The organism is Massilia frigida (genome assembly GCF_011682175.1).
GTDB classification, from domain to species: Bacteria; Pseudomonadota; Gammaproteobacteria; order Burkholderiales; family Burkholderiaceae_D; genus Telluria_A; species Telluria_A frigida.
Genome location: NZ_WHJG01000040.1, coordinates 1 through 56,259, shown reverse-complemented (window position 1 = coordinate 56,259; position 56,259 = coordinate 1). Strand labels below are relative to the sequence as shown.

At 63.3% G+C, this 56,259-nt stretch carries 57 protein-coding genes (1 of these 57 only partly in view); 25 read left to right on the top strand and 32 right to left on the bottom strand.

Going from position 1 to position 56,259, the window contains the following annotated elements:
• Together F2P44_RS27705 and F2P44_RS27700 are read left to right on the top strand one after the other, a co-directional pair.
• Nucleotides 1-713, top strand: the 3' portion of a protein-coding gene (locus F2P44_RS27705) for an HDOD domain-containing protein (RefSeq protein WP_167091778.1). 115 nt of this gene lie to the left of the window's left edge; 713 of the gene's 828 nt are visible here — the last part of the coding sequence; its start codon lies beyond the left edge, outside the window; the stop codon is at nt 711-713.
• Between the two features lie 113 nt (nt 714-826).
• On the top strand, nt 827-1,105 hold the full coding sequence (locus tag F2P44_RS27700) for a flagellar protein FliT (RefSeq protein ID WP_167091776.1): 279 nt from the start codon (nt 827-829) through the stop codon (nt 1,103-1,105).
• A gap of 79 nt (nt 1,106-1,184) precedes the next feature.
• Here the strand turns inward: F2P44_RS27700 and F2P44_RS27695 are convergent, their stop codons facing one another.
• A complete protein-coding gene (locus tag F2P44_RS27695; RefSeq protein WP_167091773.1) occupies nt 1,185-2,405 on the bottom strand; it encodes an aspartate aminotransferase type Ic in 1,221 nt (406 codons plus the stop codon).
• Nucleotides 2,406-2,764: 359 nt separating this feature from the next.
• Complete coding sequence (locus tag F2P44_RS27690; RefSeq protein WP_167091770.1) at nt 2,765-3,811, bottom strand: type IV pilus assembly protein FimV; 1,047 nt, start codon at nt 3,809-3,811, stop codon at nt 2,765-2,767.
• A 118-nt stretch (nt 3,812-3,929) separates the two neighbouring features.
• On the opposite strand from F2P44_RS27690, the gene fumC reads away from it, so the two are divergent.
• The 3 genes from fumC to F2P44_RS27675 all read left to right on the top strand — a co-directional run bounded on the left by fumC (nt 3,930) and on the right by F2P44_RS27675 (nt 6,084).
• Nucleotides 3,930-5,321: a class II fumarate hydratase gene (fumC, locus tag F2P44_RS27685; protein WP_167091767.1), complete on the top strand. Its 1,392-nt coding sequence runs from the start codon at nt 3,930-3,932 to the stop codon at nt 5,319-5,321.
• A gap of 85 nt (nt 5,322-5,406) precedes the next feature.
• A complete protein-coding gene (locus tag F2P44_RS27680; protein WP_167091764.1) occupies nt 5,407-5,640 on the top strand; it encodes an RNA-binding S4 domain-containing protein in 234 nt (77 codons plus the stop codon).
• A 159-nt stretch (nt 5,641-5,799) separates the two neighbouring features.
• On the top strand, nt 5,800-6,084 hold the full coding sequence (locus F2P44_RS27675) for a DUF883 family protein (RefSeq protein WP_167091761.1): 285 nt from the start codon (nt 5,800-5,802) through the stop codon (nt 6,082-6,084).
• Between the two features lie 65 nt (nt 6,085-6,149).
• Here the strand turns inward: F2P44_RS27675 and F2P44_RS27670 are convergent, their stop codons facing one another.
• The 11 genes from F2P44_RS27670 to F2P44_RS27620 form a co-directional block, all read right to left on the bottom strand.
• Entirely contained in the window at nt 6,150-7,094 is a 945-nt protein-coding gene (locus F2P44_RS27670) for an NTF2 fold immunity protein (protein WP_167091758.1), read from the bottom strand.
• A gap of 7 nt (nt 7,095-7,101) precedes the next feature.
• Complete coding sequence (locus F2P44_RS27665; protein ID WP_167091755.1) at nt 7,102-7,623, bottom strand: hypothetical protein; 522 nt, start codon at nt 7,621-7,623, stop codon at nt 7,102-7,104.
• A 112-nt stretch (nt 7,624-7,735) separates the two neighbouring features.
• Nucleotides 7,736-9,400 (bottom strand): MNIO family bufferin maturase, encoded by a 1,665-nt coding sequence (bufB, locus tag F2P44_RS36680; RefSeq protein ID WP_370662756.1) that lies wholly within the window; start codon nt 9,398-9,400, stop codon nt 7,736-7,738.
• A gap of 3 nt (nt 9,401-9,403) precedes the next feature.
• A complete protein-coding gene (locus F2P44_RS27655) occupies nt 9,404-9,667 on the bottom strand; it encodes a BufA1 family periplasmic bufferin-type metallophore (protein WP_167091752.1) in 264 nt (87 codons plus the stop codon).
• Nucleotides 9,668-9,891: 224 nt separating this feature from the next.
• Entirely contained in the window at nt 9,892-10,083 is a 192-nt protein-coding gene (locus F2P44_RS27650) for a YjfB family protein (protein ID WP_167091749.1), read from the bottom strand.
• Between the two features lie 58 nt (nt 10,084-10,141).
• Nucleotides 10,142-10,657 (bottom strand): molybdopterin-guanine dinucleotide biosynthesis protein B, encoded by a 516-nt coding sequence (gene mobB / locus F2P44_RS27645; RefSeq protein WP_167091746.1) that lies wholly within the window; start codon nt 10,655-10,657, stop codon nt 10,142-10,144.
• Nucleotides 10,658-10,703: 46 nt separating this feature from the next.
• Complete coding sequence (locus F2P44_RS27640) at nt 10,704-11,444, bottom strand: general secretion pathway protein GspB (protein ID WP_167091743.1); 741 nt, start codon at nt 11,442-11,444, stop codon at nt 10,704-10,706.
• Between the two features lies 1 nt (nt 11,445).
• Nucleotides 11,446-13,080, bottom strand: a complete 1,635-nt coding sequence (locus F2P44_RS27635) for an ExeA family protein (RefSeq protein WP_167091740.1) — start codon at nt 13,078-13,080, stop codon at nt 11,446-11,448.
• Between the two features lie 18 nt (nt 13,081-13,098).
• On the bottom strand, nt 13,099-13,650 hold the full coding sequence (locus tag F2P44_RS27630) for a hypothetical protein (RefSeq protein ID WP_229423788.1): 552 nt from the start codon (nt 13,648-13,650) through the stop codon (nt 13,099-13,101).
• Nucleotides 13,651-13,805: 155 nt separating this feature from the next.
• Nucleotides 13,806-13,991, bottom strand: coding sequence for a hypothetical protein (locus tag F2P44_RS27625; RefSeq protein WP_167091737.1), 186 nt, complete (start codon nt 13,989-13,991; stop codon nt 13,806-13,808).
• A 315-nt stretch (nt 13,992-14,306) separates the two neighbouring features.
• A complete protein-coding gene (locus tag F2P44_RS27620) occupies nt 14,307-15,224 on the bottom strand; it encodes a LysR family transcriptional regulator (RefSeq protein ID WP_167091734.1) in 918 nt (305 codons plus the stop codon).
• Nucleotides 15,225-15,383: 159 nt separating this feature from the next.
• On the opposite strand from F2P44_RS27620, the gene F2P44_RS27615 reads away from it, so the two are divergent.
• The 16 genes from F2P44_RS27615 to F2P44_RS27540 all read left to right on the top strand — a co-directional run bounded on the left by F2P44_RS27615 (nt 15,384) and on the right by F2P44_RS27540 (nt 29,644).
• Nucleotides 15,384-15,632 (top strand): hypothetical protein, encoded by a 249-nt coding sequence (locus tag F2P44_RS27615; protein ID WP_167091731.1) that lies wholly within the window; start codon nt 15,384-15,386, stop codon nt 15,630-15,632.
• Between the two features lie 147 nt (nt 15,633-15,779).
• Nucleotides 15,780-16,016 carry a hypothetical protein gene (locus tag F2P44_RS27610; protein ID WP_167091728.1) on the top strand — a complete coding sequence of 79 codons (237 nt, stop codon included), beginning with the start codon at nt 15,780-15,782 and terminating at the stop codon, nt 16,014-16,016.
• 213 nt (nt 16,017-16,229) lie between these two features.
• Nucleotides 16,230-17,132: a head GIN domain-containing protein gene (locus F2P44_RS27605; RefSeq protein ID WP_167091725.1), complete on the top strand. Its 903-nt coding sequence runs from the start codon at nt 16,230-16,232 to the stop codon at nt 17,130-17,132.
• A gap of 159 nt (nt 17,133-17,291) precedes the next feature.
• A complete protein-coding gene (locus F2P44_RS27600) occupies nt 17,292-17,840 on the top strand; it encodes a dihydrofolate reductase family protein (RefSeq protein WP_167091722.1) in 549 nt (182 codons plus the stop codon).
• Between the two features lie 377 nt (nt 17,841-18,217).
• On the top strand, nt 18,218-19,090 hold the full coding sequence (locus F2P44_RS27595) for a glucosamine kinase nucleotide-binding domain-containing protein (protein WP_167091719.1): 873 nt from the start codon (nt 18,218-18,220) through the stop codon (nt 19,088-19,090).
• Between the two features lie 2 nt (nt 19,091-19,092).
• Nucleotides 19,093-19,827 carry a GntR family transcriptional regulator gene (locus F2P44_RS27590; protein WP_167091712.1) on the top strand — a complete coding sequence of 245 codons (735 nt, stop codon included), beginning with the start codon at nt 19,093-19,095 and terminating at the stop codon, nt 19,825-19,827.
• Nucleotides 19,824-20,936: an N-acetylglucosamine-6-phosphate deacetylase gene (gene nagA / locus F2P44_RS27585; protein WP_167091707.1), complete on the top strand. Its 1,113-nt coding sequence runs from the start codon at nt 19,824-19,826 to the stop codon at nt 20,934-20,936. Before F2P44_RS27590 ends, nagA begins: the two co-directional genes overlap by 4 nt.
• Nucleotides 20,929-21,939: an SIS domain-containing protein gene (locus tag F2P44_RS27580; RefSeq protein WP_187363446.1), complete on the top strand. Its 1,011-nt coding sequence runs from the start codon at nt 20,929-20,931 to the stop codon at nt 21,937-21,939. The genes nagA and F2P44_RS27580 overlap by 8 nt, the downstream gene beginning before the upstream one ends.
• 16 nt (nt 21,940-21,955) lie before the next feature.
• Nucleotides 21,956-23,218 (top strand): ABC transporter substrate-binding protein, encoded by a 1,263-nt coding sequence (locus F2P44_RS27575; RefSeq protein WP_167091704.1) that lies wholly within the window; start codon nt 21,956-21,958, stop codon nt 23,216-23,218.
• Nucleotides 23,215-24,081: a carbohydrate ABC transporter permease gene (locus tag F2P44_RS27570; protein ID WP_167091701.1), complete on the top strand. Its 867-nt coding sequence runs from the start codon at nt 23,215-23,217 to the stop codon at nt 24,079-24,081. The genes F2P44_RS27575 and F2P44_RS27570 overlap by 4 nt, the downstream gene beginning before the upstream one ends.
• On the top strand, nt 24,081-24,899 hold the full coding sequence (locus F2P44_RS27565; RefSeq protein ID WP_167091698.1) for a carbohydrate ABC transporter permease: 819 nt from the start codon (nt 24,081-24,083) through the stop codon (nt 24,897-24,899). Before F2P44_RS27570 ends, F2P44_RS27565 begins: the two co-directional genes overlap by 1 nt.
• Nucleotides 24,900-24,930: 31 nt before the next feature.
• On the top strand, nt 24,931-26,247 hold the full coding sequence (locus F2P44_RS27560) for an MFS transporter (protein ID WP_167091695.1): 1,317 nt from the start codon (nt 24,931-24,933) through the stop codon (nt 26,245-26,247).
• A gap of 2 nt (nt 26,248-26,249) precedes the next feature.
• Complete coding sequence (locus F2P44_RS27555) at nt 26,250-27,356, top strand: ABC transporter ATP-binding protein (protein WP_167091692.1); 1,107 nt, start codon at nt 26,250-26,252, stop codon at nt 27,354-27,356.
• A gap of 172 nt (nt 27,357-27,528) precedes the next feature.
• Nucleotides 27,529-28,842, top strand: coding sequence for a tetratricopeptide repeat protein (locus F2P44_RS27550; protein ID WP_167091689.1), 1,314 nt, complete (start codon nt 27,529-27,531; stop codon nt 28,840-28,842).
• Between the two features lie 239 nt (nt 28,843-29,081).
• On the top strand, nt 29,082-29,366 hold the full coding sequence (locus F2P44_RS27545; protein ID WP_167091686.1) for a hypothetical protein: 285 nt from the start codon (nt 29,082-29,084) through the stop codon (nt 29,364-29,366).
• Nucleotides 29,354-29,644, top strand: a complete 291-nt coding sequence (locus F2P44_RS27540) for a type II toxin-antitoxin system RelE/ParE family toxin (RefSeq protein WP_167091683.1) — start codon at nt 29,354-29,356, stop codon at nt 29,642-29,644. Before F2P44_RS27545 ends, F2P44_RS27540 begins: the two co-directional genes overlap by 13 nt.
• A 295-nt stretch (nt 29,645-29,939) precedes the next feature.
• Here the strand turns inward: F2P44_RS27540 and F2P44_RS27535 are convergent, their stop codons facing one another.
• A complete protein-coding gene (locus tag F2P44_RS27535) occupies nt 29,940-30,443 on the bottom strand; it encodes a hypothetical protein (protein WP_167091680.1) in 504 nt (167 codons plus the stop codon).
• A gap of 387 nt (nt 30,444-30,830) precedes the next feature.
• Between F2P44_RS27535 and F2P44_RS27530 the strand changes: the two genes are divergently transcribed.
• On the top strand, nt 30,831-31,373 hold the full coding sequence (locus F2P44_RS27530; RefSeq protein WP_229423787.1) for a PEP-CTERM sorting domain-containing protein: 543 nt from the start codon (nt 30,831-30,833) through the stop codon (nt 31,371-31,373).
• Between the two features lie 291 nt (nt 31,374-31,664).
• On the opposite strand, the gene F2P44_RS27525 is transcribed toward F2P44_RS27530, so the two are convergent.
• The gene (locus F2P44_RS27525; protein WP_167091674.1) at nt 31,665-34,436 is read right to left on the bottom strand and encodes a TonB-dependent receptor; all 2,772 of its coding nucleotides are present in this window, start codon (nt 34,434-34,436) and stop codon (nt 31,665-31,667) included.
• Between the two features lie 389 nt (nt 34,437-34,825).
• On the opposite strand from F2P44_RS27525, the gene F2P44_RS27520 reads away from it, so the two are divergent.
• Entirely contained in the window at nt 34,826-35,566 is a 741-nt protein-coding gene (locus F2P44_RS27520; RefSeq protein ID WP_167091671.1) for a GntR family transcriptional regulator, read from the top strand.
• A gap of 102 nt (nt 35,567-35,668) precedes the next feature.
• Here the strand turns inward: F2P44_RS27520 and F2P44_RS27515 are convergent, their stop codons facing one another.
• From F2P44_RS27515 to rpsP, 10 genes are all read right to left on the bottom strand, one after another.
• Entirely contained in the window at nt 35,669-36,448 is a 780-nt protein-coding gene (locus tag F2P44_RS27515; protein ID WP_167091668.1) for an SDR family oxidoreductase, read from the bottom strand.
• Between the two features lie 99 nt (nt 36,449-36,547).
• Nucleotides 36,548-39,253 (bottom strand): M16 family metallopeptidase, encoded by a 2,706-nt coding sequence (locus F2P44_RS27510; RefSeq protein WP_167091665.1) that lies wholly within the window; start codon nt 39,251-39,253, stop codon nt 36,548-36,550.
• Between the two features lie 92 nt (nt 39,254-39,345).
• A complete protein-coding gene (locus tag F2P44_RS27505) occupies nt 39,346-39,795 on the bottom strand; it encodes a CBS domain-containing protein (RefSeq protein ID WP_167091662.1) in 450 nt (149 codons plus the stop codon).
• Between the two features lie 124 nt (nt 39,796-39,919).
• Entirely contained in the window at nt 39,920-40,264 is a 345-nt protein-coding gene (locus F2P44_RS27500) for a DUF3579 domain-containing protein (protein WP_167091659.1), read from the bottom strand.
• A gap of 344 nt (nt 40,265-40,608) precedes the next feature.
• Nucleotides 40,609-41,583: a CobD/CbiB family protein gene (locus F2P44_RS27495; RefSeq protein WP_167091656.1), complete on the bottom strand. Its 975-nt coding sequence runs from the start codon at nt 41,581-41,583 to the stop codon at nt 40,609-40,611.
• A gap of 125 nt (nt 41,584-41,708) precedes the next feature.
• Complete coding sequence (locus F2P44_RS27490) at nt 41,709-42,374, bottom strand: CoA pyrophosphatase (protein WP_167091653.1); 666 nt, start codon at nt 42,372-42,374, stop codon at nt 41,709-41,711.
• A 68-nt stretch (nt 42,375-42,442) separates the two neighbouring features.
• Nucleotides 42,443-42,829, bottom strand: coding sequence for a 50S ribosomal protein L19 (rplS, locus tag F2P44_RS27485; protein ID WP_054266855.1), 387 nt, complete (start codon nt 42,827-42,829; stop codon nt 42,443-42,445).
• 106 nt (nt 42,830-42,935) lie between these two features.
• Entirely contained in the window at nt 42,936-43,682 is a 747-nt protein-coding gene (gene trmD / locus F2P44_RS27480) for a tRNA (guanosine(37)-N1)-methyltransferase TrmD (RefSeq protein WP_167091650.1), read from the bottom strand.
• A gap of 23 nt (nt 43,683-43,705) precedes the next feature.
• Nucleotides 43,706-44,248, bottom strand: coding sequence for a ribosome maturation factor RimM (rimM, locus tag F2P44_RS27475; protein WP_370662755.1), 543 nt, complete (start codon nt 44,246-44,248; stop codon nt 43,706-43,708).
• 36 nt (nt 44,249-44,284) lie between these two features.
• A complete protein-coding gene (gene rpsP / locus F2P44_RS27470) occupies nt 44,285-44,548 on the bottom strand; it encodes a 30S ribosomal protein S16 (protein ID WP_082692444.1) in 264 nt (87 codons plus the stop codon).
• Nucleotides 44,549-44,793: 245 nt separating this feature from the next.
• On the opposite strand from rpsP, the gene F2P44_RS27465 reads away from it, so the two are divergent.
• Nucleotides 44,794-45,210, top strand: coding sequence for an NINE protein (locus tag F2P44_RS27465; protein ID WP_167091645.1), 417 nt, complete (start codon nt 44,794-44,796; stop codon nt 45,208-45,210).
• Here F2P44_RS27465 and F2P44_RS27460 read toward each other — a convergent pair.
• A complete protein-coding gene (locus F2P44_RS27460; protein WP_167091643.1) occupies nt 45,201-47,216 on the bottom strand; it encodes a hypothetical protein in 2,016 nt (671 codons plus the stop codon). The two genes, F2P44_RS27465 and F2P44_RS27460, sit on opposite strands and share 10 nt — an antisense overlap.
• A gap of 171 nt (nt 47,217-47,387) precedes the next feature.
• Between F2P44_RS27460 and F2P44_RS27455 the strand changes: the two genes are divergently transcribed.
• Nucleotides 47,388-47,975 carry a glycine zipper 2TM domain-containing protein gene (locus tag F2P44_RS27455; RefSeq protein WP_167091639.1) on the top strand — a complete coding sequence of 196 codons (588 nt, stop codon included), beginning with the start codon at nt 47,388-47,390 and terminating at the stop codon, nt 47,973-47,975.
• Nucleotides 47,976-48,201: 226 nt separating this feature from the next.
• Here F2P44_RS27455 and F2P44_RS27450 read toward each other — a convergent pair whose 3' ends face one another.
• From F2P44_RS27450 to ugpQ, 6 genes are all read right to left on the bottom strand, one after another.
• The gene (locus F2P44_RS27450) at nt 48,202-49,992 is read right to left on the bottom strand and encodes an acyl-CoA dehydrogenase (protein WP_167091636.1); all 1,791 of its coding nucleotides are present in this window, start codon (nt 49,990-49,992) and stop codon (nt 48,202-48,204) included.
• A gap of 132 nt (nt 49,993-50,124) precedes the next feature.
• Nucleotides 50,125-51,057, bottom strand: a complete 933-nt coding sequence (locus F2P44_RS27445) for an electron transfer flavoprotein subunit alpha/FixB family protein (protein WP_167091634.1) — start codon at nt 51,055-51,057, stop codon at nt 50,125-50,127.
• Between the two features lie 40 nt (nt 51,058-51,097).
• Nucleotides 51,098-51,847 carry an electron transfer flavoprotein subunit beta/FixA family protein gene (locus F2P44_RS27440; RefSeq protein ID WP_167091632.1) on the bottom strand — a complete coding sequence of 250 codons (750 nt, stop codon included), beginning with the start codon at nt 51,845-51,847 and terminating at the stop codon, nt 51,098-51,100.
• A gap of 205 nt (nt 51,848-52,052) precedes the next feature.
• Nucleotides 52,053-52,280, bottom strand: a complete 228-nt coding sequence (locus tag F2P44_RS27435) for a sulfurtransferase TusA family protein (protein ID WP_054268154.1) — start codon at nt 52,278-52,280, stop codon at nt 52,053-52,055.
• Nucleotides 52,281-52,632: 352 nt separating this feature from the next.
• Entirely contained in the window at nt 52,633-55,242 is a 2,610-nt protein-coding gene (alaS, locus tag F2P44_RS27430; protein ID WP_167091629.1) for an alanine--tRNA ligase, read from the bottom strand.
• A 94-nt stretch (nt 55,243-55,336) separates the two neighbouring features.
• A complete protein-coding gene (ugpQ, locus tag F2P44_RS27425; RefSeq protein ID WP_167091626.1) occupies nt 55,337-56,089 on the bottom strand; it encodes a glycerophosphodiester phosphodiesterase in 753 nt (250 codons plus the stop codon).
• Nucleotides 56,090-56,259: the final 170 nt, after the last annotated feature.

Sequence of the window (56,259 nt, the reverse complement as noted above, 5' to 3'; positions counted from 1 at the left end):
GCAAGCTCTCGCTCGACCCGGTGCTGAGCGCCAAGCTGTTGCGCCTGGCCAATTCGGCCTACTATCACGTCTCGCGCCGGATCGGCAACGTGGGCGACGCGGTGCGCATGCTCGGTTTCGTGACCGTGCGCACCCTGGTGATCAGTTCCGGCCTGGTGGGCAGCTTCAAGACCGTGCCGGGGCTGGACCTGAAGCGCTTCTGGCGCTACAGCCTGCACACGGCGGTGGCGGCCAAGTGGATCGCCAAGCAGATCGGCGCCAATACCGACCTGGCGTTCACGATCGGGATGATGCACGGGATCGGGCAACTGGTGATGCATGCGGGCGTGGCGCAGCAGGCGCGCGAGCTGGACCAGACGGTCGGACCGTACGAACATGGCCGCATCGCCGCCGAAAAAGCCCTGTTCGGCTACGATTTCACCGAAGTGGGAGCGGAACTGGCGGCACGCTGGAAATTTCCCGACCTGTTTCACCAGACCTTGCGCCACGTCGGCGATCCGACCCCGGAGTCGCCTTCGTACCGGATGGCGGCGGTGATTCACCTGGCCGTGCTACGCGCACGCTACGAAGAGCGCCAGCCGAACGATGCGGAACTGGCGGCCTGTTTCACGCCGGCGCTGGCGACCGGACTGGGCGTGCCGCCCGATGTCTTGTTCGCCAGCATTCCGCCGCTGGGCGAGCTGAGCGGCGGGCTGGAAGAGCTTATCAATTAAGCAAGTTAAAAAATATTTCGGATTTTTTGAAAAAAAGCCTAAAGTTCCGCGCAATCCCGACGTTATGGAAGGACACGCGGTAATCTTTATAAATTTTTTGGCTAGGTGAGCGCATGACCTCCAACGAAGTTCTCTCGATGTACGAAAATATTGCTGGCCTGACTGGCAAGATGGCGGTTGCGGCAAAAGCGGGCGACTGGAATGGCCTGGCGACTTTGGAAACGCAGTGCGCGCAGCAGGCGTCGGCGACCAAGACCGGCGTGCCGGCACTGGATGGCGCTCCGCGCATGCGCAAGATCGATCTGCTCAAGCAGATCATGGCCAATGACCGCGCCGTGCGCGAGATTACCGAGCCGTGGCAGTTGTCGGACCTGATGTGCGCAACGCACTGAGCCAGTTACATGATGTGAATGAAAGCGCCTGAGGGCGCTTTTTTGTTGGCCTGGCCCTCCCCCGTCGGGGTGGGGTTAATCAGCCGGCCACGGCTAATTTCAGCGCCAGCGCAATCCCCTCCGCCGCCTGGGTAATTTCCGGCAGCGACGGAAAACTCGGCGCGATCCGGATATGGCTATCCTCGGGATCGACCCCGTACGGATACGCGGCGCCCGCCGGCGTAAGCGTAATCCCGGCTTCCTTCGCCAGCGCGATGGTCCTCTTCGCGGCACCCGGCGGCGTCACCAGATCGATGAAATACCCGCCCTTCGGCACGGTCCACGACACCCCGGCCACCTCGCCCAGATGCGCGCTGAACTGCGCCAGCACCGCGTCGAACTTGGGCTTGAGCAGCGCCGCGTGGCGCGTCATCAGCGCTTCCACCGTCGCCGCATCCTTGAGCAGGCGCACGTGGCGCAGCTGGTTGATCTTGTCCGGGCCGATGCTGCGGATGCCCGCATGCTTCGTCCACCAGGCGATATTGGCCGGTGAGGATGCCAGCGCGGCAAGCCCCGACCCGGCCCAGCTCACCTTCGACGTCGATGCGAACACGATCGCCCGGTCCGGATGGCCGGCACTGGCGCATTCGGCGATGATCTCGGCAATGCGCACGTTCTCGTCCGTCAGATGGTGGAAGCGATAGGCGTCGTCCCACATCAGGCGAAAGTCGGGGGCGGCCGTTGGCATGGCGGCCAGGCGGCGCACCACCTCGTCCGAATACACGGTGCCCGACGGGTTGCTGTACTTGGGCACGCACCACATGCCCTTGATGCTGGCATCGTTCGCCACGAGCCGCTCGACGATGTCCATGTCCGGCCCGTCGTCGTTGAGCGGCACGTTGATCATCTTGATGCCGCGCGCTTCGCAAATCGAAAAATGACGGTCGTAGCCGGGCACCGGGCACAAAAACACCGCTTGCTGGCCGACCCAGGGCTGGCCGCCCGGCACGCCGTTCAAGAGGGCGTACACGATTACATCATGCATCAGCGACAGGCTGGCGCTGCTGTCGACCACCACCTGCGCGGCCGGCACACCGAGCAAGCCGCCGAACAGCGCGCGCGCTTCCGGCAGGCCGACGCCGAGGCCGTAGTTGCGGGCATCGGTGCCGTCGGCCGCAGTAAAGCCGGGCAGAGCGTCGAGCAAATCGTTGGAGAGGTCGAGTTGTTCCGGGGCCGGTTTGCCGCGTGACATGTCGAGCTTGAGTCCGCGTTGCAGGAACAGGTCGTATTGCGCTTGCGCTGAGTGTGTTGCCGTCGTCATGAGCTTGCTTTCGGTGATGGGATCACCGAAGAGTATAGCGTGAAGGCAAATCGATCGCTGGGGGAGGAAAGAATTCTGGAGAGCGAGCACCAGGTATCTCCTGGTGTCGCCTCTTGCCGGTTGCATCCGGCGTCCGCAAGCGCATCGTTGGCTGGCGGACCGCTTCCGGGGACAGGCGTTTCTTCAACGATTATCTGCTTGCCGCGCCACGCTATCGTTGGTGGCTGCGCCAGATCCTGGGCCCGTTTGTGCAGTCCCGCAGGACCACGGAAACAAGTATAACGCAGTTCTCCGACTTGTGTAGACGACTTCGTGTGTGGGCGGATCTTTTTTACAACATTTTGCTAAATACAATGAAATCAGCCGGCGCCGGGCTCGCCATGCGCGACCGCCGCGGGCGCTTTCGGCTTGCGTTTGAAGCGCGCGGCCAGCCTGGCCAGCATGCCCGTCGCCGGTGCGGCCGGCGCGGCGGCTTCGGCGGGAAGCGCGGCCTTGCGCTTGCGACGGCGCAGCAGGAACCAGACCGCCAGGCCGATCACGATCAGGGCGCCGGCCGCGCCCCCGATCAGCATCCAGGGCAGCTCCTCCCCTTTCTTGGCGGCTGCGGCATTCTTTTTGGCCAGGGCGGCGCGCGACAGGACCGGCACCGGCGTACTGGCCGCTTCGGTATGGCTGCTCGCCGCCGCGCCCTTGTTGTCGGTGGCCAGTAGCAGCAGCTTGACCTTTTCTTCCAGTTCAACAATCTTGGCGGTCAGTACGCCGTTCTTGTGATCGAGCGCGGCGCAGAGCTTGATTTGTTCATCGCTGAATGGCTGGGGACAGGAAGCCGGCGCCGATGGCAGCTGCAATACCCGTACCGGGCGCGGCGCCGCCGGAGCGATGACGGCGGGTTCCGCGTGCACGGTTCGCGCGGGTGCGGGTGCGGGTGCGGGTGCGGGTGCGGGTGCGGGTAGCGCCGCTGGCGCGGAAACTGGTGGCGGCGGGGCCGGCTGCGGATCCGGGCTCAGCCACAAGGTGGCGGCACGCACTTCACGCTTGCCGCCTTCGCCCAGCGTCAGGAACAGGTGTACGTAATCGCCTTCGACCGGCTTGACCGAGGTGATGTGCAGAAACTGGCGGCCCTCGCGCCGCATCACCGACAAGGTCAGGTTCGACAGCACCGGATGCATGCGCACATTGGCGCCGCGCCACACGTCCGGATCGGCCAGCCGTACCTGCACGCTGGCGCCGGGCTCGGCCAGCGAGGTCAGTTCGATGTCGGCCACCAGCGGCTGCCCGCTGTACGAGCGCACCTGGACCTCGCCCAGCTCGGCCGCGTGGACGCAGGCCAGCGCGCCGCCCAGGACCAGGGCCAGGAACAGGGTAATGCCGGACCGGACCAGCCGGAGGATTCCTGAATGGTGCATATATGGTAATGTTGCTCAGCTAATGATGGCGGACGCAGTGAAATCTGTAGCCCTGCCGTAATTAACGTACGCTCATATAAACTTCTTTAACCCCAGTCCCAAATAAACAGGTAGCTAAATGGAAACAAGAATCGAAAAGGACAGTTTTGGCCCGATCGCAGTACCGGCTGAGCGCTTGTGGGGTGCGCAGACGCAGCGCTCGCTGGAGCACTTCGCCATTTCGAGCGAGCGCATGGCGCCTGAGCTGGTGGCCGCGCTGGCCCAGGTCAAGCGCGCCGCCGCCGCCGTCAACCGCTCGCTCGGCCTGCTGCCTGCGGACAAGGCGGACGCCATCGTCAAGGCGGCCGACGAGGTGCTCGACGGGCGCCATCCGGACGAATTCCCGCTGGTGGTATGGCAGACCGGTTCCGGCACGCAAAGCAATATGAACATGAACGAGGTGCTGGCCAACCGCGCTTCCGAACTAAGCGGTGGCGCGCGCGGCGAAGGCCGCCTGCTGCACCCGAACGACCATGTGAACATGGGCCAGTCGTCGAACGATATCTTTCCGACCGCAATGCACGTGGCGGCGGCCCAGGCCGTGGTGCAGTCGCTGCTGCCGGCCCTGGCGCGCCTGCGCGGCACGCTCGAAATCAAGGCGCGCGACTTCGCCGACATCGTCAAGATCGGCCGCACCCACTTGCAGGATGCAACGCCCTTGACGCTCGGCCAGGAATTCTCGGGCTACGTGGCGCAGCTGGAATACTCCGAACATGCGATCAAGTCCACCCTGCCCGGCCTGCTGCAACTGGCCGCCGGCGGCACGGCGGTCGGCACGGGCTTGAATACCCATCCCGATTTCGCGGCCCGCATCGCGGCCGAAATCGGTTCGCGCACGGCCATCAGTTTCAAGACCGCGCCCAACAAGTTCGCCGCCCTGGCCGGGCACGACGCGCTGGTCGGCACCCACGGCGCCCTGAAAACCCTGGCCACGGCTTTGACAAAAATCGCCAACGACGTGCGCTGGATGGCATCCGGCCCGCGCTCGGGCCTGGGCGAAATCAGCATTCCCGAAAACGAGCCGGGCAGCTCGATCATGCCGGGCAAGGTCAATCCGACCCAGTGCGAGGCGCTGACCATGCTGTGCTGCCAGGTATTCGGCAATGATGTCGCCATTACCATGGGCGGCGCCTCGGGCAACTTCGAGCTGAACGTGTTCAAGCCGATGATCGCCCATAATTTCCTGCAAAGCGCGCGCCTGCTGGCCGATGGCATGCGTTCCTTCAACGAACACTGCGCCCACGGCATCGAGCCGAACCGCGATCGGATCGGCGAGCTGATGGAGCGCTCGCTGATGCTGGTGACGGCGCTGGCGCCGCACATCGGCTACGACCGCGCGGCCCAGATCGCCAAGAAGGCGCAGCACGAAGGCACGACCCTGAAACAGGCGGCGCTGGCGCTCGGTTTTGTCACAGAACAACAGTTCCAGGACTGGATCGTGCCGCTCGACATGACCCGGCCCGGACTGTGATGGCGGCGCGGCGCGTGGGACGTTGACGCGCCGCGCCGATCCCGCCACACTGCGGTTCTTACATACTTTTTTAGGACGAGCAGGAATGCAGAAAGTCACTTTTGACCTGGCAGGCGAGTTCGTCGAACTGAACCAGTTACTCAAATTGTCGGGCCTGTGCGACAGCGGCGGCGCCGGCAAGAACCTGGTCGCCACGGGCGTGGTATCGGTCGACGGCAAGAAGGAATTGCGCAAGACGGCCAAGATCCGCGATAGCCAGGTGGTCGGCATCGGCGACATCCGCATCAGCGTACGCAGCCATGGCACAGATGGCGCCTGATTGCGCTGGCGCAGAATAAACACCTTGTAATCGGGCAATATTAGAAATATGCTGAGCAGAGACAAGCTGCGGCGCGGAGCTGATTGCGGCGCGACAAACACGAAAACTCTTGCTTTGTTTATATTCTAAGACGTGATTAACCGATTCAAGGTGGCCGCCATGGATAACCCTGAAGAAAACCAGCAAACCCAAGACCGACTGATCGGCGACCTGCGTCTCGTGATCGAAAATGCGGAAGAATTGCTGAAGAACACGGATCAGTACACCAGCGTGTTATACCGCAGTGCCCGCGCCAAGCTGGCGCTGGCACTGAACGCGGCCACCGAAGAACTCGCCAGGTTCGAGGATGAGCAGCTCGGGCGCATGATCGAAGCAAGCCATGCCGCCAACGCCGACCACGCCGATCTGTCCGGCGAAGCGCGCATCATGCGCGCCTTCCAATAAGCACGCCAGCGGCGCCTGTTCCCTACGCCGCTGGTTCCGCCCGCCGCTGCGCCTGCTGCGCGCGGCTACAAATACGCCGTGGTCCACCCGTCGAACAACTGTTGCTTGTGATCGAGCCGCCAGGCGCTGCCCTTTTTCAATAACAGGAAGCGGCTTTGCTTACCGCAATGGTCCCTGGTGTACACGCACGCCTTGCGTGCCGACAGCCATTCCACGTCGAGCAAGGTGTGCCGCTGGTATTCGGGCGGGCTGCTGAAGCTGAGCGCGTGCGGACGGCCGAATGTGCGCTCCTTTGGCGTGCAGAAACGATCGAAGATGGCGGCGCAGGCCGGCTGGCGCCACTCCTCCGTGTCCGGCGTTTCCTTGAGATCGAGCGCGAGCTGGGTTTCCCAGGCGCTGATCGCCTCCCAGAAGCCTTGCAGCACGTCCAGCAGCGCCTGCGCTTCGCCGGCCGCCGGCACGAAACCGGGCGGGGTGCGGCTGGCGAGGCGGCGCTGTTCGCGCAGGAAAGCGTCGGCCAGGTCCGGCCCGAACGCCTTGCCGATGCCGGGCCGCACGGTTGGATGGATTGCCAGCGCAAGCATGCCATCGGGCGTGAGCGCACTGCCCTGCAGGTCCACGTGGGACAGGCGCGGGATGGCGGCAATGTGGCGCACGCAGGCGTCGTCGGCCTTGGTGCAGCGCAGCGACAGGTGGCGCAATTTGGCATGCCCGGCAAACGCCGCCAAGCCCGTGCCGGTGATGCCGGTATGGTCGAGGACCAGCCAGTTCAGGGCGGGAATGCGGGCGATCGCGGGCAGCACGGCGTCGGTCACGGCGCTGGCGGCTAGCCACAGGCGTTCCAGCTTGGGCAGCGCGCACAGGGCTTGCACGGCGTCGTCGCCGATCGCGCAGCCGGTGAAGGTCAGGCCGCGAATCGAGGGCTTGCTGAGCAGAAAGGCAATATCCTCGGCGCTGAAGGAGCGCTCCTTGAAGTCAAGAAAACGCGGGCGCGCGGGGACGTCCAGCATGCCCGGCTCAGGCGCAGGCAATATTCGAGGCGCGTTCCCGCTCCCACGCTTCTTGCCAGGTGATGGCGCCCGGCTGGTCGAACCAGCCGTGAAGATAGGCCGCAATCTCGGCCGCTTGCGGTACCGGCGAGCTTGCCAGGAACGCCAGGGTCTGGTCCAGCCCGGCACCGACAAAATACTCGGCGCCCATGGAACTTCCCACATCCATATTGATGTACTTGGCTTCCCATAAGGCCAGGGTATCGCGCGCATCGCCCACACGGTAGAGCAGGAAGGCGCACTGGTAGATGCCTTCGTAGTAATTCATGTCGTCCTGCACGATTTCTTCGGATATCCAGGTGCGGAACTTCACTTCTTCCGCCAGCATCTGGGTCAGCAAGACGTGGAACGGCGCCGCCGGTTCATCGACCAGGCGCTTGTAGATCGCGCGCCGCGCTTCCGGGGAGAGCAGCACGGTCCCCACCGCGGTAGTCACGGTATTGCCATTGCTCAGGTATTCGTCGATTGCTTGATCAGCGCTCATGGACATGGATAAAATCGATATAAAGGATGATTATAGCTTGAGTAAAACGCAACCCTTCTGGCGTACGCACGGGCGCGGAAAAATTCCACCCGTTCCGCACAGCGGGAAAGCGGCCGCTTTAGCCCGGCGGCGCCAGCAGGATGCCCAGCGCGACCCACTGCGCCAGATGCGCCCCGATGTCGAACTGCTCATCGAGGGCGAAGGCGGCGTCGAGCGCCTCACCCATTGTATAGCCGCCCGCCAGCGCGGCGAGCGCGCCAGCGTGCGCCGGGGTCAGCGCCACCAGTTCGGTCTTCCAGCGCGGGCGTGCCACCAGGGCTGCGCTGGGGTAATTCATGGCTGAAGGAAAATCGACGCCGCTGTCCGGCTGGTGCGCCTGCCACAGCGGCACCACCGCCCAGCTTGACGCGATCAGGCTGCAAGCCGGATGGAGCGTGTAACGCGCATCCTCGAAGGCTTCGGGGCTCAGGGTCGCCAGGGCGGCGGCGCCGATGGGGTCGGCGTCGGGCGCGTAATGGGCGCGGTGCACGGCCCATTCGAGGCGCGCCATGTCGGGCAGGTAAGGATAATCGGCGATGTGGGGAAAACCGTCCAGGAAGCGGGCGAATCCGGCGCCGAAGCGGTTCAGGTCGGCGTCGAGCGAGGGCTGGGCCATGCCGTACGCGCGCGTGAGTCCGCCGAAAAATTCCTCGCCGACCAGCTGGCGCAGCACCGGACAGGCCGCCGCCAGGGTTTTGTTCCAGGTCACGGTCAGGTTGCCGCGATACAGGCCGAAGCGGTGCTGATTGGCCTCGCCCTTGAACTGCGCCAGCGCGGCGCCCTCTTCGGCGCGCTCGAACAGGGCCGCCGCGAAGCGCTGCTGGGTGCCAGCCAGGGCGTCCGAGGCCAGCGGGCGGGCGTGCCGGCCGCGCCAGGGGTTGGCGGCGTGCGGCAGCGGATAAGCGCTGGCGATGTCCTGCGCGCGGCGCGCCTCGCCCAGCAGCACCTCGAGCGCGGGCACGTCGGTATCCCATTCGACCAGGGTCGGCAAGCGTCCGAAGCGCGCCAGCGCCGCCTGGTACAGCGCCCAGACCGGCTCGGCCACCACGTCGCCATGGTGGTCGATCACGGCCTGCGGTGTCACCAGGTGGCCGGCCAGGTGGATTTCGCCCACGCTGCCGGGCGCGATGGCAGCGATCGCCGCGAGCGCGTCTTCGCCGTGGTTGCACTGGTTGACGTAGAGATTATTCACATCGAGCAGCAGCGCGCAGCCTGTACGGCTGGCCAGCTCGGCCATGAACTCGGCCTCGCTCATCGCATCGTCGTTAAAACGCACGTAAGTGGAGACATTTTCCAGCAAAATACGCCGATGCAGGCGATCCTGCACTTGCTCGACACGCTGGCACAGCAGGTCGAGCGCGGCCTGGGTGAGCGGCATCGGCAGCAGGTCGTTGAGCTGGCGGTCGGCCACGGCGCCCCAGCACAGGTGCTCGGACACGAGCATGGGCTCGACCCGCTCGACCAGGGCACAGACGCGTTCAAGATGGGAAGCTGAAAAGCCGCGCGCCGAGCCCAGTCCCAGGCCCACGCCATGCAGGCTGATGGGATAATCGCGGCGCAGTTCGCGCAGCACATGCCAGTCCCAGCCCGCGCGGTCGAGAAAGTTTTCGGTATGCACCTCCAGCCAGCCGACCGCCGGACGCTGTTCGAGAAACTGACGGTAATGCGGGGCGCGCAAGCCGACGCCGGTGCCCGGCGCGGCGGGACCGGATGGAAGACCGGCCGGTAAGTCCCCGCCGGTCACGACTTACTTGCCGGAAAGCTTGCCGCCGGCTTTTTCGCAAGTGCCTTTGGCCACGTATTTCCACTCTTCCGGGGCTTTGTCGACACTGGCCTGGCCCGAGCAGGAATGCGAACCGTTGGCGCTGGCGCAATCGTTCTGGCCGGCCTTGGCGATGCCGTAGCACTTCTCTTTCTCAGCCTTGTCGACCGGATCGTGCGCGGCCGCGCCGTTCGATACCGCGTACACGCCGGCGAGAGCGGCGGCGATCAGGGCTTGACGTTTGTTCATCGTAAATCTCCTTGGAAATGATGAAGTGAACCAGGAATTGCCAGGTCGGAGGCGATTGTAAAGCCCAGCCGCCCGATTACCCGGCGCGCTTTTCAGTTCCTTACAACTTTCCCCGTGACGCCGGCAATTTTAACGTAAAAAAACCCGGCGCCTCCTTTGACGGGAGGTCACCGGGTGCTGCACGGCCGGTCCAGGCGCTGGCGCCCTCGCGGGCACGGGCGCACTCAGGCGGTCGTATTGATGGTATTGCCGAGATTCGATGGCAAACGCTGGGGCGTCGGCAGCGCGTCGATCAGCTGGGCGGCGACCTGGCCTTGCATCTGTTGCGCTTTTTTCAAGACGGCGTAGCCGACTTCCTGCTTGATGCCTGTCTCGGCCATGCTGCTTGACAGTGAGGCGATTCCTGAAACATCCATGAGAGTTCTCCCGTGTTAATGGCTATCACGAATGGTAACGGCCGCACTGGCCAGGACTTTAGGCTTGCGGCGAATTAATTCTATCCTTGAGCCAGGCCAGCACCGCCGCCGGTGCGTTCAGGTCGAGCCAAGTCACATTATCGGGCAGATCATCGGGCTGCGGCCCATCCGATGCCACGGCGACAATATGCGGATCGTTCGGATACAGCGCCGGATGGCCGAGCGAAGGCCGCTGCACTTCCAGCTTGGGAATGGCTTCCCATTTGTAGCCTTCGACCAGGGTCAGGTCGGCCTGGCCCAGCAGCGCCAGCTGTTCAGCCAGGGTCGGTTCGGGTTCGCCGCGCAGTTCGCGGATGACGGCCACGCGAAATGGCGAGGCGATCATCACCTGCGCCGCTCCGGCCGTGCGCAGGCGGGCGCTATCCTTGTGGGGCGGTTCGAGCATCACGTCGTGGTGGCTGTGCTTGACGACGTTGATGCGCAGGCCGTCGGCCGCCAGCTGGCGGACCAGCACTTCCAGCAAGGTCGTCTTGCCGCTGCCCGACCAGCCGATCACACCAAGTAGATTGTGCATGTGCGGCCTTTCCGCCGTAAAGTGAGTCCGCCATTATACAAAGGCATCAATACGGATGGCGGTAGCGCTCGCCCTTGTATTTCATGACAGCCGCCTTGGGCAACAACTTTTCAAGAACCAGGCCGGGCGCCACTTCCTCGCCTTCGCGCCGCAGTACCTTGTCGATGAGCAAGAGCCGGTCGGCCGGATTCTTCGAGTAAATGTAGCCGCCGACCGCGATCGCTGGAATCTCGTGCTGCAAGGCTTCGGGCAGCTCGCGCAGGGTGCGCAGTTTCTCGTCGGGCGCTGTCGGCGCAGTGTCGGCCTTGGCCAGCGCGGTTTTCGCGGCTGCGGGCATGGCTGGCTCGGGCTTCTTGACGCGCTCGGGCTTGGCGACAGGCTCCGCCACGGCGACCTTGACCGGTTCAGGCTTGCGCGGCGGCGCTTCCGCCACCGCCACGGGCACCGGTTCGGGAGCCGGCGCGGGAGCGGGAGCCGGCGCGGGCGCAGGAGCAGCAGGCGCGGGAGCGGGAGCCGGCGCGGGCGCAGGAGCAGCAGGCACGGGCACGGCATGCACCGGCGCAGCGGCCTGCACCACGGGCGCCGGCGTGGCCGGCTGGCGCCAGACAACCATGGCGGCGACGGCAGCGCCCAAGGCAAGCAGCGCCAGCCCGATCACCAGCGGCCTGGCGCCGCTGCCCTCGCGCTCAATTTCGCCGGCATGGAGCGGCACCGCGTGGATGGTCGGCGCGCTGCCAAGCTGGCGCTCGGCCTGGGCTTTTTTAAGTGCTTCGAGAATATACGACATCTTATGGTTTCCCCGTTGCGGCGGCGGCCAGCAGGCGCGGCTCGGCCACGCCGGTCAGCTGGTTCAGGCGCATGTAGGTGCGCGGACCGGCCACGCCGTCCGCCTTGAGGTTCTGCCGGGTCTGGAAGGTGCGCAGCAATTCCACCGTCTGGCCGCTCAGCGGCCGGTCGGCCGCGGGCGGCACCAGCCCGTTGATCTTGGCCAGGCGCGAAGCGATCCAGTCGACGTCGGCGCCCTGCTCGCCGGTGCTGACCTGGTCGCGGTAGTAGCGCGGCATCACCCACAGGGTCACGAAGCTGCCGTCCGAACGGGTGGCGAGCGCGCCGATGTCGATCTTCTGCTGCTTGCCATCGACATCCAGCCGCGCGTGGGTATCATCCATGCCGGTCAGCAGCGCGTAGCTCACCTGCGCGCCGTCGCGCAGGGTGAGGATGGCCGGACGGTCGAGCAGGCGCAATTCATACAGCCCGCCCTTGCCCTGGTGGCAGCGCAGGTTCAGCTTCAAGGCATCCTCGCAGGTGGCGCCGGCCGGCACGGCCACGCCCCACAGGGCTGCCAGCGCGCCCAGCGCCTGCGACTCGCTGGCGTGCGCCAGCGGCGCAACGGCAACCCGTGGCGCGGGCGCCGCCTGCACCGCGCGCGACTGCGGCGCGGCGGCCAGCACCGTGGCCGCCACCGCCGCCGGGGCGGCCGCCTGCGGCTCGACCGAGGCGGCCGGACGCATCTGCCACGCGGCGGCCGCGCTGAGCACGGCCCCGGCCAGCACCCCGGCCGCGATGACCGGCCAGCGCTTTTTCGGCGCGGGCGGCTTGGCGCCGCCGGAAAACACTTCGCTGCCGGCGCGGCGCAGGATTAGGCGCGTCACTTCGCGGCTGTTTTCGACGTAGGCCCCCAGCAGCGCGCGGTCGCACAGCAGGTTGATGCGGCGCGGCACGCCCTGGGACAAGTGGAATACCTGCGGCATCACCGAACGCGGGAATGGCCGCGAGGAACCGCCGCCCGCCACCGCCAGCCGGTGCGCGATGTAGCTGGCGGTTTCCGCTTCCGTGAGCGAACCCAGGTGATAGCGCGCAATCACGCGCTGGGCCAGCTGTTCGAGTTCGGGCCGGGCCAGTATCGCGCGCAGCTCCGGCTGGCCGATCAGGATGATCTGCAGCAGCTTGCGCTCGCTCGTTTCCAGGTTGGTCAGCAAGCGCAGCTGTTCGAGCACGTCGGCCGACAGGTTCTGGGCCTCGTCGATGATCAGCACATTGTTCTTGCCCTGCGCGTGGCTGGCCAGCAGGTAGCGGTTGATGGCGTCGACATAGCTCTTGACGCTGACCGCCCCGGCCGGCGCCGGCGGCAGGTCGATCCGGAATTCATCGCAGATCGACAGCAGCAGCTCTTCCACCGTCAGCTTGGGATTGAAGATGTAGGCCAGGCGGCAATCGGCCGGAATCTGCTCGATGAAGCAGCGGCACACGGTGGTCTTGCCGGCGCCGATTTCGCCGGTCAGCAGCACGAAGCCGCCGCCGCTGCCGACGCCATACAGCAGGTGCGCCAGCGCTTCGCGGTGGCGTTCGCTCATGTACAGGTAGCGCGGGTCGGGGGCGATCGAGAACGGTGATTGCTTCAGGCTGAAGAATTGCTTATACATGGATTCCCTGGAAGTGCATCACCGCTGGCGGCCGACGGGTAGCGGCTTGTATTTGGCGCAGTAAATCTTGGATTTGGTCTTGAAGTAGACGATCTTGCTGCCGGGATTGGACGCGCGCACGGGATAAGCCGAGTTGTCCATCGACAGATGACGCACGCCCACGGCGTTGCGGATCGACTCTTCGAGCTTGTCGGGCGTGGTGTCGGCCACGGCGGCCACGAACACCAGTTCGCTGGTATCGTCGCTGATCATGATGTCGGTCACCGGCGCGCCCCACAAGGTGCCGTCGGCCTTGAACCAGTAGGCGCCGCCCTCGTGCTTGTACGACGGGCCGAAGGCGCTCACCAGATAATCGTGGAAGTAGGCATTGTCGAGATGGCTGCGGCACAGGATGGCGCTGCCGATGACGGGGCCGAAGGTCGACGGCGCGGCCAAGGCGGGGGCGGAACAAGGCAGGAGCGCCAGAAAGGCCAGCGAGGCCAGCGAGGCCGGGGCGCAGCTTCGCGCCAGCAGTGCGCGCATGCGCCCTGCCAGCGGGAAAACCTGTTCCGAAGCCATCGCCAGGCGCATCCAAGCTCCCTTGGCCCGCGTGCTTACTGACGCGCGCGCTCTTCCTTCTTGACCTTCTTTTGTTCCTTTTTCTCTTTCACCGACTTGGCCGGCTCTTTTTTCGATTCTTTCTTACTGTCTTGCGCTTTACTCATTGTGAACTCCTGATAACGATTCTATAGCTTGGACAGCCAATTGCGGTTCGCAGCGATTTTTTGCTTGGCAGCGGCGGGCAGCAGCTCGAAACAGCCGGGATACTGCTTGAGCGCATGCTCACGAATTTCCTTCTGCAAACCATTGATAATAAACACATATACGATGGCACCGTCGTCGTTCTGTCGCGTGCCCATATAGCGGATCATTATTCCTCCTTTTTATTCCGTGAGCGGAGCGAATAAACCTCGGTTGTTCTCACATCGTCACATTATGACACTGCCCGGCGCGATTTCGCTACCCGGGGCAAAGTTAGCGCACGAAAAAAAGCCCGCACGGAGCGGGCTTTCGAGGTGGACAGCAAGTGCCCGTCAAACATCTTGTTTTTGTAAAATTTGCCAGAAAGCATATTACACATGCCACTCTGGAATCACTAAATTCCGACTAGAAATATAGCACACGATGTTGACCTGTCATGAACAAAATGTCAGCGAGTGTGGCAAGAAAGAAACGACTCAAGCGCCTTACATGTGCGCGAGCCAGGGATCGCTTTCCGGACGCGGAAACTGGGCCGTCATGAAATCGACAAAACTGCGCACCTTGTACGACAGCAGGCGCCGGCTCGGATAGACCAGCGACAGCGACATCTGGCCCAGGTGGTGGCCCTTGAGCAGTTGCACCAGGCGTCCGCTACTCAGGTCGTCTTCGAGGGTCAGCGAGGAACGCACCATGATTCCCATGCCGGCGATGGCCGCCTGGCGCAGCACCGAGACGTCGTTCGACACCATGCGCGCGGTGATCGGCACGTCGACCTGCTTGTTGTCCCACTTCACGGGCCAGCTGTGGCGCAGTTGCTCGAAGGCGAAATTGAGGCAATCGTGGGACGACACGTCGATCGGCGTGAGCGGCGCGCCGCGCCGGGCGATGTAGTCGGGCGAGGCGCACAGCACCACGCTCGAGGTGGCCAGGCGGCGCGCGATCAGGCTCGCATCGAATTTTTGCAAGCCCATGAAAATGCCGACGTCGAAACCTTCCTCGACGATATCGACCGAATGATCGGACAGGCTGACGTCGAGCACCACGTCGGGCACGGTGGCCGCGTACAGCGGCAGCAGCCTGGCCAGCTGGTACTGGCCGAAGCCGGGATGGCAGTAAATGCGCAGCGTGCCGCTGGCCTTGCGCGCCGACGAGGAAGCGATGGCATCGGCATCGTCGATATCGGCCAGGATCTGGCGCACGCGCTCCAGGTATTGCTTGCCGGTTTCGGTGAGCGAGAGCTTGCGCGTGGTGCGGTTGAGCAAGCGCGTACCGAGATGGGCTTCGAGGTCGGCGATATTGCGCGTGACGACCGTGTTCGACATATCCATCGCCTGCGCCGCGCGGGCAAAGCTGCCCTGCTCGACGACCTTGGCGAACACGCGCATCGATTGAAGCCTGTCCATATCGGATTATCCCTGTTAGCGCAACGTTGCATTGCGATTATTCGCCTTTTTTGCGGATAGCGCAACGTATAGACTGCTTCACATGGACGAGCAAACGCACACAGGCAACTCGTCAACGCCGCAAGCGAGCGACGTTCACCTCATTACTGGAGAAACACCATGAAATCATTGTCCTTCGTTGCCGCAGTTGCCTTGTTTGTTGCTGGTTCCGCTGTTGCGGCTGACACACCCGTGGCGAATGCCAGCGTGAGTGCCGCCGCGAGCAGCATCAGCGCCACCCGCCTGAATGTGCCGGAACTGAGCGCCCCATCAAGCCGCACCCGCGCTGAAGTACGCGCCGAGGCGCTTGAGGCCGCCAAGAATGCGAAGCCGACGTTGGCCAATCAGTTGGACATGTCCAAAAACTAAGCTTGATTATTGCGAATTCCGCAATTGTGCATTGCGTCATTCGGCCTTTTTCGAATCAATCAGACGTCATACACTGACCTTAATCAAAGAGCACCGCTCTTGCCGCCGCAGACAATCGCGACGTTGACCTAATACTGGAGAAATATTATGAACGCATCGAAATTGTTTACCGCCGTAGCAGCCCTGGTCCTGACCGGTTCCGCCTTTGCCGCCGACGCCCCGGCCGCCAGCACCGCCGTATCGGCCGCCGCATCGAGCCTGAGCGTGCCAGCCGTGACCATCAACCAGTCGCGCAGCCGCAGCGATGTCAGCGCCGAAGCCGTCGAATTCGTCAAGAACTACAAGACCGCTTTCGCCGTCCAGCTGGAACAGTACAAGAACTAATCGCGCCGGTCCGCCCCGGACCGTTCGCCCGCAGCACAGTTCAAACCGGAAAACCCGACGCCTCCTCGGGTTTTCCGACCTGCTCGCCCTACCCCCTCCTCCCGACCGTTCAAGCCGCCGATTCGACCATCTGTCGATTTTCGCTCGCGCGCCCGCGCACCCGGCCGTATTGTTCATGCTCCGAACCCAACGCCGCCCAGCGGCAGACCCGCCATGACGACCTACCTCAAGCAAGCCACCTTCGCCACCCTGCTGTGCGCCGCCGCGGCCAGCCAGGCCCAGGCCACCTCCGACGTGCGCAAGGTCGCACCTTTCCACGCGATCGAACTGTCCGGCCCTTATAAAGTAGTGATCACCGCCCAGGGCACGCAAGCGCTCGAACTGTCGGGCCAGCGCAAGGAGCTGGAGCGCATCGAAACCATCGTCAAGGGCGACACCCTGATCGTGCGCCCGCGTTCGCGCACCGGCATCAACATCAGCTTCGGCGATGACGAGCGCACCACCATCACCATCGCCGCGCCGGGCCTGCGCAGCCTGGCCAATGCGGGCAGCGCCGACGTGTCCCTGAGCCAGGTCGAAGGCGAGCAGTTCGCGCTGAACCTGAGCGGCTCGGGCGACGTGGACGTGTACCAGCTTAAAACCGGCAAGCTGCAACTGTCGATGAAAGGCTCCGGCGACGTCCACCTGGCCGGCGCCGCGCGCACCTTGCAAGTCGACGCGCATGGCTCGGGCGAGCTCGAAGCCTGCGGCCTGGCGGTCGAACGCACCAGCGCCGTGCTGCGCGGTTCGGGCGAAGCGTGCGTGCCCGGCGGCACAGGGCAATTCCAGGGTGAAGTGCACGGCTCGGGCGAACTGACGGTCAGGCAGCTGCGGGCCGACAAGGCACGGCTGGTGCTCACCGGTTCCGGCGAGATCCAGATCGACGGCACGGTCGGCAGCTTGAGCGCGGACCTGAACGGCTCGGGCAGCGTGGAGGGCGAAAACCTGGAGGCGCAACAGGCCAGCGTGACCGTGCGCGGCTCGGGCACTGCCGAAGTGCGGGTCAAACCGACCGCTTCGGCCAGCGCGCAACTGGTGCACTACGACCGCAAAGGCGCCAGCACGACGCGCAACTGAGTGCTCCCGAGGGCGGCATGGCCGCCGATGCCAGTGCCGGCGGCCGGGACGCCTGCTGCTTGGAAAAAGTGATGGCCGGACGTCGATTCCGGACATCGCCGCTCGTCGTCAAGGCAAGAGAGCTGCATCGTGCAGCTCTCACCAACCGACGAGAACACCATGCGAAAGCTGACATCCCACCTTTTTATTTCGCTCGACGGCGTCGTCGAAGCGCCCGATACCTTCGTCCGTCCGAACTTGTACGCCGACGTTGATGAGTTCACGCGCGACACGGTCGCCGGGCAAGAGGCCATTCTGCTCGGCCGCAAGACGTATCAGGAATGGTCGCAATGTTGGCCGGATTCGACGATTGAGCCATTTGCATCCTTCATTAACAACAACCCGAAGTTTGTCGTCAGCCGCACTTTGCGCAATGTGGAGTGGAAGCAGTCAACGCTGCTCGATGGCGACCTTGCGGCTGCCGTTGGCGAACTCAAGGCGCAAACGGGCAAGACGATCGGCGTACACGGCAGCATCAGCCTGGTCCAATCATTGCTGCTCGCTGGCCTGTTGGATGAACTGCATTTTCTTCTTTGTCGCGTCATGGCGGGACACGGACGCCGCCTGCTTGACAACCAGGGCGATCCGGTACAACTGGACCTGAAGCACTCCCGTGCAACCCCTGCAGGGCTCCACTATTTGGTATACACGCCAAGGCCATCGACGTGAGCGGGGCGCGCACACGACTTACCTGACAATGCCTTATGAATACGCGCGGAGCGCGGAAAAACCTGCCTTGCGGGCAGTTCCGTCCGCCCCCCATCAGCGCTAGACCGCCAGGGCTCATCAGGCGCCGGGCAACAAAGCTGCACGCCCGCGCCACCACACTCCCCATACCAAATTGGCACTAAACCAAAGCCAGATTAATACCATTACCCCAGTTTCATAAAGTATTTAAAAACAATAGCTTACGACGATATCGAGGCCCGGGGACGCAAGGCCAATTCAGTATTTTATAATACCACTTAAATACCTGTTGACAAGGTGGTTAGGCGATCATATAGTGCCCACACCTTCCCCACTTCAGAACCCGGACAACAACACACATGATCGAATATCTCATCGGCGTCGATGGCGGTGGAACCGGTACCAGGGTGCGCCTGGCGCGCGCCGGTGGCAGCCAGTTGGCACAAGGCCAGGGCGGCCCGTCCGGCCTCTCGCTCGGCATCGCGCAGGCATGGAACTCGGTCGCCGAGGCGCTCGCCTCGGCCTGCGGCGCGGCCGGCATTGCGCAGCCGGCCAACGCCAGCATCGCCATCGGCCTGGGCCTGGCCGGCGTGCACAATCCGCTGTGGGCCGAACAATTCCTGGCCGCCGATCCCGGCTTCGGCACCATCCGCCTTGAGAACGACGGCTTCACCACGCTGATGGGCGCGCACGGCGGCAAACCGGGCACCATCGTCGCCATCGGCACCGGCAGCGTGGGCCAGGCCTTGCTGGCCGATGGCAGCCAGCGCGAAGTGGGCGGCTGGGGCTTCCCGACCGGCGACGAAGCCGGCGGCGGCTGGATCGGCCTGCGCGCCATCGCCCACATCGAAAAAGTCATTGACGGGCGCGCGCCGCACAGCGCCTTTGCGCAAGCGGTGATCGATGCCTGCGGCGGCGAACGCAATGCGATCCAGGTCTGGATCGGCCGCGCCACCCAGACCGCTTTTGCCTCGCTCGCACCGCTGGTGGTGGCCCATGCCGACACCAGCGACACCGCGCGCGCCATCCTGGCCGACGCCGGGGGCGAAGTGGCATTGATGGCGCACGCGCTCGACCCATCCGGCCAACTGCCGCTGGCACTGTGCGGTGGCCTTGGCGTGCCGTTGCGCGCCTACCTGCCGCCAGACCTGCTGGCACGCAGCGTCGCTCCGCTGGGCGACTCCGCCAGCGGCGCGCTGCGCATGATCGAACTCCACGTGAGAGGACACTAACCATGCTTGCGCAGCTCAGCGATTTCAAGCCCGACGCCGACAGCGTCACCCCGCTCTACATGCAACTGGCGAACAAGCTATCGGCCGGCATCACCAGCGGCGACTGGCGCGCCAACGAAGCGCTGCCGTCCGAGCGCATGCTTTCCGACGTGCTCGACATCTCGCGCGTCACCGCGCGCAAAGCCATCGACATGCTGTGCGAGCGCGGCATGCTGACGCGCCGGCGCGGCTCCGGCACCTACATCACGCCGAAGCTGGAACAGCCGCTCTCGCGCCTGACCAGCTTTTCGGAAGAACTGAGCCAGCGCGGTTTCACCGCCGGCTCGCGCTGGCTGGAACGCGAAATCGGCGTGGCGGCCCCGCTCGAACTGCTCTCGCTCGGCCTGTCGCCCAACATGCCGGTGGCGCGCCTGCGCCGCCTGCGCACCGCCGACGACGTGGTGATGGCGATCGAAACGACCACCATCCCGGCCATCCACATGCCCGACCCGCACGGCGTAACCGATTCGCTGTACGGCTACCTTGAGGCGCGCGGCGCGATTCCGATGCGCGCGCTGCAGCATATCCGCGCCGTCAACGCCAATGCGGAGCAGGCGCGCCTGGCCGGCCTGGCCCCGGGGGCGGCAATGCTGCACATTACCCGTGTGAGTTACCTGGACAGCGGCGCGGCGGTGGAACTGACCCACTCGTTCTGCCGCAGTGATTATTATGAATTCGTAGCGGAGTCGCGCCGATGAACGATGCAATCAAAGGCAACATCCTGACCACCAGCGGCTGGATCAACGGTGCGATCAGCTTCGGCGAACGCGTGACGAGCATCAGCGGCGGCGCGATCGATCCATCGGTCAACGGCGACGACTACGTCATCCCTGGCTTCATCGACCTGCACGTGCACGGCGGTGGCGGCAAGGACATCATGGAGGCCGGCGACGCGCCCCACGTGATCGCCGCCATGCATGCCAAGCACGGCACCACCTGCCTGCTGGCCACCACCATGACGGCGCCGCCGCACGAAATCACGCGTGCCCTCAAGGCCATCGGCGCGGCCTGTGCCGACCGCCGGCCCGGCGCGGCGCGCATCCTCGGCGTGCACCTGGAAGGCCCGTACATCAACTCAGGCAAGCTGGGAGCGCAACCGAACTACGCGCGCGCCGCCACCCTGGCCGAAGTGCAGCAGCTGGGCACCTACGCGCCGATGCGCCTGATCACCGTGGCTCCGGAAATCGCCGGCCACCTGAACCTGGTGCGCGAACTCAGTAACGCCGGCATCCGCGTGCAGATCGGGCACACGCTCGGCTCGTACGAAGATGGCGTGGCGGCGCTGGAGCACGGCGCGGCCGGTTTTACGCACCTGTTCAATGCCATGAGCGGCCTGCATCACCGCGAGCCGGGCATGGTCGGCGCGGCGCTGGCGCATGCGCAGTACGCCGAACTGATTCCCGACCTGCTGCATGTGCACCCGGGCGCGATCAAGGTGGCGCTGCGCGCAATTCCGCACCTGTACTGCGTCACCGATTCCACCGCCGCCACCGGCATGCCTGATGGCGACTACAAGCTTGGCCGCCACAGCGTGCAGAAATGCATGGGCGGCGTGCGCCTGCCCGACGGCACCCTGGCCGGCAGCACGCTGACCATGGACCAGGCGCTGCGCAACCTGGTGAGCCTGGGCCTGTCGCTGGAAGATGCCTCGCACCGGGTCTCGACCTACGCCGCCGACTACCTCGGCGAAACCGAACGCGGACGCCTGGCGCCAGGCACCTTTGCCGACATGGTGGTCCTGGACCGCGATTTGAAAATCAAAGCTGTCTATATCGAAGGAGAAAAGTGTGACCTCACTGATGCTTAAAGAAGCCCTGTCCGCCGCCGACTGCGTCGCCCTGCAATTGGAAAACGACGTCGAACGCTACGCGGAACTGGGCCGCAAGCTGAGGACCACCACCTTCAACACCGCGCTGACGGTGGCGCGCGGCAGCTCCGACCACGCCGCCAATTACTGTGCCTACCTGATCATGGCACGCATGGGGCGCATCGTCGCTTCGCTGCCGATGTCACTGGTGACCTTGTACAAGTCGCCGCTGGTCACGCGCGACACGCTCACCATCGCGATTTCGCAATCGGGCCAGAGCCCGGACGTGGTCGAACCGATCCGCTATTTCCGCGACGGCGGCGCCACCACCATCGCGCTGGTCAACGATATCGATTCGCCGCTGGCCGCCGCCGCCGAATGGGCGATGCCGCTGCGCGCCGGTAAGGAGCAGAGCGTGGCCGCCACCAAGAGCTTCATCACCAGTCTCGTGGCCGGTGCGCGCCTGGTCGCGCAGTGGCAGAACGACCCGGAACTGACCGAAGGCCTGGCCGCCCTGCCGGAGGCGCTGTGCAGCGCCGCCCAGGTGGACTGGTCGCCGGCGCTGGAGGTACTCACGCCGGCCCGCAACATCATGGTGGTCGGACGCGGCATCAGTTTTCCGATCGCGCTCGAATCGGCGCTCAAGTTCAAGGAAACCTCGGCCTTGCAGGCGGAAGCTTTCAGCGGCGCCGAAATCAAGCACGGCCCGATGGCCCTGATCGAAGATGGCTATCCGCTGCTGATTTTCGCAACGCGCGGACCGACCCAGGCCGGGCTGATTGCGCTGGCGGCCGAAATGCGCACCCGCGGCGCGCGCGTGCTGCTGGCGGCGCCAAGCGACGTGCCCGAGCGCGACCTGACCCTGCCGACCGCCGCCACCCCGGACCTGGACCCGATCGTCGCCGTGCAAGCCTTCTACGTGATGGCGGCGCACCTGTCGAAAGCGCGCGGCATGGACCCGGACCGCCCGCGCCACCTCAGCAAAGTCACCAAGACCAACTGACGCACGCCCGCCATCAATGAAGATAAAGACACTGCTGACGGCATTGATGGCAACGGGACTGGCAGCTTCCGCAGCCGCCGCCGACACGAAAATCGAATTCTGGACCTTCAGCATGAAGCCCAAGTTCACACCGTTTTTCGAATCGGTGGCGCGCAATTACGAGGCAGCCAATCCGGGCGTGAAGATCGAGTGGATCGATTTTCCGTGGGACGTGATCCAGACCAAGCTGGTCACGCGCATCGTGGCCGGCACGCCGCCGGCGCTGGTCAACCTGAACGTGCCCTGGGCCGACGAATATGCGCGCGACGAACTGCTCACGCCGATCGACGCCCTGCTCGGCACGTCCAAGGCCAGCTACATCCCGAGCACCCTGGAAGACCTGCGCTTCAAGGGCAAGACCTACGGCTTCCCGATGTACAGCAACGTCGCCGTGATCGCCTACAACCAGGCCATCTTCAAGGATGCGGGCCTGACGCGCGGACCGCACAGCTTCGACGAGCAGCTTGCGTTCGCGCGCCAGATCGCCGCGCGCACCGGCAAGGCCGGCATCGCCCCGGCGCTGTCGAAAATCGATGGCCTGTTCATGTGGCAGGGCCTGGCCGTCATCAAGGATGGCAAGGCGGTGTTCAATTCGGCGCAGCACGTGGCGCTGGTGCAGAAACTCGCCGCGACCTACAAGGCCGGCGGCCTGCTCAAGGAAAGCCTGTTCGCCGAGGATAACTTCCCCGCCGTGGTCGACGCCTACAAGGGCGGCCGTCTCGGCATGCTGCTGGCGCCACCAACCGCTCTGAAACGCATCCTGAACGATGCAAAAGATATCTACGCCATCACCAGCGTGGCGCCGGCGCCGCTCGGCCCGACCGGCATCGCCGACGGCGGCTGGCTGATTCATTTCGCGATACCCAAAGGTGTCGATGCGAAGTTACTCCCTGCGGTCGGCAAGTTCGCGCTGTACCTGACTGGCGACGCCAGCCAGCTGGCCTTTGCCAAGCAGGCCAGCGTGTTCCCCACCACCGTCAGGGCGGCCGCCGATCCCTACTTCCTGGCACTGCCGGCCAACGCCGGTGCGGCCGAAAAGGCCGTCGAAGCGGGCGCGCGCTCGATGGCGCACTCGCACACCTTGTACGTGGCCGGCATCGACGACTACGACGAACTCCGGCGCTCGCTGGTGAAAGCTGTCGAAGCGGGCGTCACCGGCAAGCAGGACGTGCAGCAGGCGCTCGACCAGGCGGTCGCGATCTGGAACAAGAAACTGTCCAAACAGAGGCTGCACGAATGAGTACACGGCGCCACACCTTGCAGGCATGGATGTTCCTGGCACCGGCACTGGTGCTGCTGGCCGTGTTTTCGTTCTGGCCGGTGGCCTACGGCTCCTTCCTCGCATTCACCGATTACAGCCTGATACGGCCAACGTCCTTCGTCGGCCTCGATAATTTTCGCTACATCTTCGACAACGACATGTTCGTCACGGGGCTCAAAAATTCACTGCTGTTCCTGGTGATGGTGCCGTTCGTGCAGATCGGCGCGATTGCGCTGGCGGTGCTGGTCAATAACCAGCTGCCCGGCATCCGCTGGTTCCGCGCCGCCTTCTACGTGCCGGTGGTGACCACGGTCTCGGTGGTCGGCATCATGTGGGGCTTCATGTTCCACGAGCAGGGCACGCTCAATTACGTCTTCATGCAGCTGCGCCTGGCGAATGCGCCCATCGGCTGGCTGACCGACGACACGCTGGCGCTGTTCGCCGTCATGTTCGTCACCCTGTGGCGCGGGCTTGGCTGGTACATGGTGATGTACCTGGCCGCGCTGCAAGCCATCCCCGCCGACATGCAGGAAGCCGCCATGCTCGATGGCGCCAACCGCTGGCAGCAGTTCTGGAAGATCACCGTGCCCATGCTGCGTCCGACCATTGCGGTATGTTCGATCCTGTCGGTGCTGGCCGCGCTCAAGGCCTATCAGGAAGTGGATGTGCTGACCCAGGGCGGGCCGATGAATTCGACCTTCACCGCCCTGTACTACGCCTACGACCAGGGCCTCAAGCACCTCAAGCTGCCGCGCGCGCTGGCCGCCAGCCTGGTGGTATCGAGCATCTGCATCGGTATTGCGCTGGTGTGCCTGCGCTACCTCAAACCGAAGCACCGCTGATGCGCGCCCGTCCGCTGGCCACGTTCGGCCATTACCTGATCCTGTGCGTGCTGGCCGTGGTGTGCGTGTTCCCGTTCTGGTGGACCCTGGTCACGGCCATTTCGACCGAAGGCAATGTATTCGCCTTTCCGCCCACCTTCTGGCCGCGCGCGCCATCGCTGGAGAACTTCGCCGAGGTATTTCGCGCGATTCCCATCATCGCGTTTTTCAAGAACTCGGTGCTGATCGCCGTATGCACCGTGTTCTGGAAGCTGGCACTGTGTTCGATGGCCGCCTATCCGCTGGCGCGCATGCAGTTTCGCGGCCGCAAACTGGTGTTCGGCGTGATCCTGGCCACCCTGGTGCTGCCGTCGGAAGTGAACTTTTTGGTGAACTTCATCACCATCACCAAGCTGTCGCTGGTGGACACCTACACCGGCGTGATCTTGCCGAACGTGGTAACCGCAGTCGCCATCCTGCTGCTCAAGCAAGCGTTCGAGGAAGTACCGCAAGACCTGATCGACGCGGCGCGCGTGGATGGCGCGTCAGAATGGATCATCTTCAGCAAGATCATGCTGCCGCTGATCGCGCCGTGGCTGGCCACGGTCGGCATCCTGACGGCGGTCGAAGCCTGGAACGAGTACATCTGGCCATCCATCGTGATGAGCAAGCCGGATGAATTTCCGCTGTCGGTGGGCGTGCTGTATTTGCGCGGCACCTTCGGCAGCAGTACCCGCGTGATCGCCGCCGGCACCGTGCTGACGATCCTGCCCACCCTGGCCGCCTTCCTGTTCACGCAGCGCTTCTTCATGCGCGGCATGGACGGCGCAGTCAAGTAACGCTGTCAAGAAACCCCACCCAAGGATGTCGATGGAACTGACTAAAACAACTAAAAAAGAACGCAGCCCACTGGCCTGGGTACCGAGCTTGTACCTGGCGCAGGGCTTGCCCTTCTTCGCGGTCGCGATGGTGGCTGGCCAGATGTTCAAGAGCATGGGCGTGGCCAACGACGATATCTCCCACTGGACCGCCGCCATCATGTCGGCCTGGATTTTCAAGCCGCTCTGGAGCCCTTTCCTGGAGCTGGCAAGCAGCAAAAAAATCATCGTGGTCGGCTTCCAGCTGATCGGGGGCGCCTGCCTTGGCCTGGTGGCGGTGGCGCTGCACATGCCGTTCTGGTTTGCAGCCTGCGTCGTCATGCTCACGCTGGTCGCCATTTCATCAGCCACCCACGATGTGGCCTGCGACGGCTTGTACATCTCCAGCCTGACGCAGAAGGAACAGGCAGCCTACGCCGGCTGGACCGGCACCTTCTTCAACGCCGGGCGCTTCATCTCGTCCGGCGGCCTGCTGCTGCTGGCCGGGTATTTCGAAAAAACCATGGGCGTGGTCTCGGCCTGGACCATCGTATTCTGCATCCTGGCGGCGACGATGGCCGTCCTTGGCCTGTACAACGGCTGGGCGCTGCCGCTGGCGAAAAACCCGGCCAGCGCCGACATCACGGCGGCGCAGATTGCGCGCACGCTCAAGGAAGTCATCATCGACTTTTTCAAGAAGCCGGGCATCTGGGTATCGGTCCTGTTCATCATCCTGTTCCGCGCGGGCGAAGCGCAGGTGCAGACGATAGGCCCGCTGTTCCTGCGCGAAGCGCGCAACCTGGGCGGGCTGGGCTTGAGCACAACCGAAGTGGGCGCCGTGTACGGCACGGCGGGCACTATCGCCTTCGTGGTCGGCAGTATCGCGGGCGGCTACTTTACCTCCTGGCTGGGCCTCAAACGTGCGATCCTGGCGCTGATCCTGGCGGTGAACCTGCCCAACCTGGTGTTCTACTATCTGTCGACCACCCTGCCTACCGACCTGACCCTGATCGGCGCGGCGCTCAGCGTGGAGATGTTCGGCTACGGTTTCGGTTTTGTGGGCCTCATCCTGTACATGATGCAGGTGGTCGCGCCGGGCAAATACCAGACCGCGCACTATGCATTTGCGACCGGGATCATGCAGCTGGGCTTCTCGCTGTTCAAATGGATCAGCGGCGATATCCAGATCGCGCTCGGCTACCACAACTTCTTCCTGTGGGTGCTGGCGGCCGCGGTGCCGGTGGCGATTCTGTCGCAGATCATTCCAATGAGCGCGAGCGAACGCCAACAGGCCGAACTGGCGGCCGCCAAGCTGTCGCCGGTGCGCTGAGCATGGCCGCCGTCACCCTCAAGCAGGTCGTCAAGCGCTACGACGACAGGCAGACCATCATCCACGGCGTCGACCTCGATATCGCCGATGGCGAATTCGTGGTTTTCGTGGGGCCGTCCGGCTGCGGCAAATCGACCTTGCTGCGCATGATCGCGGGCCTGGAAGAGATCAGCGGCGGCGAGCTGCATATCGGCGGCCTGCTGGCCAACGAGATCGCGCCGGCCAAGCGCGGGCTGGCGATGGTGTTCCAGTCGTATGCGCTGTATCCGCACATGACGGTGTTCGAGAACATGGCGTTCGCGCTCAAGCTGGCCGGCCACAAGGGCGAGGAACTGAAAGCGCAGGTCGGGCGCGCCGCCGGGATTTTGCAGATCACCCATCTGCTGCAGCGCCGCCCCAAGGAGCTCTCGGGCGGCCAGCGCCAGCGCGTGGCGATCGGGCGCGCCATCGTGCGCAAACCCGAGGTATTCCTGTTCGACGAACCGCTCTCGAACCTCGACGCCAGCCTGCGCGTGCAGATGCGGGTGGAGCTGAGCCGCCTGCACAAGGAACTCAAGACCACCATGATCTACGTGACCCACGACCAGGTCGAGGCGATGACCCTGGGCCAGCGCATCGTGGTCATCAACGGCGGGCGCATCGAGCAGGTGGGCACACCGTACGAGCTGTATAACAACCCAGGCAACCTGTTCGTGGCCGGCTTTCTGGGTGCGCCGAAGATGAACTTCATCGCCGCCGAGGTCACGCATATCGGCGCCATCGGCGTGCGCGTGCGCCTGGCCGACGGCACCCTGGTCGATGCCGACGCCGACGGCAGCGACGCCATGACCGGCGACAAAGTCACGCTCGGCATCCGCGCCGAGCACATGACGCTGCTGCCGGCCGCTACCCAGCAGTCGAATGCGATCGCGGCCGTGGTCGGCCACGTCGAGTACCTGGGCGACCAGACCATCGTGTACGCCAGCATGCCGGGCGACCCTGCCCTGATCGCACTGCGCCAGCCGCAGGGCGGCGCCATGCTGCGCGCGGGCGAGCGCATCGCGCTGCATTTGCCGCCCGCGCACTGCCATCTGTTCGACGGCCGGGGACGCGCGTTTTTGCGCGCCTGAACCAGTCCGCACGGAAATCAGGATGCAGAAATGAAGTTTATGTGACAATATGCGCTTCGTCCGAAATTCGCACCAAGCGGACGACGCCCATGTAGGCCAGGTGTCCACGGTTCGGCGGGCTGATGCGTTATAGCGTCAGGCTGTCTTTATGTCTTTGATTGAAGGATTTTCCATGTCCCAGTTTCGTCTTGCCCGTATCAGTCTGATCTTGGCCGCCATCGGCCTGAACGCCGCACCCGCCCTGATGACCAGCGCCAGCGCGCAATCCGCCCCTGCCACGCCTGCGACCAGCGCCGCTCCGACCAAACCGGAAACCGTTCGTCCGGAACTGTACAAGCTGCTCGACCCGGCCGCCGTCAAGGTCTTGATCGATGGCAAGAAATTCGCTGAAGTCCAGGAAAGACTGACTGCCGCCGAAGCCTACGCCAACCGCACCCCGTACGAAAACTACGTCATCGAGCGCATGAAATTCTCGCTCGGTTCGGCCAGTGGCAATGAAGCGATGACGGCGACCTCGCTCGAAGCGATCATCAACTCGCCAAGCACGCCGGCCATCGACAAGCCGGAATTCATCCTGGCGATGGGCAATTTGCAAACCAACGCCAAGAACTATCCGAAGGCGATTGAATGGATGAAGCGCTACGTCGCCGAAGGCGGCTCGCCGGCGCGCGTGCGCGGCTCGATCGCCCGCGCCTACTACCTGAATAACGACCTGGCCACGGCCAAGACCGAAGCGCTGGCGGTGCTGGCCGAAAACGAGAAAACCGGCACCGCGTCGACCGAGGGCGACCTGCGCCTGGTGGTCGCCATCACCGGCAAGCAAAAAGACTGGCCGGCTTACACGGCCGCACTGGAGAAGCTGATCGCGTCTTACCCGAGCGAAGAGCTGTGGACCGACTTGCTGCACCGCATGTATGGCAAGACCAGCTTCAACGCGCGCCTGCTGCTCGACGCCTACCGTCTTGAGTCGGCCGTGCTGAAACAGCTGGAAGCCGAGACTTACGTCAACATGGCTGAAGAAGCAGTGCGCGCCGGCTTCCCGGTCGAAGCGAAGAAGGCGGTTGACGCCGGCTTCGCCGCCAACGTCCTGGGCACCGGCGCCGACGCCGGCAAGCACAAGGCGTTGCGCGACCGCGTCAACAAGGGTGCGGCCGACGACGCCAAGAACATCGCCAGCGGCGAAGCCAGCGCTGCCAAGATGAAAGACGGCACCGGCCTGGTGAATCTGGGCTATGCCTACGTGACCATGGACGAATTCGACAAGGGTATCGAGCGGATCGAACAAGGCATCGCCAAGGGCGGCCTGAAGCGTCCGGAAGAAGCCAAGCTCAAGCTGGGTATGGCGTACGCCAAGGCTGGCCGCAAGGATGATGCGATCAAGACCTTTGAAACCGTCAAGGGTCACGATGGCATCGGCGACCTGGCGCGTTACTGGACCATGTGGCTCAAGCGTCCGGCAACGGCCGCGGCGCCAGCAGCCAAGTAATTCACGGCATCGCTGTCTGATCGGGCGGGTTCCGGCGCAAGCCGGGCCCGCCCTTTTGTTGTTAACGCGCTCAAGATTGATCCGGTTCAAACAGGATGACGGGCGTTGAACCAATCGCATGCCGCCGGCCTCTGAACTTGGTAGCTGTTCCGGTTTTGCGCAGATAGTGGAGCACATTACTTACCCGTCGACAGAAAGGCGCTACCCTAGTAACCCCTACTGTATGAAGGTTCGTGATCATGTCAACGACATCACTACAACTATCCCCTGAACGCAAGGAGCGAGCGGTCGCTGCAGCAGACCAATTGGGCATCAGCACGCACGCGTTCATGGTCGGGGCAATCAGCCAAGCGACGGATGCGGCCGAGCAGCGAGCGGAATTTGTCGCGCAGGCGCAAAGTGCTCTCGCCGACATGCAGGAAAGCGGACTGGGCTATGACGCTGACGATGTGCGTACCTATTTGCGTGAGCGCCTTAGCAATAGCGACGCAGCCAGGCCCGAGGCCAAGCCGTGGCGAAAATAAGTTACTCGAACCGGGCGATTGCTGACCTGGAACGCATCAGTCACCTCCTCGCCACGAGCAAGCTGGACGTTTCCGACACGCTCGACTTGATCGATGAAGCCATCCACATTCTTGCTCGTCATCCCTTCGTTGGCAGGCCGGCCGAAACGGGGTTGCATGAGCTGGTAATTTCAAAAGGGAAAAGTGCTTACATCGCGCTATACAACTACCATGTCAAGCGGGACGTCGTTTTAGCGCTGTCCATCCGGCACCAACGGGAAGCCGGCTTGCGGCTATAGCGACTCCCTTCATCCTCGGCACTGCTCCTTTTTCAGCGGGACCGAAGAAGCCCCGCCATCCAAGCCTCAGTATTTGCCGTGCAGCGCCATGATCGGGCAGGTTCCGGCGCAAGCCGGGCCCGCCCGTTTTCGCTGAGGCATGTTCAGCGCGATACCGTCCGCGCCGCAAGCGACCTTGTCCTTCACCGTCTTCATTGACAAGCGAAGCCCCGGCTTGAGCAAGTGGCGCAGATGCGGGGCTGGCTGCGCAGGCACTTAAAATGGCATTTTTGCCTTCGTGGCTGGATCGTCGATATCATTCCTTTTGCACGGTAACGACATAGATATAGCGACCCGGCACCAGCGCCATGCCATCGGCATTGTTGAGCCGTCCGTGGGGACCAGGTGCGCCGGGTTGCCATTGCCGATAGCTGTCGGGCTCGCGCCGGCGTCCCGCAAGCTCGTCAGTGATCGCCGCATCCCAATGCACATCGAGCGGCTGAATCTGCTTTTCGCTGCGCAGGCCGGCCAGTTCATTGCTGTGCACAGACGTCAGCATCGGTGTCGTTGGCGGAACCCCGCTCGCGGTATTCGCGCTCGCGCGGCGTAAACCACCGCCAAGGGCCGCGCCGAGCAGACCCTGGCCGCCTGCCGCTACCAAGCCTGCACCCGCGCCCACACCCAGCGCCGTGGCGGCAAGCGCGCCGGCACCGGCGAGGCCCAAGCCGCCGAGCACGCCCGACCCGGTCATCATTTGCAGCGGCGCCGAGTGCGGGGCGCTACCGCGCATAGGCGCGAGCCGCGCGCGCTGACCATCCATGCGGACCTGCTGCCCCACCAGCCCTTTTGTCAAATCAGGGATGCCCTTGGTGGCGCTGCCTTTGCGCTGTCTTTGCGCTGGATGTGCGCAGGCCAGCCGGCTTGTTTCGGCGTCGCTTCCCGTTCGACGGTGGGGCAGCCGTGAGCGGCATGGACATCGCGGCTCGCGTGGCGGTCCGGCAGCGGCTTGAATACCATCGTCCCGGCCACATCCGCATGCATGACAGCCATGCCGGTAACGGAGATCGGGGCCTTTGCAGCGCAGCCACCAACGACAAACATTGACGGATGTGCCCACATGCCGCGTCAACGAGCCGCAAATTAGCCCCGGGTAAATTAACTTTCTGATAATATGCCTGTTCCGACAATACGATCAACAAGGTCTCTCATGTTTATGAAACTGGCGAGCTGCGCCGCCCTCACGCTGTGCGCTTTGACCGCCAACGCGGCCGATCAAGCATATGAATGGTCTTTCCAGGGTTTTGCCTACAAAGGTGGACCGGATTTTTTTCCTGATGCCAAGATCACGGGACAGTTCGTCGTCAACGATCTGAATCAGGATGGGATCTTCGATCTTACCGAAGTTAAGTCTTTCACCTACGATATGGTTGGCAAACAGCCGTGCATCAACGCAGGCAATATCACATGCAGTTTGTCAACGTTTTCGTACAATCCCGCGGGCGCACTGTCGTTCGACTACGAGTTCAGGCGCTCCTCCGAATCCTCCGGGCACCACGACTGGGTCCACTCGGGCAAAAACTGGGGCTACGCGATGTGGTGGGGTGGAGACGGGGAGGACGTTGGATACACATGGGACGCCCGGACAGTCGCGACGATTACCGCGGTACCTGAACCTCACAGCTACCTCATGCTCGGTGCGGGCCTGTTGTCGCTGGCTGCCTTCACGCGGCGGCGGCGCAACCGCAAGTAGGTTCGGAACGACGCAACTGACGAACGGCGCATGCCTTGCTTGCAGAGGCGGCGGCATGCCGATCGGTGCTGCGCGTTACTGATGGCACGCGCGGCGTGCGCTGCCGCACGAGCGGCGCAGGGCTATCCCAGGTGCCGCAAAACATCGGCGTGGCCGCGCTGCCCGGAGAAGCGCCCAATGATTCTTCAACCCGGCGCGCTATGGATCAGGCACGACGGTCTCCCATAAAAAAAACGGGACGCGCGAGCGTCCCGTTTTTTATGGCGGGACCGAAGTCCCTCCATCGTCGTCTTAGTACTTGCCGTGCAGCGCCAGATAAATCTGGCGGCCATTCTTGTACAGCGAACCCGGCACATCCATCGCGCCGGCGGTGTGGATCACCGAACGCACCATCGGATTGTTCAAGTCCTTGCCGTCCAGGGTAACGCTGAAGTTCTCGTTGATCTGGTACGCCAGCGAGGCCGACAGCGAACCGACCGCAGCCTGGTACGAGGCCGAATTGCGGCTGGTGCCATTCAGGAAGCCCGAGCGCCAGCTGTAGGTCAGGCGCGCGCTGAGCTTGTCCTGCTCATAGAAAGCGCCGACGTTGTAAGCGTTCTTCGAGGTACCGATCAGGGTGCAGTCGGCATAGGTCAGCTTGCCGCAGACCGAACCCGGCGCCTTGCCGGTTTCCTTGCCCAGGGTGTAGGTGTAGTTGGCATTCACGCCAAAGCCCGCCGGCAGCGCCTGCTGGTACGAGAACTCCATGCCCTTCACTTCCGCCGTGGTGTTGAGCGGGGTGTCGATCTGGTACACGGTGTTTTTCTTCTGCAACTGGTTGTAGAAGGTGGCGGTGCCGGAACCGTAGGTCACATAACCGTCCAGCGCCGAGTAGAACGCACCGGCCGCCAGCAGCGACTTCTCGGCGAAATACCACTCCACGCCCAGGTCGAAGTTGTTGGCACGGATAGGACGCAGGTTCGGGTTGCCGGCGCTGCCGGTGCCCTGCACGTCGCGCAGGTCGGTGCCGGCCATCTGGCCCAGCTCCGGACGCGCCATCGTGCGGCTGGTCGAGAAACGCGCCACCAGGTTTTTCGACAGGTCCATGCGGAAGTTCGCACTTGGCAGGAAGTCGAGATAGGTGTTGGTGTACAGGCGCGGCTCGAAGCTGCCGGACGGCGCGATCTCGTTGCGCTCGACTTCTTCCTTGGTGTGCACCACGCGCACGCCGACGTTGCCCGAGAAGCCTTCGGCGCCGAAGTTCGCCATCACGTAGGCCGAACGGGTCGGCTCCTTGATCTTGAATTCGTTTTGCTTGAGGTGGCCTTCGTACTTGGCGTAGGTGCTCAGCCAGCTGTTGACGGCTTCGCGCGAGAACGTCCAGTAGCCGGCGCCGTTCGCGTCAAGGTCGTTGAACTCGGTCGGGAACGAGGTCAGGCCGCCCATCGGCAGGTTGCCGACCACGGCGAGGCCCGGCAAGGCGTTGATGCCGATGGCGGTCAGGTCGCGCTTGTGCTCCGCGCCGCGCACGCCGAACTGGATCGACTGCACGCTGGCCAGGTCGGTCTTGAAGGTGCCGTCGATCTGGCCGTAGGTTTCCTTGTCGATCGCGGTGACGTGCGAGCCGTAGGTGTAAGGCACGTTGCCGCCGCCGTCAGGACCGCCGCCGATCGAGAACTTGTCGGCGCCCGGGGTCACATAGGTGACTGCCTTGTCGACGCCATGGATGGTGTAGCTGCCGCCGGTGTATGGCATCCACACGCCGAGCGCGCCGCTCACGGTGTTGCCCAGGCCCTTGGTGGTGCCGACCTTGGTGGCGAAAGTCAGCTTGTCGTTGACGCGCCATTTGCCGTCCAGGTTGACGAACTGCGACTGGCTTTCGGCCACGGGACGGCTGAATTCTTCCTGCACCGCGCTCGACATGCTCGAACAGGTGGCACAGTTGGCCGGCACGGTGCCGGTCAGCTGGGTCAGCACGCCATTGTTCACGGTGCCGCTCACGTTACCAGCCGGGAAATCCTTGGTCGCCCAGTTCGGCGCCAGGAAGCGGCCCAGCGACTGCATGAAGTTGTGGTTGATGTTCGGTGCGTCGAGGTGCGAACGGAAAGCGGTCAGGTCGAGCGTGATGTCGCTGATCGGCTTGAACTGGACATCGATCAGACCACCCTTGCGGGTACGTTCCTGCTCGAACCAGGCGGTGCCGCCCAGGTAATTCGCCTTGGCGCCCTTGACCGGATCGGTCTGGATGGCGGTCGCTGCGCCAGGCAAGGCCTTGTCGACCGGCGAACCGGCTTCGACCGGATCGTACCAGATCCCGTTTTCCTGGCCGACGCGGCTCAGGGTGCGTTTTTCATGAAAACCCTGGACCATCACGGCCAGGTTGCCGGCTTCGTTCTTCCAGTTCACCAGGCCGTTGAACTGGGGATCGTTCTTGCCCGAGTTTTGCGAATTCACGGCGCCCAGGCTGATCTGTGCACTGATGCCCTTCTTGAAGTCCAGCGGTTTGCGCGTTTCGATGTCCACCACGCCGACAGCGCCGCCTTCGAGCAGATTGGCCTGCGAACCTTTATGCACCGTGACGCGCCCGATCAGTTCGGACGGGAACAGGGAGAAGCTCACGCTGCGCCCGCCGCCGATGATGTTATCGGCAAACCAGTCGCCGCTCGAGACGGTGTGGCTGTTCAGGGTGGTCAGGGTCAGGCCGAACGGGGTGCCGCGCAGGGCCACGCGGTCGTTTTCGCCGAAGCTGCCTTCGGAGCCGCCGGCGGCGGCCACGCTCACGCCGGGCAGGCGCTGCAGGGAATCGGCCACGTTCTTGTCGGGCATCTTGCCCACGTCTTCAGCAGTAATGACTTCGACCAGGCTGTCGGAATTGCGTTTCTGGTTCAGCGACTGCTGCATTGCAGCGCGAATACCAGTGACGATCACCACTTCGCCCTTGGCGTCCGGGTCCAGGCTTGGTGCCGTGGCGGGACCCTGGGCCTGGGCCTGGGCCGACATCGCGATGCTCAACACCAGAATTGCTGCGGCCGACGCTACCGGCGTCAGGCTGGTCGATACAGGACGCTCTGCGTTCTTATTCACTACTGACTGATTGCGCTTCATTACTTCCCCCTTGATGTTGGCTCCGTGAGTAAGCCAGTTCATTTTTAACAACGACTTTTTATGTGCTACGGGTACCACCACGTCTAAAACCAATCTAACGCCAATATACTCCTCTTTAATACCAGAACACTACCAGTTAAGTGAATTTTTTCATATGTTGTTTCGATAACACACGGGTGGACTGGGATTTTAGCCAAGTGGTCTGGTCATTCAGGGCGAATTCAGCGTAGTTGCAAGAGGGAAGACTATTCCAGCGGTCTTTTTTTGGTATTATCGGTATATGCAAATGCGACAACTGCATGATGTGGCGAATTTGCGCCAGGCGACGGAAAAAGTGGTCCCACCCTCACGAAAGAAAGCAGATTGGTATGAGTTCCCTTGTCCACATCATGCAGACGCTGGCCCAGACCAGCTCGCAGCCGCTGTACCAGCAATTGCAGCGCGCCCTGCGCGAAGCGATCGACCAGCGCATCTTCGGCCCGGACGAAGCCCTGCCGGCGGAACGGCAGCTGGCGCTGGACCTGGCGATCTCGCGCATCACGGTGCGCAAGGCGATCGACGGGCTGGTGAGCGAGGGCTTGCTGGTCAAGCGGCCCGGCTCGGGCAACTTCATCAACACGCGCATCGAGAAGAATTTCGCCAAGCTGACCTCGTTTTCGGAGGATATGCGGGCGCGCGGGCGCACGCCGCGCAGCGTGTGGCTGAAACGCTCGGAGGGGACGGTGACGCCGGAGGAAGCCTTGCGCCTGCGCTTGTCGCCGGGTGCGCCGGTGTACCGCTTCAACCGGATCCGCTATGCGGACGAGTTGCCGATGTGCCTGGAGTACGCGACCATCGTGGCGTCCTGCCTGCCATCGCTCGATGTGGTGGGGGTGTCGATGTACGAAGCACTGGAAGCGGCCGGCAACCGGCCCACGCGTGCGCTGCAACGGCTATCGGCGTTGCTGCTCAATGCGGAACAGGCCAAGCTGCTGCAGTCGAAGGAAGGCGATGCGGGATTGTGCGTGGAACGGCTGGCGTTCCTGAGGGATGGACGAGCGGTGGAGTTTTGCCGCTCGTACTTCAGGGGGGATATGTATGATTTCGTGGCGGAGTTGAGTACGACGTAAAACCTCGTCGTTCCTGCGACCCTGTCGTTCCTACCATTGGCAGAAACGACTTCCTGCCATTGGCAGAAACGACTTCCTGCCATCGGCAGAAACGACGGGGGGTTAAATCGCGGTCAAGCCACCATCAACCGCCAGCTGATGCCCGGTCACGAACGAACTCTGGTCCGAACACAGCCACATCGCCGCATTGGCAATCTCCACCGGCTCGGCGAACCTGCCCATCGGGTGCACATTGCGCAGCTTTTTCTCGCGCAGCGGTTCGCGTTCCAGCGCGCGGCCCATCATCGGCGTATTGACCACGCCCGGGCACACACTATTAATACGAATCCCTTCGCGCGCATACTCGGCCGCCGCAGTCTTGGTCATGCCCACCACCGCGTGCTTGCTGGCCGCGTAAATCGACTGCGTCGGCGCGCCCACCAGACCGGCCACCGACGCCGTGTTCACGATCGTCCCGCCGCCCTGCTTGAGCATCTGGCGAATCTCGTACTTCATGCACAGCCACGTACCTTTGACGTTGACGTTCATGATGCGGTCGAACAGCGCTTCGTCAGCCTCCGCCAGCGGCAGGTGCTCTTCCTCGATGCCCGCATTATTAAACGCGCAATCAAGCCGCCCGTAATACGCCACCGTCTTGTCGATCAGCGCTTCGACTTCCGCCGCGCGCGTCACATTACACTGCACGAACAGCGCCTTGCCGCCATTTTCGACGATCATCGCCGCCGTCGCGTGGCCGCCATCGACCGAAGTATCGGCCACCACCACGCACGCACCCGCGCGTCCGAACGCCACCGCGGCAGCGCGGCCAATGCCGCCAGCCGCGCCCGTCACGAGAACAACCTTACCCGCGAACGAGGATTCCTTCTGCTTCTCCCTGGCCATGATCCAACATCTCCGTATGTTCTACAGAGGAAGCAAATACTTCCTCGAAGCAACAGAATACCGTAAACGTTGCTATCCCGCCAGCAACAATTGCTATTTCTACCGCTTGAGCTTGGCTTTTTCCTGATCTCCCGCAATGACCACACTGAGCTTGGCCGGATCGATCGCCTTGCGGAAGGCGGCATTTAGTTGTTCTAACGACACAGCGGCCAGTTTTTGTTCAAAGCGTTCACTCCATTCGAAGGTTTTGCCCTGATACAGCAGCGAAGTCCAGCCGCCGGCCAGGATGCTGTCGTCGGCGCGGTTTTGCGCGCGCTGCTGCAACAGTCCCGATTTGGCCGCCGCCAGTTCGCCCGGGGTAAAGCCCTTGATGACGGCGCGCGTCAATTCCTCGCGCATGGCGGCATCGAGCTTGACCAGGTTCTGCGGCGCGGCGATGGCGCTCATCGTCATGCTGCCGGCGCGGTCAAGGTCCCCCGCCCCCAGCTGCGAGCCGCCGCCGTACGACAGCCCATCCTTCTGGCGGATGCGGTTCATCAGGCGCGATTCCAGGCCGCCGTCGCCGAAAATGTAATTGGCCAGCATCAGCGCCGGATAGTCCGCATCGTCGACTTGCAGGTCGAGGTTCATGCGCGCCATGACGACGCCGTTTTCCTTGTCGGCCAGGTTGACCGTCTTGTTCATCGGCGCGATGGCCGCGTGCGTGCGCAGCACCGGCGCATAGCTGGCGCGGCTCTGCCACTTGCCGAACAACTCGTCGATGAGCGGTGCCACGGGCGCCGCGTCGAAGTCGCCGACGATCGCCAGTTCGCCGTGCGAGGCGCCGTAGAAATCGCGGTGGTAAGCCTTCACATCGTCCAGGCGCACCGCCTTGACGTCGGCGATCTGCTCATCGAGGGTGCGGCTGGCGCGGATGTCGCCCTTCGGATAATGGTCGAAATGCTCGCTCAGCACGCGCACGGCCACCGATTGCGGCTCGCTGCGGCCCGACTCCAGGCTGACCAGCATTTGCTGGCGCAGCTGCTCGAATTCGGCTTCCGGGAAGGTTGGCTCCTTGAGCACATGCGCCATCAGGCGCAGCGCCTCGGCCAGGTGGGAACGGGTAGTTTCGAACTCCATCAGGCCACCGCTGATCTTGAGTTTGTCGAAGGCGTCCGAGAGCTGCTCGCGCGTGTATCGGGTGGTGCCGCGCGTGAGCATGGCGCCCGTCATCGCCGGCAGCATGCCTTTGCCGAACAGGCTTTTCTCGTCGCCCCAGTGCAGGTTCAGGTCCACAACAACGGCCTCGCCACGGTTCTTCTTGGGCAGCAGCGCAAGCTTGATGCCGCCCGCGCTGGTCAGCGTGGTGCGCTTCATGATGTTGGCCTGGCTCGGCTCGAAGTCTTCCGACTTCTGGCTGGCCGCTTTCGGCTTGAAGTCCTTCATCACGGAAGCCAGGGACGGCGCGGGCGGGATCTCGGCGCGGCGCGGGGCGTCGTCCGGCAAGAAGTGGCCGGTCACGCGGTTGTCGCGGCGCAGGTAGCGTCCCGCCGCCTCGGCCACTTCGGCCGCAGTCATGGTGGCGATGCGTTCGCGTCCGACGAAGAACAGGCGCCAGTCGCCCAGTGCGATCACTTCGGACAAGGCCACGCCGACCTGCTGCGGATCGTTCAGGCTTTTCTCGATGCTGTTGGTGTAGTTGCGGCGCACGCGCTCGAGCTCGGCCTCGGTGGGCGGGGTCTTGGCGAAGTCCTCGACGGCGGCCGTGAGCGCGTCGCGCACCGGTTCGATCGGGTCGCCCTTGCGCACCATGGCGCCGAAATACAGCATGCCGGGCGCATAGCCGGTTTCGGCGTAGGCGAAGACGTCGCTGGCCTTGCCGCTTTCGACCAGCAGCTTGTGCAGGCGCCCGGTGGTAGCCGCGCCCAGTACTTCGGAGGCGAAACTGAGGGGATCGCTGTCGTCATGCAGGGCGGCGGGCACCTTGTAGCCGACCGCGATCATTTGCACGTCGCCCTGGCGGCGCACGGTGAAACTGCGCTCACCGTCCTGGGTCGGTTCCACCGTCCAGAACTGCGGCAAGGTACGCTTGGGCTTGGGGATGGCGCCGAAACTTTTCGCGATCCAGCCCAGCGTGCGCGCCGGATCGAATTTGCCGGCCACCAGCAGCACCGCGTTATCGGGCTGGTACCAGGTGCGGTAGAACGCTTGCAGGTTCTCGATCCTGACGTTCTCGATATCGCTGCGGTTGCCGATGGTCGAACGGCCGTAGCTGTGCCAGTCGTAGCCGAGGCTCTGCATGCGCTTCATCAGCACTTCGCCGGGCGAATTCTCGCCGCTTTCGTACTCGTTGCGCACCACCGTCATTTCGGAGTCGAGATCCTTTTTGGCGATGTAGGAATGGACCATGCGGTCCGCTTCCATCTGCAGCGCCCATTGCAGGTTGTCGTCGCCGGCCTGGAACACTTCATAGTAATTGGTGCGGTCGAGCGCCGTGGTGCCGTTGAACTGCATGCCGCGCTGCGAGAATTGCTGCGCGATGTTGCGGTTGTTGGGCGCACCCTTGAACATCAGGTGTTCGAGCAGGTGGGCCATGCCGGTCTCGCCATAGTTTTCGTGGCGCGAGCCGACCAGGTAGGTGACGTTGACGGTGACAGTGGGCTTGGACGAGTCGGGAAACAGCAGCACTTTCAGGCCGTTCGGCAGGTGGTATTCGGTGATGCCTTCGACCGCAGGCCCCTGCACGACGCCTTTCGGCATCGGCAGGGCGAGCGCGGCGCCCGTGACGAAGTAAGCGGCGGCGCAGATCCAGCGAATTTGGTTCATGAGGTCTTCTGGTAGGGTGGACACGGTTTGCCGTGCCCACGCGGACCCCGGCGCGAGCCATCATACCAGAGGGCGGCTGGCGCGCCGGCGAGCTACTGGCGCGCGCGTTTCTCGTGCGATTGCTGGTGCGAGCTGATGCGTGAGAGTTCGCCCATTTCCTCGGCCAGGAATTCGAGCAGGTCGTCGACGCTGACGATGCCGGCCAGGCCACCCGCGTTGTTGACCACCGGCACGCGCCGGATGCCGCGCGAACGCATGCGTTCGATCGTTTCGTAGACGTCGTCGTCTTCCGCTGCGGTCAACAGGTCGGCGCTCATGATGTCGCCCACCAGCAGGCTGCCAGGGTCGAGCCCGAGCGCGATGACGGAGACCACGATGTCGCGGTCGGTGATAATGCCAACCGGAATGCGTTCGCTTTCCGCTGGTTCGATGACGACCAGGTCGCCGACGTGATGCTTTCGCATCAGCAAGGCGGCGGCCTGGACGGTTTCGTCGCCCTTGCAATAGATGGATGGGACAGTACAGATTTCGCCTATGCGCATTGTTTCCTCCCGAGCGGCCCAGCGTTTATCGTTGCGCGCGCGCAGGGTTGCGCGCGACAGGCTTAAACTTACGCGGGCTTTCTGATGTCGGTTTGATCCTGCTCAAAGCAGTGGTGACGCTATTTCAGATTTTTGGGTCGCCGGGCAGGGGCAGGAAGCAGGCGTTAACGATTTGCAAATCGTTATCTTTGGCAAAATTGAGGACGAAGTGGTAGGCCAGCGGTTCGAGTTTCTGGAGGTCGTTGTTGACCACCACGGCCTTGACGCCGTCGAGCATGGTGGGGCGCACGTAGGGCGAGAACTGCAGGTGCGCGTTACGTCCGCCCGAGCCTTCGGGACGGAAGCAGGACATGACGCCGCACAGCCGCTCAGCCCAGTCGCTGGGACGGAACTGCCTGCCATCGCTGGTGAGGCCAAGAATGAAAAACTCGTCGGCGAGTTTTTTCTTGCTTTCGGATAACTCGGCCATAGGGCGGGTCGTGGGAACAAGAAGATGCGTGGAGACGAAGGCGCAAGCGCCGGGCCAGTGAATCAGGTGCTGCGGTGGAACGTGAGTATTATATCTTATAGAAGAGTTGAGCTTGCAGAATGATGCAGTGTGGTTAGAGGGGGAGCCGTTCGCCACGCTCGTCGTTCGGGCCATCCATCTCGTTGTTGCGGCAACTAAGCTCGTCGTTCCGGGCACCCACCCCGTCGTTCCGGCCACCCGCCTCGTCGTTCCCGGCCTAGGCGGCCCCCTTGGCGGGAACGACGATAGTGGGGTATGCGGACGACGCTGGTATGCGAGTACGCGATTACCAAAAGGCCCTTTGCTTACGCCGCCTGCCCAATATTAGCCAAACCAACCGCCCCCGACAACAGCAACAGCAGCAGCATCCATAAAAGCAACGCCCGCCACACCAATCCCACCGTGCTTTGCAGCGCCCGTGCGTTCGGCTCTTCGCCCGGCATCACTTCCACTTCGCTGTAGGTGCTGTCGACAGTGGCCGCGTCCGGCGGCAACACCTTGGACGCGTTCTCGTTCGGCGTGCCCAAACGCACCCCCATCGCGCCGCCACCCGCCGACAAAATAATCCCGCGCGCTTCATCATTCCAGCGATGGGCGAAATTGCGCCATGCGTAAATGGCATCTTCAAAATTGCCCACCACCGCGAACGCCACCGCCGTCAGGCGCACCGGCAGCCAGTCGATCCAGTAAAACGCGCGCGCGGCGAACTGGCCGAAGGCTTCGTTGCGCATGTGATCCGGCTCGTTCCACGCCCGCGCCAGGTATTCCGACACGCGGTACATCACCGCGCCGGCCGGCCCCACGATCAAAAACCAGAAAAATACCCCGAATACATTGCGGTGCGTGGTCACCAAGGATTTTTCCACGGCGATGCGGGCCACTTCCGACGCTTCCATCCCGACCGTGTCAACCCGCACCCATTCCGACAGCAGCGCACGCGCGCCAGCGTCGTCGCCGGCGCTCAGCGCCGCCTGGATCGAACTGAAATAGTGGCTGTAATGGCGGAAACCGAGCGTCAGGTAGACGATCAGCACATTCCACGCAAAGGCGATGAACACCAGCTGGTAGTGGTACAGCAGCCAGGAAATCAGCGCTGTCGGACCCACCAGCAGCAGGATGACCAGCACCCAGCCCATGCGGCCGTTGCTGGCGTCGCCCGCGTTGAACCACCCCTCCATGCGCATCGCAAAGCTCTTGATCTCCGCATAAATCAGATTGTCTGCCCGCAGCGGCTTGAGCTGTTCGATCAGCAGCGCGCAGAGAATGGAGAGAAATGTCATCGAACGTCCTTTGTACTTTTTGAAATGAAGCAGAGCAATTCATCAATGCCCGCTACGATAGCGCAGAGCACCGATTCAATCAAACATATTGGCGGGCGGGCCGGCCAGACCGGCCCCGCCCTGGTTCAGGCACGCAGGAAGTGAAACAGATTGCGCAGCATGCCGGCGGTGGCGCCCCAGATGAAGAAGCGATCATACGGCATCGCGTAAAAGCTGCGCTGTCCCGCGCCCTCGGGTAGTTCCAGCGAGAGGCGCTGGTGGTTCATGCCATCCATCAGGAAGCGCAGCGGCACTTCGAAAATTTCGGCGACTTCATTGGCGTCGGCGGCCAGCTCGAACGGCGGCGCGATCAGGCCCACCACCGGCGTGACCCGGTAGCCGGTGCCGGTAATATAGTCAGGCAAGGTGCCGATCACGTCCACATGGCGGCGCTGCAAGCCGATTTCTTCCTCGCTCTCGCGCAGCGCCGTATCGATGGCGGAGGCGTCGTAGCTTTCGGCGCGCCCGCCCGGAAAACTGATCTGCCCCGCATGCGCCGACAGGTGCGCGGTGCGCACGGTCAGCAGCATGGTCAGGCCATCCTCGCGCTGCACCAGCGGCAGCAGCACCGAAGCCGGCGTCATCACCGTGCGCCCGGCCCAGGATTCGCCCTGCGGCTCCGGCTGCCAGTCGGCGGGACTGGCGAAACGCTGGCGCAGCCAGCCGGGCGTGAGGCGCTCGGGATCGAGCGCCGCTTCGCCACCGACAGCTTCGACGGGCAATTTTTCTGGATCGAAAATAATCTTGGGCAAGGGTATTGTCCTTCAAAACAAAAAAAGGCATCCGGGTAGGGATGCCTTTTTTGCAACGCAGATGCCGATTACTTGGCAGCGGCTGGAGTTGCAGCGCGACGGTTTGGCAGTTTTTCTTTGATACGTGCCGATTTACCCGAACGCTCACGCAGGTAGTACAGCTTGGCGCGGCGAACATCACCACGACGCTTGACTTCGATCGATGCGATCAGCGGGGAATACAGCTGGAACGTACGCTCGACGCCTTCGCCGGACGAGATCTTGCGAACGATGAAGTTCGAGTTCAGGCCACGGTTACGACGGGAGATCACGACGCCTTCGTATGCCTGGGCGCGCTTGCGGGTGCCTTCGACCACGTTGACGTTGACGATAACGGTATCGCCAGGTGCGAAATCAGGAATAGTCTTGCCCAGACGGGCAATTTCTTCTTGCTCAAGTTGCTGAATCAAATTCATTTTTAGGACTCCGATAACCATCGTGCTGGCGCTGCATTCGCCCAGTAGAGGATGGGGTTACTGATGCGGGCGACATTGCCCGTACAGTGGCACTGCAATAGCAGATTTACAAACCTGCAAGAAACTTTTCATCGGCCTTGCTCAGCAGTCCGGCGTTGCGCGCCTTGACCAGCAGATCGGGCCGTTTCTTCGCGGTGGCTTCGAGCATGCGCTCGCGCCGCCACTTGATAATCTCGGCATGGTTGCCGCCCATCAGGACCGGCGGCACCGCCACGCCGTCATACGTATCGGGACGGGTGTAATGGGGCGAGTCGAGCAAGCCATTGACGAAACTGTCTTCGAGCGCCGAAGCGTCGTCGTTCAGTACGCCCGGCAATTGCCGCACCACCGCATCCATCAGCGCCATCGCCGGCAGTTCGCCGCCCGACAGCACGAAGTCGCCGAGGCTGATTTCCTCGTCCACGCAGCGGTCCAGCAAGCGCTGGTCGACCGCTTCGTAGCGTCCGCACAACACGATCAAGCCCGCTTCATCTTTCAGGTCCATCACCCGTTCGTGGGTCAGCGCCCTGCCCTGCGGCGACATGAAGACCACGCGCGGCACCGGCAAGTCGAGCATGACTTGGCGCTGCCTGGCGGCGCCGATGGCCGCTTCGAGCGGCTTGGCCAGCATCACCATGCCCGGTCCGCCGCCATACGGGCGGTCGTCGACGGTACGGTGGTTGTCGGTGGTGAAATCGCGCGGATTCCAGGTCGACAAGCCCCAGCGTTTCTGCTCGAAGGCGCGGCGGGTGACACCCGACTGCGTCAGTGCGGCAAACATCTCGGGAAACAAGGTCACGACATCAAATTGCATCGCGTTCTCGCCTTGCTTGAGCCTTAATAATCCAGACCCCAGTCCACCGTGATGGTCTTGCTTGTCTGGTCAACTGTTTTGACGAACTGGTCCACAAACGGAATCAGGCGCTCGGGCGCCTTGTCATCGCTTGCGGTACCCGACGCAGCTTCCGGCACCGGCGTGATGCGCAAAATCGATTGCGCGCCGTTATGCATCATGTCGGACACCAGCCCCAAGGCTTCGCCTTGCAGGTTCACTACATTCAGCCCGATCAGATCGGACCAATAAAATTCATCGGCCGGCAGTTGCGGGAATTGGCTGCGCGGGATGGAAACAGCGGCGCCCTTGAGCGCCTCCGCGGCATCCCGCCCGAGCGTACCTGCCAACTGGGCCACGACGTCGCCGCCGTGTATTTTCGCAGTCCGTACGGAAACGGATTGCAGGCTGGGTTTATCCAGCCACCAGGTTTTCACGCTCAGCAACCCATCCGCGTCGGTGGAAAACGGGGTGACCCGTATCGAACCGGTGACGCCGAAGGCGCCGGACACATATCCGACTTGCGTCAGATCGTCAGGGATTTGCACCCCGGATGCTGCTGGACCGCTCAAACCCGGACCTGCTTAGGCTGCTGCTGGCGCTGCGACTGCAGGCTGGCTGTTCACCAGACGTGCAACGGTTGGCGACAATTGTGCGCCAACGCCTTGCCAGTAAGCCAGACGGTCTGCGGTGATACGCAGGCCGACTTCGCCACCAGCTGCCATCGGGTTGTAAAAACCGATGCGCTCGATGAAGCGGCCGTCGCGGCGATTGCGCGAGTCCGTTGCAACGATGTTGAAGAACGGGCGCTTCTTGGCGCCTCCACGAGCTAAACGAATAACGACCATAATAATTCCAAAAAGTTGTGCTGGGCGGAAAAAGCCGACAATTATAGCGCGCAATGCCGCGCAGCAGCAAGCGTTAATGACAACAGGGCGCGCACTTCGGGGCGAAGCAAAGATTATCGCCGATTTTGCCCTGTAGCGGCAACTGCATCGTCGATCTCTGTCTCAGGAAACGCCGTGCTTTCCGGTCAGAATTGACCGATACTGCCTGCTTTCCCGCTTCCCGCGCCCGTTTCAGGCTTACATTCATGTCCACATCGCACAAAAACAAGACCTTCGCCAGCTTCCTGGCCCTGCTCCTCGGCGCCCTCGGCGCGCACCGCTTTTACCTGCGCGGCAGCCTCGACAAGGTGGGCTTGCTGCACCTGGCCAGCCTGCCCGTTGCCGGGCTGGTGTATGGACTGGCGCCCCAGGCCGACTGGTTTTTCAAGATCCTGCCGCTGGTGGTTTCCGGCATCATCGGCTGCATCGAAGCGCTGGTGATCGGCCTGACCCCCGACGATAAATTCGACGCCGCCTTCAATCCCGGCTCGGGCCGCACGTCGGAATCGAGCTGGGTGCTGGCACTGTTGTTGGTTTGCACAATGCTGGTGGCGGCGACGGTGGGCATTGCCACCCTCGCCCGCCTGAACGACCTGATTTCGACGGGCGGCGCTTACGGCTGACGCGCGTCCGGGGTCATCTTGCCGTGCCGCTCGCGCTGCTTGATGTCGCTGCGCAGGCGCGCGGCGCGCTGCTCAGGCGATTCGATGCGCAGGGCTGACTGCCTGGACAGGCCGCCCGGTGGATTGAGCACCAGGTTGGCATCCCAGCTCTCGCCGGCCCGCATCATGAGCGGCGCCGGCAGGCGGTCCACGGCGCTCGCGTCGATCCACGGCGCGATGCGCTGCAACACCAGCTTGATGCGCGGCTTGATGGCCGGCTCGGCAATGCGGCCGCGCTCGCCCCAGCCGACGATCAGCTCGCTGCCGGTGGTCTGGTTGGCGTAGGCCACGTCGTAACGCACGTCGTGGCGGTAGCTCATCATGAATTCCTCGAACAGCATCGCCAGGTCTTCGCGCGAGCTGTCATCTTCGAAAATCGAGTAGGCATAGTCATCCGACGCGCGGTCGGAACCGAAGAAGCGTCCGATGTCGGCCGCCGTGTATCCCTTTTGCACGGACGTGGCGTTCTTGCCCTGGTACAGCACCTGCCCCATGCCCAGCATCTCGCTCGACTGCAAGGGGAACTGCACGGCCAGCGCATCCGACGGCAGCGTGCGGTTACCGACACGGTCGCTGATATTTTCCCAGATCGAGCGTTGCGGATTCATGGCCCGGTCGACCGACGGCAGGAAGTCGTTGGCGTGTGCCAGCTCGTGGTACATCAAACGGCCCAGGTCGAACAGCAGTTCGTCCGTGGTGCGCGTCACGCGCGTCGTGGACGGGTAGCTGCGGCGCGCGTACGCGTTGTTTTTCACCGAGCGGCCCAGCGGAATGAAGTTCAGGTTGTCATCGAAGGCGGCGCGGTAGTCCGGCACCTCGGTGACGACGTCGCGCTGTTCGGCCGTCAGCCACAGGTTGTTGGCGTCCAGATAAATCGCACCGGTGCCGGCGCTGTAGAAACTCGGCCGCACGTGCGAACCGATGACAATGGCCGACACGCTCGCCAGCAGGCGGCGGAAGTCGCTGTTGGCATCCTGGGTCAGCAGGAACTGCTCGAAATTGGCGCCCAAAAAGTCGTGCGAGACGAGTACCCGGCCCATGACCTGGGCCACGCTCGGCACCGCGCCGATGCCCGCTTCGGTTTGCAGCGGCGGCAGTACCTGCGAGCTGCACAGCGTGTTCGACGAACCGGAGTAGCGCACCCCCACGTCGTAGGTGCAGCGCGCCAGCACGCTCGCGTAGGCGCCGGCCTGGCGGTAGGGGTGCACGCGCGCGGTGATGTCGAACAGCGCGTCCTGGCCGGGAGTGGCCTGCGGGTCGAGGCTGATCAGGACGTCATCGCTATCCTTCACGCCGCTATTCAAGGTCATGGTGGCGCGGAAGCGCAGCGCCACGTCGGAAGTGACAGCGGGCGCCTTGAACATCAGCAGTTGCGGGTCGACGGTATCCATCTTCACGGTCGGGCCGCTGACCTGGGTCCAGACGATGTCGACGATCTTGTCGCCGCCGACCAGGTTCGGCCAGGCGCGCACCGAGGTTTCGGTGCCAGGGCGCACGGCGTGGTCGGCGCGCAGGGTGATGAAGCTGCCCACCGGCGCCTCGCCCACGGTGACATCGGTAGTCAGGGACTGGCGCGAACCGTCGGCCAGGGTGACATCGGCGCGCAGGACGACCAGGCCTTTTTGGTGCGCCTCGAAGGTGATGGTCGGCGTACGCGCCGCCTGCAGGGTGACCGCGGGGCCGCTGACCTGGCTCCAGCTGACATCGGCCAGCGGCGCGCCGCACGAGAGCACGCTGGCACCGGCAGCCTTGTCGGCGGCGACGGTTTTGTCGGCAACGATGTACGCTTTGCAGCCATCCGGCTTGGTATCGTTCGGCGTGGGGGTGGGGGTGGGCGTTGGCGTGGACGGGATATCGACCCTGCCCGGCACCCGGGTTGTATCACCGCCCCCGCCGCCGCAGGCGGTAACCAGGGTGGCGATGGCCAGCGCGACCGGAAGGCGCACTGCGTATTGTTGAATGTTCAAGATAAGTCCTGTGAAAGAGGGCAAACGTGGGATGTAAAGACCGTGCGTGGATTATAAACAGTTGAGGGAGGACGAAGCACACCTTGCCGCGAATAATTGCTGTCTCGCAAGTGATCTACAATACGGTATGCGGCTCGTTGCCGGGCACGATTAATCGATCAGGAGAATACTATGATGAAACGCAATTTGACACTGGCGCTGGTACTGGCGCTGAGCAGCGCGATGGGCACGGTACACGCCTCGTCCGCGCAGCTGCGCGCCGCCGATGCGCAATACGCGCAGGACCGGGAAATCTGCAACGACGAGCGTAACGATGGGCAGCGCATGAAATGCCTGCGCGCGGCCAAGTCGGAGAATAACCGCGCGCTGGCGGCGGCCCGTGGGGGTGACCGTTACGACGAGCGCAACGCGCCGCGCGCAGCGGCATGCCGCGACTGCGGCAAGGTGACGGCGGTGCGCAGCGCGCGCCAGAATGGCAGTGCGAATGCGCTGGGCGTGATTGGCGGCGGCGCCGTGGGCGGGCTGCTGGGTAATCAGGTCGGCGGCGGATCGGGACGCGCGCTGGCCACGGTGGCCGGTGCGGTCGGTGGTGCGTATGCGGGGAAGAAGATCCAGGAACGCGCGAATGCGCATACCGTGTGGACGGTGGATGTCCAGTACGACAACGGCCAGCGCCGCTCGTTCAAGTTTAACAATCAGCCGGGCATGCAGCGTGGTGATCGTGTGCGGAATTCGGGCAATTCGATTCGCAGGTCGTAAGACCGGCGTCTTTGCCGCCGCTAAATGCAGCTTCGTCGTTCCTGGCATTGCCAGAAACGACTTCCCGCGCAGGCGGGAACGCATGCGTTCCCCCCAATTCCGTAGATAAGCCTGTGGCTACGGTGCGAACTTGGGTTCCCGCCTGCGCGGGAACGACGGGGGCTAGCGGGAACGACGGATCAAACTGTAACGGACGGATAGAACGGTAGCGACTTGCTTGACGTGCTTAGAACTGATCTTCCGTCAACGCCAGCACCCCAGCACTACCTTCCACAATCGCCGTACGCAATCCCGACGCCTGCGTCAGGATATGGTCCGCGAAGAAGCGCGCCGTAGCAATCTTGGCCTTGTAGAAGAGCGCATCGCCATCACCGCCATCGATCTTCGCCTGCGCCACCAGCGCGGCGCGCGCCATCACCCAGCCTCCAAGCACGATACCGGCCAGTTTCAGGTACAGCACACTACCCGAGAACACGCCCTTGATGTCGGTCTTCATGTTCGCGGCGACATACTCCACCACCGCTTCCAGCGCCACGCTGCCGTCAAGCAGCGCGCGATGGATCGCCTTGAAGTCCGCGCCGCCCTGGGCCGCCAGCAGCGCCTCGGTCTCGCGCACCTGGCTAATGATCGACTTGGCCACGGCACCGCCGTCGCGCACCGTCTTGCGGCCCACCAGGTCGTTCGCCTGGATCGCGGTCGTGCCTTCGTAGATGGTCAGGATCTTGGCGTCGCGGTAGTGCTGCGCCGCGCCGGTTTCCTCGATAAAGCCCATGCCGCCGTGAACTTGCACGCCGTCGCGCGTGACGTCCTGCGACATCTCGGTCGACCAGCCTTTGATGATCGGCACCAGATACTCGTACACCGCCAGGTTGGACGCGCGCACGGCGGCGTCTTCGTGGTGATGCGCGACATCGCTGATGCCCGCGCCTACATACGCCAGCGCGCGCGCCGCCTCGACCTGCGAACGCATCGACATGAGCATGCGCCGCACATCGGGGTGATGGATGATCGATACCGGACCGGCGGAACCGGCCAGGTCGCGCGACTGCACGCGGTCCTTGGCAAAAGCCACGGCCTGCTGGTACGAACGCTCGGCCAGGCCGATGCCCTGCAAGCCCACGCCGAAGCGCGCCGCGTTCATCATGATGAACATGTATTCGAGGCCGCGGTTTTCTTCGCCGACCAGGGTACCAATGGCGCCGCCGTTATCGCCAAATTGCAGCACCGCGGTGGGGCTGGCCTTGATGCCGAGTTTATGTTCGATCGAGACGCAGTGCGCGTCATTGCGCGCGCCCAGCGAGCCGTCGGCATTGACCAGGAACTTGGGCACGATGAACAGCGAAATGCCCTTCACGCCCGCCGGCGCATCCGGCGTGCGCGCCAGGACCAGGTGGACGATATTCTCGGTCAGGTCGTGCTCACCGTAGGTGATGAAGATCTTGGTGCCGAATACCTTGTAGGTGCCGTCGCCCTGCGGCACGGCGCGCGTGCGCACGGCGGCCAGGTCCGACCCGGCCTGGGGCTCGGTCAGGTTCATGGTGCCGGTCCATTTGCCCGATACCAGCGGCTCCAGATAGGTGGCCTTCTGTTCGTCGGAGCCTGCCGTCAGCAGCGCTTCGATCGCGCCGTCCGACAGCAAGGCCACCAGCGCGAACGAGATGCTCGACGCGTTGAGCATTTCGATGCACGGCGTGGCGACCAGCTTGGGCAAGCCCTGGCCGCCGAAATCGGTCGGGTGCTGCACACCCTGCCAGCCGGCTTCCGCGAAGCCCTTGAAGGCATCCTTGAAGCCCTTGGAGGTGCTTACCTGGCCGTCGTGCCAGAAGCTCGGCTCCTTGTCGCTGGAGTGGTTCAATGGCGCGACGACGTTGGCGCAGAATTTCGCGTTTTCTTCGAGGACTGCTTCGACCGTGTCGGCGGTGGCGTCTTCGCAACCGGGCAGCGTGTTAACGGTGGACAGTCCGGCCAGTTCGTTCATCACGAACAGCATGTCTTTCAGCGGGGCTTTGTAAGTCACCTTGATCTCCTAAAATTGCGCTTCCAATGGACGTGTAGGGTGGGCACAGGGTTCCCGTGCCCACCCTACAGGTGTTTGCTGCAGATGCTGTACGGTAGCCGACGCGGTAGCCGGCGCGGTAGCCGACGCGGCTTAGCCGAGTTGCTTGACCAGGTCAGGCACTACCTCGAACAGGTCGCCAACGATACCGTAGTCGGCCACCGAGAAGATCGGCGCTTCCGGATCCTTGTTGATCGCAACGATGGTCTTCGAGTCCTTCATGCCGGCCAAATGCTGGATGGCGCCGGAGATGCCGACCGCGATGTACAGCGACGGCGCGACGATCTTGCCGGTCTGGCCAACTTGCCAGTCGTTCGGCACGAAGCCGGCGTCGACCGCGGCGCGCGACGCGCCCATGGCCGCACCCAGCTTGTCGGCCAGCGGTTCGAGGATCTTGAAGTTGTCGCCCGAGCCCATGCCGCGGCCACCGGAAACGATGATTTTCGCGGCGGTCAGTTCAGGACGATCCGACTTGGCCAGTTCACGGCCGACGAAAGTCGACTTGCCCGAATCGGCAACCGCGCCGATGGCTTCCGTGGCAGCCGAGCCGCCTTCGGCCGCAGCCGAATCGAAACCGGTGGTGCGCACGGTGATGACCTTGATCTTGTCCGACGACTGCACGGTGGCGATCGCGTTACCGGCGTAGATAGGACGCTCGAAGGTGTCCGGCGAATCGACCTTGGTGATCTCGGAGATCTGTGCCACGTCCAGCTTGGCGGCCACGCGCGGCAGAATGTTTTTGCCGTAAGCGGTTGCCGGAGCGAGGATGTGCGAGTACGACGCTGCCAGGCCCAGGACCTGCTCGGCCACGTTTTCGGCCAGGCCGTCGGCGTGGTGAGGCGCGTCGGCCACGAGGACCTTGGTCACGCCGGCGATGGCGGCTGCTTGCGCGGCGGCGGCGCCGCAGTTGCTGCCAGCAACGAGGATGTGCACTTCGCCGCCGCAGGCGATCGCGGCGGTGACGGTGTGGTGGGTGCTTCCCTTGAGGGAGGCGTTGTCGTGTTCAGCAATAACTAATGCGACCATGATTTTTCCTGTATTTTTAGGTGAGACGGCCAGGCCGCGATCAGATAACTTTGGCTTCGGTGCGCAGCTTGGCGACCAGGGTGGCCGCATCCGGCACCTTGATGCCGGCCGAACGCTTGGCTGGCTCGACGACCTTCAAGGTCTTCAGGCGCGGCGCAACGTCGACGCCCAGCTCTTCCGGCTTGACCACGTCCAGCGGCTTTTTCTTGGCCTTCATGATGTTCGGCAGGGTCACGTAGCGCGGCTCGTTCAGGCGCAGGTCGGTCGTGATGATCGCCGGCAGCGTGAGCGCCAGGGTTTCCAGGCCGCCGTCGACTTCGCGGGTGACGGTGACTTTGCCGTCTTCCAGCACGACTTTCGAGGCGAACGTGGCTTGCGGCCAGCCCAGCAGGGCAGCCAGCATCTGGCCGGTCTGGTTCGAGTCGTCATCGATGGCTTGCTTGCCCAGGATGATCAGCTGCGGTTGCTCCTTGTCGGCCAGCGCCTTGAGCAGCTTGGCCACGGCCAGCGGTTCGAGGTCGGCGGTCGTTTCGACCAGGATGCCGCGGTCGGCGCCAATGGCCATGCCGGTGCGCAGGGTTTCCTGGCACTGGGTGACGCCGCAGGACACGGCCACCACTTCGGTGACCTTGCCGGCTTCCTTCAGACGCATCGCTTCTTCCAGCGCGATCTCGTCGAAAGGATTCATCGACATTTTGACATTGGCGATATCGACGCCGCTGCCGTCGGATTTCACACGCACTTTGACGTTGTAGTCGACCACGCGTTTGACGGGAACCAGGACTTTCATAGGGGTGCCTTTGGAAGAATAAATAAGGTGACTTGACTAAAGTGGCCTAGATTATAAGAGATAAACCGTTTTCACGCCAAATTAAAGCACGATCGTGCGATTTTTAGCTAGAGGAAAACACCTAATCGTCGGGCTTTGTCATGATGTCGGGAAATTGTTGAAGAAAACCAGCGGGGCAAGCTGTGGCCTGGCCCCGTCCGGAATCTTATTTGCGGCGCATCAAAAAGATGAATTCGCGGCCGTTTTGAGTATGGGAAACGAGGGCATTACCGGTCTGCTTGGCAAACGCCTGGAAGTCGCGTACGGAGCCGGTGTCAGTGGCGACAATGCGCAGCACTTCCCCGGTTTCCATTTCCGCAAGCGCCTTCTTGGCCTTGAGGATCGGCAATGGGCAATTGAGTCCCCGTGCGTCGAGTTCCTTCTGGTATTCCATGATCTCGCTGTCGAAAGTTGTATCGCTCATCGCTTGCTCTTAGGGTGGATTGAATTACTCACCCAACAAATATACTCCAAATCCGCAAATTTGACGCACCGCACCAATATATAAATTGCTTGTTGCATGGTCACAACGACAATAACAGCTCTGCAACGGAAGTTGTAAGCTGCGTGTAAGAAATGTCTGAAGTGGAGTTGCCAGCTGGTATGCGCCGTACTATGACGTATGGTTAAGCTGCGACCGCCCCCGCATATCCCCGCCGCCCCCGCGCATCCCCGTCGCCCCCGCGCCAAGGCGGCACTCGGCGGGGACGACGGAGCTAGAGGCATTGGCGCAAAGTGCGACGTACTTACGCGCGCTCAGCCACCCAGGCCGCGACACCAGCCAGCGCCGCGTCCAGGCCGCTCGGATCGGTGCCACCGGCACGCGCCATGTCAGGACGTCCGCCGCCCTTGCCGCCCACTTGCTGGGCCACGAAGTTGACCAGCTCGCCCGCCTTGACCTTGGACGTGGCATCCGCCGTCACGCCGGCGATCAGGTTCACCTTGCCGTCAGCGACGCTGGCGAGCACGATGGCAGCCGTTTTCAGCTTGTCCTTGAGCTTGTCCATGGTTTCGCCCAGACGCGCCGAATCGGCGCCTTCCAGGATCGCCGCAACGACCTTGATGCCATTCACGTCCACCGCTTGCGTCACCAGTTCATCGCCCTGCCCTGCCGCCAGTTTCGACTTCAGCGCTGCCAATTCCTTTTCCAGCGACTTGACGTGATCCTGCACCTGCGCGATACGGTTGGTCAGTTCGTCCGGGGTGGTTTTCAGTGCGCCGGCCGCTTCCTGCACGCGGCGGTTAAGCGACTGCACCAGCGCCAGCGCGCCTTCGCCGGTGACGGCTTCGACGCGGCGGATACCCGCTGCGACGCCGCCTTCGCCGATGATCTTGAAGAGACCGATGTCGCCGGTGCGGCCCACGTGAACGCCACCGCACAGCTCTTTGGACGAACCGATATCGAGCACGCGCACTTCGTCGCCATACTTCTCGCCGAACAGCGCCATGGCGCCATGCTTGACGGCGTCGTCGAACGTCATGTTATGCGCCTGCGTCGCGTGGTTTTCCAGGATTTCGCGGTTGACGATCACTTCGACCTGGGCGATCTGGTCGGCCGTCAGCGGCGCGTTATGTGAGAAGTCGAAACGGGTGCGGTCCGGATCGACCACCGAACCTTTTTGCGCCACATGGTCGCCCAGCACTTCGCGCAGCGCCTTGTGCATCAGGTGCGTTGCGGAGTGATTGCGGATGGTGCGCGCGCGCTTGGCTTCGTCGACGTTGGCGTTGACCGTGTCGCCCACTTTGAGCACACCGGAGGTCAGCACGCCATGGTGGCCGAACACGTCGGCCTGCACCTTGAGGGTGTCGGCCACGGTGAATGTAGCGCTAGCGGACGTGAGCACGCCCTGGTCGCCCACCTGGCCGCCCGATTCGGCGTAGAACGGCGTGGTATCGAGCACCACGATGCCGTGCTGGCCGGCCGCCAGTTCCTGCACCGCGCTGCCGTCGGCGTACAGGGCCACCACACGGCTGGCGTGCGCCAGGCTGTCGTAGCCGACGAATTTGTTTTTCTCGCCGCTGTATTCGACGTTTTTCTGCTTGGCCCCACCAGCGCCCGCGCCGGCCAGTTCCTTCTGGCGCGCCATGGCGACGTGGAAGCCCGCTTCGTCGAATTCGATATTGCGCTCGCGGCAGATGTCAGCGGTCAGGTCGAGCGGGAAGCCGTAGGTGTCGTACAGCAGGAAAGCGGTGGCGCCATCGAGCTTGCCGGCGTTCTTGGCCAACTGCGCTTCCAGCACTTTCATGCCGTTTTCAAGCGTTTTTCCGAAATTGACTTCTTCGCCTTCGATCATGTTGGCGACACGCGTCTTCACTGCGGCCAGTTCCGGATAGGCCGCGCCCATCTCGGTATTGAGGTCTTCCACCAGCTTGAAGAAGAACGGCTTGGTCTGGCCGAGCTTGTGGCCGTGGCGCAGCGCGCGGCGGATGATGCGGCGCAGGACATAGGCACGCCCTTCGCTGCCAGGGATGACGCCGTCGACGATCATGAAGGCCGATGCGCGGATATGGTCGGCGATCACACGCAGCGATTTGTTTTCGAGGTCGGTGGTGCCGGTTTCGCGCGCGGCGGCCTTGATCAATGCCTGGAACAGGTCGATCTCGTAGTTCGAGTGGACGTGCTGAAGCACGGCGGCCAGGCGCTCCATGCCCATGCCGGTATCGACGCACGGCTTGGGCAGCTTGTGCATGACGCCCGCTTCATCGCGGTTGAACTGCATGAACACCAGGTTCCAGATTTCGATGAAGCGGTCGCCATCTTCATCGGGCGAGCCAGGCGGGCCGCCGGGAATGTCGGCGCCGTGGTCGTAGAAAATCTCGGTGCATGGGCCGCACGGGCCGGTGTCGGCCATCTGCCAGAAGTTGTCCGACGCGTAGCGCGCGCCCTTGTTGTCGCCGATGCGGATGATGCGCTCTTTCGGCACCCCCACTTCGTTGGCCCAGATGTCGTACGCTTCGTCATCTTCCATGTAGACGGTGACGGTCAGCTTCTCGGACGGCAGGCCGTAGACTTTGGTCAGCAGCTCCCACGCGTAGTTGATGGCGTCGCGCTTGAAATAGTCGCCGAAGCTGAAGTTACCCAGCATTTCGAAGAAGGTGTGGTGACGCGCGGTGTAGCCGACGTTTTCCAGGTCGTTATGCTTGCCGCCGGCGCGCACGCAGCGCTGCACCGAGGTGGCGCGCGTGTACGGACGGCTGTCGGTGCCGGTAAACACGTCCTTGAACTGCACCATGCCACTGTTGGTCAGCATCAGGGTGGGATCGTTGCCCGGTACGAGTGAACTCGAACGGACAATCGTATGGCCTTTGGATTCGAAGAACTTCAGGAATTTGTCGCGGATTTCGGATGATTTCATGTCGTATGGGCGTAAGAAGGCAGCATGCTATAAAAAAACGATTATAGCGTATGGAACTGGAGTCAACGCCGGGCAAGGCCGCGTAGGCCAACGCTCAAGCGAAATCCGGCCCGATCAGGTCGATGCGGTCGGTGCAGAAGGCGTCCACGCCCCACCCCAGGATTTCGCGGGCGCGCGCAGGATCATTGACGGTGTAGCAAAACAGCCCGTAGCCGGCGTCCTTGATCCGATGCGCCAGCGCCTCGTCGAGGTGCTTGTGGTTGGTATGGATCGCCACCACCGCCAGTTCGCGGGCCTGGGCTTGCCAGCCCTCATCCATGCGGTCGAGCAGCAAGGCGCGCGGCAGCTCGGGCGCCGCCTCTTGGGCAGCGGCCAGCGCCACCGGGCTGAAGGCCGACAGCAGCGGTATCTGGCGCGGGTCGTCCTGCGCGATTTCAAGTCCGAACAAGGCGCGCGTGAGGCTGGCGACCACCCTGCCCGTTTCCTCCTCGAATCCGGGGGCGGGCTTGATCTCGATATTCATCCAGATGCCGTTGTCCTTGCAGAACTGGACGAACTGGGTGAACAGGGGCACCGTTTCGCCCAGGTACTGGGCGCTGAACCAGTTGCCGGCGTCCATGGTGACCAGTTCGGCGGCGTCGTAGTCGACCACGTTGCCGGAACCGGCGATGGTGCGCCCCAGGTAAGGATCATGCATCACGACCGGCACGCCGTCGCGCGCCAGCATGACATCGAATTCGACGGCGCGAAAGCCGTGCGCCAGGCCGCAGCGCAGGCCGGCGATGGTGTTTTCGGGCGCGAGTTTGCCGCCGCCGCGGTGCGCGAGAGAGGTAGGGTAAATCCACATAAGCACAATCGTAACATGCTCCGGAGCCACGCCGGGTTCGGGTCATCACGTTATACACAACTCCGAACTCCCTGTCGCCATGACGAGAAAACCCGTTAACATTCAAGGAGTTACAGCCGCCACTTGTAAACTGTAGCGAAATGGCGTTTACTCTTGCCTTTTGGACGACG

Bases quoted from the DNA above. Each gene is read 5' to 3' on its own strand.
- F2P44_RS27665 (WP_167091755.1), bottom strand. From the start codon at position 7,623: ATGTCCATGAGCGCTGATCAAGCAATCGACGAATACCTGAGCAATGGC.
- rpsP (WP_082692444.1), bottom strand. From the start codon at position 44,548: ATGGTCGTTATTCGTTTAGCTCGTGGAGGCGCCAAGAAGCGCCCGTTC.
- F2P44_RS27655 (WP_167091752.1), bottom strand. From the start codon at position 9,667: ATGAACAAACGTCAAGCCCTGATCGCCGCCGCTCTCGCCGGCGTGTAC.
- F2P44_RS27455 (WP_167091639.1), top strand. From the start codon at position 47,388: ATGATGAAACGCAATTTGACACTGGCGCTGGTACTGGCGCTGAGCAGC.
- F2P44_RS27690 (WP_167091770.1), bottom strand. From the start codon at position 3,811: ATGCACCATTCAGGAATCCTCCGGCTGGTCCGGTCCGGCATTACCCTG.
- F2P44_RS27510 (WP_167091665.1), bottom strand. From the start codon at position 39,253: ATGAACCAAATTCGCTGGATCTGCGCCGCCGCTTACTTCGTCACGGGC.
- F2P44_RS27615 (WP_167091731.1), top strand. From the start codon at position 15,384: ATGAAATCATTGTCCTTCGTTGCCGCAGTTGCCTTGTTTGTTGCTGGT.
- F2P44_RS27640 (WP_167091743.1), bottom strand. From the start codon at position 11,444: ATGTCGTATATTCTCGAAGCACTTAAAAAAGCCCAGGCCGAGCGCCAG.
- F2P44_RS27600 (WP_167091722.1), top strand. From the start codon at position 17,292: ATGCGAAAGCTGACATCCCACCTTTTTATTTCGCTCGACGGCGTCGTC.
- fumC (WP_167091767.1), top strand. From the start codon at position 3,930: ATGGAAACAAGAATCGAAAAGGACAGTTTTGGCCCGATCGCAGTACCG.
- F2P44_RS27505 (WP_167091662.1), bottom strand. From the start codon at position 39,795: ATGCGCATAGGCGAAATCTGTACTGTCCCATCCATCTATTGCAAGGGC.
- F2P44_RS27580 (WP_187363446.1), top strand. From the start codon at position 20,929: ATGCTTAAAGAAGCCCTGTCCGCCGCCGACTGCGTCGCCCTGCAATTG.
- F2P44_RS27445 (WP_167091634.1), bottom strand. From the start codon at position 51,057: ATGGTCGCATTAGTTATTGCTGAACACGACAACGCCTCCCTCAAGGGA.
- F2P44_RS27530 (WP_229423787.1), top strand. From the start codon at position 30,831: ATGTTTATGAAACTGGCGAGCTGCGCCGCCCTCACGCTGTGCGCTTTG.
- F2P44_RS27515 (WP_167091668.1), bottom strand. From the start codon at position 36,448: ATGGCCAGGGAGAAGCAGAAGGAATCCTCGTTCGCGGGTAAGGTTGTT.
- F2P44_RS27695 (WP_167091773.1), bottom strand. From the start codon at position 2,405: ATGACGACGGCAACACACTCAGCGCAAGCGCAATACGACCTGTTCCTG.
- F2P44_RS27670 (WP_167091758.1), bottom strand. From the start codon at position 7,094: ATGCTGGACGTCCCCGCGCGCCCGCGTTTTCTTGACTTCAAGGAGCGC.
- F2P44_RS27545 (WP_167091686.1), top strand. From the start codon at position 29,082: ATGTCAACGACATCACTACAACTATCCCCTGAACGCAAGGAGCGAGCG.
- F2P44_RS27435 (WP_054268154.1), bottom strand. From the start codon at position 52,280: ATGGAATACCAGAAGGAACTCGACGCACGGGGACTCAATTGCCCATTG.
- F2P44_RS27570 (WP_167091701.1), top strand. From the start codon at position 23,215: ATGAGTACACGGCGCCACACCTTGCAGGCATGGATGTTCCTGGCACCG.
- F2P44_RS27575 (WP_167091704.1), top strand. From the start codon at position 21,956: ATGAAGATAAAGACACTGCTGACGGCATTGATGGCAACGGGACTGGCA.
- F2P44_RS27625 (WP_167091737.1), bottom strand. From the start codon at position 13,991: ATGATCCGCTATATGGGCACGCGACAGAACGACGACGGTGCCATCGTA.
- F2P44_RS27610 (WP_167091728.1), top strand. From the start codon at position 15,780: ATGAACGCATCGAAATTGTTTACCGCCGTAGCAGCCCTGGTCCTGACC.
- F2P44_RS27440 (WP_167091632.1), bottom strand. From the start codon at position 51,847: ATGAAAGTCCTGGTTCCCGTCAAACGCGTGGTCGACTACAACGTCAAA.
- F2P44_RS27495 (WP_167091656.1), bottom strand. From the start codon at position 41,583: ATGACATTTCTCTCCATTCTCTGCGCGCTGCTGATCGAACAGCTCAAG.
- F2P44_RS27550 (WP_167091689.1), top strand. From the start codon at position 27,529: ATGTCCCAGTTTCGTCTTGCCCGTATCAGTCTGATCTTGGCCGCCATC.
- F2P44_RS27590 (WP_167091712.1), top strand. From the start codon at position 19,093: ATGCTTGCGCAGCTCAGCGATTTCAAGCCCGACGCCGACAGCGTCACC.
- F2P44_RS27630 (WP_229423788.1), bottom strand. From the start codon at position 13,650: ATGCGCCTGGCGATGGCTTCGGAACAGGTTTTCCCGCTGGCAGGGCGC.
- mobB (WP_167091746.1), bottom strand. From the start codon at position 10,657: ATGCACAATCTACTTGGTGTGATCGGCTGGTCGGGCAGCGGCAAGACG.
- F2P44_RS27465 (WP_167091645.1), top strand. From the start codon at position 44,794: ATGTCCACATCGCACAAAAACAAGACCTTCGCCAGCTTCCTGGCCCTG.
- F2P44_RS27500 (WP_167091659.1), bottom strand. From the start codon at position 40,264: ATGGCCGAGTTATCCGAAAGCAAGAAAAAACTCGCCGACGAGTTTTTC.
- F2P44_RS27635 (WP_167091740.1), bottom strand. From the start codon at position 13,080: ATGTATAAGCAATTCTTCAGCCTGAAGCAATCACCGTTCTCGATCGCC.
- alaS (WP_167091629.1), bottom strand. From the start codon at position 55,242: ATGAAATCATCCGAAATCCGCGACAAATTCCTGAAGTTCTTCGAATCC.
- F2P44_RS27535 (WP_167091680.1), bottom strand. From the start codon at position 30,443: ATGGATGGTCAGCGCGCGCGGCTCGCGCCTATGCGCGGTAGCGCCCCG.
- F2P44_RS27565 (WP_167091698.1), top strand. From the start codon at position 24,081: ATGCGCGCCCGTCCGCTGGCCACGTTCGGCCATTACCTGATCCTGTGC.
- F2P44_RS27560 (WP_167091695.1), top strand. From the start codon at position 24,931: ATGGAACTGACTAAAACAACTAAAAAAGAACGCAGCCCACTGGCCTGG.
- F2P44_RS27555 (WP_167091692.1), top strand. From the start codon at position 26,250: ATGGCCGCCGTCACCCTCAAGCAGGTCGTCAAGCGCTACGACGACAGG.
- F2P44_RS27620 (WP_167091734.1), bottom strand. From the start codon at position 15,224: ATGGACAGGCTTCAATCGATGCGCGTGTTCGCCAAGGTCGTCGAGCAG.
- F2P44_RS27520 (WP_167091671.1), top strand. From the start codon at position 34,826: ATGAGTTCCCTTGTCCACATCATGCAGACGCTGGCCCAGACCAGCTCG.
- F2P44_RS27650 (WP_167091749.1), bottom strand. From the start codon at position 10,083: ATGGATGTTTCAGGAATCGCCTCACTGTCAAGCAGCATGGCCGAGACA.
- F2P44_RS27675 (WP_167091761.1), top strand. From the start codon at position 5,800: ATGGATAACCCTGAAGAAAACCAGCAAACCCAAGACCGACTGATCGGC.
- nagA (WP_167091707.1), top strand. From the start codon at position 19,824: ATGAACGATGCAATCAAAGGCAACATCCTGACCACCAGCGGCTGGATC.
- trmD (WP_167091650.1), bottom strand. From the start codon at position 43,682: ATGCAATTTGATGTCGTGACCTTGTTTCCCGAGATGTTTGCCGCACTG.
- F2P44_RS27700 (WP_167091776.1), top strand. From the start codon at position 827: ATGACCTCCAACGAAGTTCTCTCGATGTACGAAAATATTGCTGGCCTG.
- ugpQ (WP_167091626.1), bottom strand. From the start codon at position 56,089: ATGTGGATTTACCCTACCTCTCTCGCGCACCGCGGCGGCGGCAAACTC.
- F2P44_RS27595 (WP_167091719.1), top strand. From the start codon at position 18,218: ATGATCGAATATCTCATCGGCGTCGATGGCGGTGGAACCGGTACCAGG.
- rplS (WP_054266855.1), bottom strand. From the start codon at position 42,829: ATGAATTTGATTCAGCAACTTGAGCAAGAAGAAATTGCCCGTCTGGGC.
- F2P44_RS27605 (WP_167091725.1), top strand. From the start codon at position 16,230: ATGACGACCTACCTCAAGCAAGCCACCTTCGCCACCCTGCTGTGCGCC.
- F2P44_RS27680 (WP_167091764.1), top strand. From the start codon at position 5,407: ATGCAGAAAGTCACTTTTGACCTGGCAGGCGAGTTCGTCGAACTGAAC.